Annotated in this window: 50 protein-coding genes and 5 pseudogenes (1 of these 55 running past the window's edge); 38 read left to right on the top strand and 17 right to left on the bottom strand. The window is 68.7% G+C overall.

Features of this window, described 5'->3' with window-relative positions:
- The 4 genes from RB614_RS09030 to RB614_RS44270 form a co-directional block, all read left to right on the top strand.
- On the top strand, positions 1 to 134 hold the final stretch of the coding sequence (locus tag RB614_RS09030; protein WP_308711934.1) for a DNA glycosylase family protein. Its footprint begins 622 nt before the window's first position; only the last 134 of its 756 coding nucleotides appear in the window; the start codon falls outside the window, past its left edge; it ends in the stop codon at positions 132 to 134.
- A 1,221-nt stretch (positions 135 to 1,355) separates the two neighbouring features.
- A complete protein-coding gene (locus tag RB614_RS09025; protein WP_308711933.1) occupies positions 1,356 to 1,535 on the top strand; it encodes a hypothetical protein in 180 nt (59 codons plus the stop codon).
- Positions 1,536 to 1,716: 181 nt separating this feature from the next.
- Positions 1,717 to 2,538: an SAM-dependent methyltransferase gene (locus tag RB614_RS09020; protein ID WP_308711932.1), complete on the top strand. Its 822-nt coding sequence runs from the start codon at positions 1,717 to 1,719 to the stop codon at positions 2,536 to 2,538.
- Between the two features lie 361 nt (positions 2,539 to 2,899).
- Positions 2,900 to 3,613 (top strand): AAA family ATPase, encoded by a 714-nt coding sequence (locus RB614_RS44270; RefSeq protein WP_428982965.1) that lies wholly within the window; start codon positions 2,900 to 2,902, stop codon positions 3,611 to 3,613.
- Here the strand turns inward: RB614_RS44270 and RB614_RS09010 are convergent.
- A complete protein-coding gene (locus RB614_RS09010) occupies positions 3,525 to 3,911 on the bottom strand; it encodes a hypothetical protein (protein WP_308711930.1) in 387 nt (128 codons plus the stop codon). The two genes, RB614_RS44270 and RB614_RS09010, sit on opposite strands and share 89 nt — an antisense overlap.
- 186 nt (positions 3,912 to 4,097) lie before the next feature.
- Between RB614_RS09010 and RB614_RS09005 the strand changes: the two genes are divergently transcribed.
- From RB614_RS09005 to RB614_RS08995, 3 genes and pseudogenes are all read left to right on the top strand, one after another.
- On the top strand, positions 4,098 to 6,308 hold the full coding sequence (locus tag RB614_RS09005) for an Hsp70 family protein (protein ID WP_308711929.1): 2,211 nt from the start codon (positions 4,098 to 4,100) through the stop codon (positions 6,306 to 6,308).
- Between the two features lie 272 nt (positions 6,309 to 6,580).
- A complete protein-coding gene (locus RB614_RS09000) occupies positions 6,581 to 6,913 on the top strand; it encodes an antibiotic biosynthesis monooxygenase (RefSeq protein WP_308711928.1) in 333 nt (110 codons plus the stop codon).
- A 108-nt stretch (positions 6,914 to 7,021) separates the two neighbouring features.
- Positions 7,022 to 7,910 (top strand): annotated as a pseudogene (locus tag RB614_RS08995) (IS5 family transposase).
- A 267-nt stretch (positions 7,911 to 8,177) separates the two neighbouring features.
- Here RB614_RS08995 and RB614_RS08990 read toward each other — a convergent pair.
- A pseudogene (locus RB614_RS08990) lies at positions 8,178 to 9,499 on the bottom strand (IS256 family transposase); the annotation flags it as partial.
- Positions 9,500 to 9,864: 365 nt separating this feature from the next.
- Here RB614_RS08990 and RB614_RS44265 point away from each other — a divergent pair.
- The 5 genes and pseudogenes from RB614_RS44265 to RB614_RS08970 all read left to right on the top strand — a co-directional run.
- Positions 9,865 to 10,116 (top strand): annotated as a pseudogene (locus RB614_RS44265) (LacI family DNA-binding transcriptional regulator); the annotation flags it as partial.
- Positions 10,117 to 10,182: 66 nt separating this feature from the next.
- Entirely contained in the window at positions 10,183 to 11,028 is an 846-nt protein-coding gene (locus tag RB614_RS08985; RefSeq protein ID WP_308711927.1) for a substrate-binding domain-containing protein, read from the top strand.
- The gene (locus RB614_RS08980; protein WP_308711926.1) at positions 11,025 to 12,038 is read left to right on the top strand and encodes a ketopantoate reductase family protein; all 1,014 of its coding nucleotides are present in this window, start codon (positions 11,025 to 11,027) and stop codon (positions 12,036 to 12,038) included. Before RB614_RS08985 ends, RB614_RS08980 begins: the two co-directional genes overlap by 4 nt.
- A 38-nt stretch (positions 12,039 to 12,076) precedes the next feature.
- Entirely contained in the window at positions 12,077 to 13,000 is a 924-nt protein-coding gene (locus RB614_RS08975) for a beta-keto acid cleavage family enzyme (protein ID WP_308711925.1), read from the top strand.
- Positions 13,001 to 13,079: 79 nt separating this feature from the next.
- Positions 13,080 to 13,472, top strand: a complete 393-nt coding sequence (locus RB614_RS08970; protein ID WP_308711924.1) for a gamma carbonic anhydrase family protein — start codon at positions 13,080 to 13,082, stop codon at positions 13,470 to 13,472.
- A gap of 4 nt (positions 13,473 to 13,476) precedes the next feature.
- Here the strand turns inward: RB614_RS08970 and RB614_RS08965 are convergent, their stop codons facing one another.
- A complete protein-coding gene (locus tag RB614_RS08965) occupies positions 13,477 to 14,211 on the bottom strand; it encodes a GntR family transcriptional regulator (protein WP_308711923.1) in 735 nt (244 codons plus the stop codon).
- A 160-nt stretch (positions 14,212 to 14,371) separates the two neighbouring features.
- Here RB614_RS08965 and RB614_RS08960 point away from each other — a divergent pair, with 160 nt between their 5' ends.
- The 12 genes and pseudogenes from RB614_RS08960 to RB614_RS08900 all read left to right on the top strand — a co-directional run bounded on the left by RB614_RS08960 (position 14,372) and on the right by RB614_RS08900 (position 27,678).
- Complete coding sequence (locus RB614_RS08960) at positions 14,372 to 15,415, top strand: Gfo/Idh/MocA family protein (RefSeq protein ID WP_308711922.1); 1,044 nt, start codon at positions 14,372 to 14,374, stop codon at positions 15,413 to 15,415.
- Between the two features lie 14 nt (positions 15,416 to 15,429).
- Positions 15,430 to 16,806 carry an MmgE/PrpD family protein gene (locus RB614_RS08955; RefSeq protein ID WP_308711921.1) on the top strand — a complete coding sequence of 459 codons (1,377 nt, stop codon included), beginning with the start codon at positions 15,430 to 15,432 and terminating at the stop codon, positions 16,804 to 16,806.
- Between the two features lie 13 nt (positions 16,807 to 16,819).
- Complete coding sequence (locus RB614_RS08950) at positions 16,820 to 18,565, top strand: dihydroxy-acid dehydratase (protein ID WP_308711920.1); 1,746 nt, start codon at positions 16,820 to 16,822, stop codon at positions 18,563 to 18,565.
- 54 nt (positions 18,566 to 18,619) lie between these two features.
- Complete coding sequence (locus RB614_RS08945) at positions 18,620 to 19,846, top strand: alpha-hydroxy acid oxidase (protein WP_308711919.1); 1,227 nt, start codon at positions 18,620 to 18,622, stop codon at positions 19,844 to 19,846.
- Between the two features lie 16 nt (positions 19,847 to 19,862).
- A complete protein-coding gene (locus tag RB614_RS08940; protein WP_308711918.1) occupies positions 19,863 to 20,438 on the top strand; it encodes an AraC family ligand binding domain-containing protein in 576 nt (191 codons plus the stop codon).
- 35 nt (positions 20,439 to 20,473) lie between these two features.
- The gene (locus tag RB614_RS08935) at positions 20,474 to 21,385 is read left to right on the top strand and encodes an NAD(P)-dependent oxidoreductase (protein WP_308711917.1); all 912 of its coding nucleotides are present in this window, start codon (positions 20,474 to 20,476) and stop codon (positions 21,383 to 21,385) included.
- Between the two features lie 39 nt (positions 21,386 to 21,424).
- On the top strand, positions 21,425 to 22,255 hold the full coding sequence (locus tag RB614_RS08930; RefSeq protein WP_308711916.1) for a fumarylacetoacetate hydrolase family protein: 831 nt from the start codon (positions 21,425 to 21,427) through the stop codon (positions 22,253 to 22,255).
- A pseudogene (locus RB614_RS08925) lies at positions 22,189 to 23,393 on the top strand (Tm-1-like ATP-binding domain-containing protein). Before RB614_RS08930 ends, RB614_RS08925 begins: the two are co-directional and overlap by 67 nt.
- Positions 23,394 to 23,443: 50 nt before the next feature.
- Complete coding sequence (locus tag RB614_RS08915) at positions 23,444 to 24,391, top strand: carbohydrate ABC transporter permease (protein ID WP_308711913.1); 948 nt, start codon at positions 23,444 to 23,446, stop codon at positions 24,389 to 24,391.
- Positions 24,388 to 25,209, top strand: a complete 822-nt coding sequence (locus RB614_RS08910; RefSeq protein ID WP_308711912.1) for a carbohydrate ABC transporter permease — start codon at positions 24,388 to 24,390, stop codon at positions 25,207 to 25,209. The genes RB614_RS08915 and RB614_RS08910 overlap by 4 nt, the downstream gene beginning before the upstream one ends.
- Before the next feature lie 48 nt (positions 25,210 to 25,257).
- Positions 25,258 to 26,559: an ABC transporter substrate-binding protein gene (locus RB614_RS08905; RefSeq protein WP_308711911.1), complete on the top strand. Its 1,302-nt coding sequence runs from the start codon at positions 25,258 to 25,260 to the stop codon at positions 26,557 to 26,559.
- 96 nt (positions 26,560 to 26,655) lie between these two features.
- Positions 26,656 to 27,678, top strand: a complete 1,023-nt coding sequence (locus RB614_RS08900) for a LacI family DNA-binding transcriptional regulator (protein WP_308711910.1) — start codon at positions 26,656 to 26,658, stop codon at positions 27,676 to 27,678.
- Between the two features lie 11 nt (positions 27,679 to 27,689).
- On the opposite strand, the gene RB614_RS08895 is transcribed toward RB614_RS08900, so the two are convergent.
- The 4 genes from RB614_RS08895 to RB614_RS08880 all read right to left on the bottom strand — a co-directional run bounded on the left by RB614_RS08895 (position 27,690) and on the right by RB614_RS08880 (position 32,400).
- Positions 27,690 to 28,547, bottom strand: coding sequence for a carbohydrate kinase family protein (locus RB614_RS08895; protein ID WP_308711909.1), 858 nt, complete (start codon positions 28,545 to 28,547; stop codon positions 27,690 to 27,692).
- 38 nt (positions 28,548 to 28,585) lie between these two features.
- Entirely contained in the window at positions 28,586 to 29,437 is an 852-nt protein-coding gene (locus RB614_RS08890) for a phosphoenolpyruvate hydrolase family protein (RefSeq protein ID WP_308711908.1), read from the bottom strand.
- Positions 29,434 to 30,303, bottom strand: coding sequence for a phosphoenolpyruvate hydrolase family protein (locus RB614_RS08885; RefSeq protein ID WP_308711907.1), 870 nt, complete (start codon positions 30,301 to 30,303; stop codon positions 29,434 to 29,436). The genes RB614_RS08890 and RB614_RS08885 overlap by 4 nt, the downstream gene beginning before the upstream one ends.
- 873 nt (positions 30,304 to 31,176) lie before the next feature.
- Entirely contained in the window at positions 31,177 to 32,400 is a 1,224-nt protein-coding gene (locus RB614_RS08880; protein ID WP_308711906.1) for a low temperature requirement protein A, read from the bottom strand.
- Between the two features lie 488 nt (positions 32,401 to 32,888).
- Between RB614_RS08880 and RB614_RS08875 the strand changes: the two genes are divergently transcribed.
- The 6 genes from RB614_RS08875 (at position 32,889) to RB614_RS08850 (ending at position 38,943) form a co-directional block, all read left to right on the top strand.
- Positions 32,889 to 35,282: a xanthine dehydrogenase family protein molybdopterin-binding subunit gene (locus tag RB614_RS08875; RefSeq protein ID WP_308712125.1), complete on the top strand. Its 2,394-nt coding sequence runs from the start codon at positions 32,889 to 32,891 to the stop codon at positions 35,280 to 35,282.
- The gene (locus RB614_RS08870) at positions 35,279 to 36,097 is read left to right on the top strand and encodes an FAD binding domain-containing protein (RefSeq protein ID WP_308711905.1); all 819 of its coding nucleotides are present in this window, start codon (positions 35,279 to 35,281) and stop codon (positions 36,095 to 36,097) included. Before RB614_RS08875 ends, RB614_RS08870 begins: the two co-directional genes overlap by 4 nt.
- A complete protein-coding gene (locus RB614_RS08865; RefSeq protein ID WP_308711904.1) occupies positions 36,045 to 36,599 on the top strand; it encodes a (2Fe-2S)-binding protein in 555 nt (184 codons plus the stop codon). Before RB614_RS08870 ends, RB614_RS08865 begins: the two co-directional genes overlap by 53 nt.
- Positions 36,600 to 36,612: 13 nt before the next feature.
- The gene (locus tag RB614_RS08860; RefSeq protein WP_487379824.1) at positions 36,613 to 37,323 is read left to right on the top strand and encodes a dipeptidase; all 711 of its coding nucleotides are present in this window, start codon (positions 36,613 to 36,615) and stop codon (positions 37,321 to 37,323) included.
- A gap of 101 nt (positions 37,324 to 37,424) precedes the next feature.
- Positions 37,425 to 38,537, top strand: coding sequence for a serine hydrolase domain-containing protein (locus tag RB614_RS08855; RefSeq protein WP_308711902.1), 1,113 nt, complete (start codon positions 37,425 to 37,427; stop codon positions 38,535 to 38,537).
- An 88-nt stretch (positions 38,538 to 38,625) separates the two neighbouring features.
- On the top strand, positions 38,626 to 38,943 hold the full coding sequence (locus RB614_RS08850) for an ACT domain-containing protein (RefSeq protein WP_308711901.1): 318 nt from the start codon (positions 38,626 to 38,628) through the stop codon (positions 38,941 to 38,943).
- A gap of 36 nt (positions 38,944 to 38,979) precedes the next feature.
- Here RB614_RS08850 and RB614_RS08845 read toward each other — a convergent pair whose 3' ends face one another.
- The 8 genes from RB614_RS08845 to RB614_RS08810 are packed head-to-tail and all read right to left on the bottom strand — an operon-like array spanning position 38,980 to position 46,297.
- Positions 38,980 to 39,669 carry a GntR family transcriptional regulator gene (locus RB614_RS08845; protein WP_308711900.1) on the bottom strand — a complete coding sequence of 230 codons (690 nt, stop codon included), beginning with the start codon at positions 39,667 to 39,669 and terminating at the stop codon, positions 38,980 to 38,982.
- Between the two features lie 34 nt (positions 39,670 to 39,703).
- Positions 39,704 to 40,363 carry a 4-carboxy-4-hydroxy-2-oxoadipate aldolase/oxaloacetate decarboxylase gene (locus tag RB614_RS08840; RefSeq protein WP_308711899.1) on the bottom strand — a complete coding sequence of 220 codons (660 nt, stop codon included), beginning with the start codon at positions 40,361 to 40,363 and terminating at the stop codon, positions 39,704 to 39,706.
- Positions 40,360 to 41,358, bottom strand: coding sequence for an amidohydrolase family protein (locus RB614_RS08835; RefSeq protein WP_308711898.1), 999 nt, complete (start codon positions 41,356 to 41,358; stop codon positions 40,360 to 40,362). The genes RB614_RS08840 and RB614_RS08835 overlap by 4 nt, the downstream gene beginning before the upstream one ends.
- Positions 41,355 to 42,248 carry a substrate-binding domain-containing protein gene (locus tag RB614_RS08830; RefSeq protein WP_308711897.1) on the bottom strand — a complete coding sequence of 298 codons (894 nt, stop codon included), beginning with the start codon at positions 42,246 to 42,248 and terminating at the stop codon, positions 41,355 to 41,357. Before RB614_RS08830 ends, RB614_RS08835 begins: the two co-directional genes overlap by 4 nt.
- On the bottom strand, positions 42,245 to 43,111 hold the full coding sequence (locus tag RB614_RS08825) for a fumarylacetoacetate hydrolase family protein (RefSeq protein WP_308711896.1): 867 nt from the start codon (positions 43,109 to 43,111) through the stop codon (positions 42,245 to 42,247). The genes RB614_RS08830 and RB614_RS08825 overlap by 4 nt, the downstream gene beginning before the upstream one ends.
- Positions 43,108 to 44,133, bottom strand: coding sequence for an NAD(P)-dependent oxidoreductase (locus RB614_RS08820; protein ID WP_308711895.1), 1,026 nt, complete (start codon positions 44,131 to 44,133; stop codon positions 43,108 to 43,110). The genes RB614_RS08825 and RB614_RS08820 overlap by 4 nt, the downstream gene beginning before the upstream one ends.
- Positions 44,130 to 45,119: a Gfo/Idh/MocA family protein gene (locus tag RB614_RS08815; protein WP_308711894.1), complete on the bottom strand. Its 990-nt coding sequence runs from the start codon at positions 45,117 to 45,119 to the stop codon at positions 44,130 to 44,132. The genes RB614_RS08820 and RB614_RS08815 overlap by 4 nt, the downstream gene beginning before the upstream one ends.
- Positions 45,120 to 45,121: 2 nt before the next feature.
- Entirely contained in the window at positions 45,122 to 46,297 is a 1,176-nt protein-coding gene (locus RB614_RS08810) for a M24 family metallopeptidase (RefSeq protein WP_308711893.1), read from the bottom strand.
- Positions 46,298 to 46,545: 248 nt separating this feature from the next.
- Here RB614_RS08810 and RB614_RS08805 point away from each other — a divergent pair, with 248 nt between their 5' ends.
- The 8 genes from RB614_RS08805 (at position 46,546) to RB614_RS08770 (ending at position 55,546) form a co-directional block, all read left to right on the top strand.
- Entirely contained in the window at positions 46,546 to 47,511 is a 966-nt protein-coding gene (locus tag RB614_RS08805; RefSeq protein WP_308711892.1) for an ABC transporter substrate-binding protein, read from the top strand.
- A gap of 13 nt (positions 47,512 to 47,524) precedes the next feature.
- A complete protein-coding gene (locus RB614_RS08800; RefSeq protein ID WP_308711891.1) occupies positions 47,525 to 48,367 on the top strand; it encodes an amidohydrolase family protein in 843 nt (280 codons plus the stop codon).
- A 127-nt stretch (positions 48,368 to 48,494) separates the two neighbouring features.
- Positions 48,495 to 49,595 carry an ABC transporter substrate-binding protein gene (locus tag RB614_RS08795; RefSeq protein ID WP_308712124.1) on the top strand — a complete coding sequence of 367 codons (1,101 nt, stop codon included), beginning with the start codon at positions 48,495 to 48,497 and terminating at the stop codon, positions 49,593 to 49,595.
- Between the two features lie 111 nt (positions 49,596 to 49,706).
- The gene (locus RB614_RS08790; protein WP_308711890.1) at positions 49,707 to 51,359 is read left to right on the top strand and encodes an ABC transporter permease; all 1,653 of its coding nucleotides are present in this window, start codon (positions 49,707 to 49,709) and stop codon (positions 51,357 to 51,359) included.
- A complete protein-coding gene (locus RB614_RS08785; protein ID WP_308711889.1) occupies positions 51,356 to 52,207 on the top strand; it encodes an aspartate/glutamate racemase family protein in 852 nt (283 codons plus the stop codon). The genes RB614_RS08790 and RB614_RS08785 overlap by 4 nt, the downstream gene beginning before the upstream one ends.
- A gap of 26 nt (positions 52,208 to 52,233) precedes the next feature.
- A complete protein-coding gene (locus tag RB614_RS08780; protein ID WP_308711888.1) occupies positions 52,234 to 53,136 on the top strand; it encodes an ABC transporter substrate-binding protein in 903 nt (300 codons plus the stop codon).
- A gap of 65 nt (positions 53,137 to 53,201) precedes the next feature.
- Positions 53,202 to 54,368: an ABC transporter ATP-binding protein gene (locus tag RB614_RS08775; RefSeq protein ID WP_308711887.1), complete on the top strand. Its 1,167-nt coding sequence runs from the start codon at positions 53,202 to 53,204 to the stop codon at positions 54,366 to 54,368.
- A gap of 5 nt (positions 54,369 to 54,373) precedes the next feature.
- Positions 54,374 to 55,546, top strand: a complete 1,173-nt coding sequence (locus RB614_RS08770; protein ID WP_308711886.1) for an MFS transporter — start codon at positions 54,374 to 54,376, stop codon at positions 55,544 to 55,546.
- A gap of 141 nt (positions 55,547 to 55,687) precedes the next feature.
- On the opposite strand, the pseudogene RB614_RS08760 reads toward RB614_RS08770, so the two are convergent.
- Both RB614_RS08760 and RB614_RS08755 read right to left on the bottom strand, forming a co-directional pair.
- A pseudogene (locus RB614_RS08760) lies at positions 55,688 to 55,876 on the bottom strand (Cmx/CmrA family chloramphenicol efflux MFS transporter); the annotation flags it as partial.
- Positions 55,877 to 55,952: 76 nt separating this feature from the next.
- On the bottom strand, positions 55,953 to 57,617 hold the full coding sequence (locus RB614_RS08755) for an ISAzo13 family transposase (RefSeq protein WP_308711885.1): 1,665 nt from the start codon (positions 57,615 to 57,617) through the stop codon (positions 55,953 to 55,955).
- Positions 57,618 to 57,671 lie beyond the last annotated feature (54 nt).

Below are 57,671 nucleotides of genomic sequence, written 5' to 3'. Positions count from 1 at the left end.
GGGCGCTCTACCCCGCCGGCGACCTGACCCTGCGTACCTGGGCCCGCCGCGCCGCACCGGACTACCCCTGGCCCACCGACGAGCGCGCTTTCGCCAACTGTTGGCGCATGCTCACCCGCACCCACCTCAGCTGAGACCATGGCAAACAAGCGCCGCAAGACCCTCGTGGTCTGCAACGCCTGCCACGACCTCATCCACGCAACGCCAACACCGCTCACGTCGTAATCACCGGAGAGCCGGGTACTCGGAAACGCGTCCGCCCGGTTCGGAGGGAGGCCGCGCGGAAAAGGACCAGCCCCAGGCTGGCACCTCGCTGCGCGGTCCACCCTATCCGGCCTGTCCGGGGGCCGGAGTCTTGCGGGCGGCACGGGCCGCCGTAGCCGACGGCTACGGGGTTAGCGCCAGCGTTACGGGGTTGACGGCATCGCTTCGGGTAACACTGTGGCTGGTAGCGGTGTTCTCACCAGGTAGATCTGGCCCCACTACTCCAGGAAGTCTTGGATCCACCGAGCATGCCGCATGTCAATGCGTCGATGGAAACTCCAGCTCTACTCGGCCCCACCCCATCCCGTGATTCGGGATGGTCACCAGGGCGGTTGCGGGCCCAACTCGACCATGGCCGAACCGGCCGCCGTACGGCGCTGCCGAGCGGCGCTGGGCACCAGGACTCGGTGGCAAGTCGGCCGGAGGTCGGCGCGGCAGATGTTCGGCCCCCGATCCGCGCGATGCGGTGGGGCCACGATGACGCCGCTCGACATCGACATCGGTGTGGGGCCAAGAGGTTCTGGAGTCAGCGCGGTGGAGCCAGAACAAGCTGGAGTGGTGGGGCGGAAAGAAGCTGGCGAGAACACTGGTAGCGGCGTGGTAGCGCTGGTTGGTAGCGGTCGATGAGCGTTACCACACCCCCGGAGCGGCGCGGCGCGCGCCGCTTCCGGTTTGCTTCCGCTTCCGCCCCGGCCGGGTCCGGCGGAAGGAAGCGGAACGAGGAAGCGGAAGGCCGGCCGCTTCGCCGTTTCGGCTGTCCGGTCGGAACAACGTTCGCACGCTGTTCTGGAGCGGCCGCACGGGATGCCCGGAACGTTCCGCGCCTTCTGCGACGCCCGCGGGGCCGTCTGGTGCGCTGGTAACGTCCCGGCGGGAGGTGGGGGTGCGGTGGCCGGTCTTAGCGATCTGCCGACGCGGGAGTTGTTCAACCAGTGGCTACGGGCGTTGACCGTGCTCCCCGAGCCCGGCGATCGGCCGTTTCCGGAGCGGTTGGCGTTGATCGTTGAGGTGGACGACGTCCGCACGCACCAGCTCACCTCACCATCTCGTACCCGCCGACCGTCGAGGATCTGCATCGTCTCGTTGCGGCGATGGAGGACGTGAACCGGGTGCGTAGCCGCGAGTACGGCGCTCACGCCCTGGTGACCTCGCTGCTGATGCGCTGGTTGAGCGAGGCCGCCGGACAGCCAGCCAGCGACATCGTTAACTGGTTGGCGTTGACCATCGGCAGCGTGTTGCCGCCAGACGAGCCCGGCACCGGCGACGGCTGAACCGGTGTCCGATTCGATCGACGGCTGCGCGTATCGGCTGGCTGACCTGTGCCTCGCATGGTGAGACCGATCTTCCTAACCGGATAGTCGCTACACGTGCCAGGCGGAATCGGTGGATCTCGTGTGGCACGTGTAGGCTCGCCTGCGCGAGTGTCGACATCGTCTGACGGAGGCCCTCTCGGTGGAAGCTCGTGACGAGGACGGCCCCAGGGTCAAGCTGCGAACCGATGTGGCGCACGGCGCGCGGATCTACGACTACATCCTGGGTGGTAAGGACAACTACGCCGTCGACCGTGAGGCCGGCGAGAACTCGTTGCGGATATGGCCGGCGTTGCGGGTTCACATGCAGGCCAACCGGTTCTTCATGCACCGGGTGGCGCGGTTCCTGGCGGCCGAGTGCGGGATCCGGCAGTTCTTGGACATCGGCACCGGACTGCCGACCTCACCGAACCTGCACGAGGTTGTGCAGTCGGTTGACCCGACCGCACATGTGGTCTACACCGACAACGATCCGCTGGTACTCGTCCACGCTCGTGCGCTGCTGGTGGGGACAGCCATGGGACGCACGGCCTACGTCGATGCGGACATGCGTGACCCGCAGGCGATCATCTCCGCGCCGGAGTTCCTAGAGACCATCGACCTGAATCAGCCGGTCGGGCTGCTGCTGATCGCCGTCGTGCATTTCATTGAGGACGACGCGGAGGCATTACGGGTCGTACGACAGATCCTCGACGTGCTACCGACCGGCAGCTACCTGGCGATGTCCATCGCGACCGACGAGTTCGACCCGATCCCGCTGGCCGAGGTCCAACAGGAGTACAACAGGCTCGGTGAGACCCTCATCTTCCGCGACCGTGCCACCACACTGTCATTCTTCGACGGCGTGGAACTGGTCGAGCCGGGGCTGGTCCAGGTGCACAAGTGGCGCCCAGACGGCTCCGAGCCCCCAGGGATCGCGGACAAAGACATCGCCATGTACGGGGCGGTCGCGCGTAAGGCATAGGACGGCACCGGGCGTAGCCCCGCTGTCCGATCCAGATGAGGGTTGCCAACAGCCGGCCGGCTGACCAGCGCGGGCTGGGGCCGACTGTGATCCAGGCCCGTGTCCGGTGCATCAACGGGCGTCAGGGAGGCACCCAGCTCGGCCAGATGGCCATGACCTGCCCTTGCCCAGAGGCTGGCGTCCTGGGCCGCCGAAGCTGTGAGTCACAAGCTTGGTCGCGGCGGCTCGTGGCCGGAATCCGAGCGCACTGGATGCGACAAAGCGGACGCCGAAGGGGCAGGGATCCTCCACCGGCATCGAGCGGTAGTTGAGTGGGGCGGCTGAACCCGGGCCGAAAGACAAGACTGTTTCTCACGAGGTCATGCGACTACCTTCTGGCTTCGTGAACAACGAAGTGATCATTTCGACCGAACCGCCCGCCGCGGGAAAGACGACCGTGGCTGAACTTCTCGCCGCCAACGCGAGCGTCCCAACGGTTCACCTGACGACCGACCTGTTCTACCGCTCGATCCGGTACGGGATTCGTCCTTCCGTTCCTGCCTGGAGCGCAGCGGCAGAACGAGGTGGTCATGAAGCGATCGTCGGCACCGTCGCGACGTTCGCCCGCGGCGGCTATAACGTCGTGGTCGATGGGATGGTCGGGCCGTGGTTCCTGCCGCCGTTTCGCGCGCTCGCGGAACGAGACCATCTGCCGGTGTCCTACGTAGTCCTCCGCCCCGACCTCGACACCACGTTGTCGCGCACGAAGCAGCGTATGGGTCACGAGCTCGAGGATGTCGGCGCGATCACCGGCCTGCACAGCGCATTCGCAGGGGCTCGGAGATCTCGAGCACCACGCAATCGATACCGGAGACCTCAACGCGGCGCAGACCGCCGAAGTCCGGCGCGTCCGGTGGTGTGTGGGTCTGGCTATCCTGGGCAGCCTTTGGCCCGCCGTCGTGGCCGAGGACCTGACGCGGTGGCCGCCAAGGGGTGCGGGCAGGCTGTCAGTATCGGCTGGGGATCGCCGAGTACAGCGCGGCGATGTTGTCGTCGGCGGAGCCCCGCCCACCCCAGAAGCTACTTCGCGGGTTGAGTGTGGTGGTGCTGCCGTCGGACCGCTGGATGGTCACGTAGGCGTTGCCGGTGTACACACCGTTGGTGTGCCAGCGCGTGTAGGTGTCGTTGAGCGCGATCTCGGTCAGCGGCGCCGCCCAGAGCAGTCCCTTGTCGCTCAGCGACATGTACCCACTCTTGACGACGACGAGCTGGCGGGTGGTCACCCCGACGACCCGCCGACCCAGCCCCATCCTGGTGTACGCGGAGAACGCCAAAAGGACCTCCTCGCCGGCCGGCACGTGCCGGGCGACGATGTCCACCTCGTGTGACGCCACGCGCACACGGTAGCGCCGTCTGTCCACTGCGCACGGCGGCGCTATGGTTCGCCGACGGTATCGACAGCGGGGATAAACTAGGTGCCGGCGCCGACAAAGGCGACGTCAGGCGACGTGCGGACGTTAAAGGGACGCGGGCGAGTGTTTCGGCTCAGCGTGGACTATGGCACCTCGAACACTGTGGCGATGCTCGCTGAGCCGGGTGGGCGCGCCAGATTGCTGCTGGTCGACGGCTACCCGCAGCTTCCGTCCGCGGTGTGCCTGACGCCGGCTGGGACGCTGGTGGTCGGGCGGGCGGCGCTGTACGCGGCGCGGTTCCATCCGGACGCGTTCGAGCCGTACCCGAAACGCCGTATCGACGAGGGCGTGCTGCTGCTGGGCGGCAGGGTCGTGCCGGTCGTCGACGCGGTCGCGGCCGCGTACAGGCAGGTGGCTGTCGAGGCCGCGCGGGTCACCGGCGGGGCCGCGATCGGTGAGGTGGTGCTGACCTACCCGGCGACCTGGGGCGCGTCCCGGCGGCAGACGCTTCTCGACGCCGCCGGCCGGGTCGGTTGGGGCAGGGTCCGGCTGGTCGCCGAGCCGGTGGCCGCCGCGGCCGCGTTCGTCGCCGTCCACCAGGCCCACGTGGCCCAGGGCGCGTACGCCGTGGTCTACGACCTGGGCGCCAGCACGTTCGACGCCGCTGTGGTCCGGCGGGAGGCCGGCGGTTTCGTCGTCTGCGCTGCCGGCGGGCTCGCGGACCTCGGCGGCGTCGACATCGACGACCGGATCGTCGGGCACCTGGCCGCCAGCTACTCCCAGCGGGCCGGCGAGCACCTGCGGGGGCTGTTGCGGCCGGCCACCGCACAGCAGCGGCAGGCCCGCTGGCAGCTGCTCGATGACGTGCGTACCGCCAAAGAGCTGCTCGCCACGGCGCCGGCCGTCCTGGTCCGGATACCGGGCGTGGACGAGGGTGCGCCGCTGGGACGCGAGCAGCTCGACCAGCTCACCCGCCCGCTGCTGGAGCGCACGGTGCGTGTCACGCGGGCGCTGGTCGATCGGGCCGGGCTCGACGCCGCCGACCCGTACACCATCTTCCCGGTGGGTGGCTCCACCCGGCTGCCGCTGGTCGCCACGCTCCTGAGCCGCGAGTTCCAGCGGCCACCGACGATGCTGGAGCAGCCGGAACTGGTCGTGGCCGAGGGCGGCCTGCACACCACAGACCGCCCGGCGTCTCCGGCTACCCCGCCCCCGCCGACCGGCGCGATACCCCTCGCCGGTCGGCGGCGGAACCGGTGGCCGGCCCGGCCCGCCGCGGTCGCCGGCCTCGTCGTGGTCACACTGCTGGCCGCGGCCGGCGCTTTCGCGGGTATCCAGGGCTGGGACCTCGCGGGCCTGCCGGGCTGGGCGCGGGGGCCGGCGTCCACACCGTCGAGCCTGCCAGCACGTGAGCCGGTGTATGCGTACCAGAGCACGTTACTGTCCGGGCGGCCGATCTGCGCGGCGGTCTGGAACCCGGCCGGGACGCGGTACGCCGTCACCAGCGACGACACCGGCCTGGAGATCTTCAACCAGGACGGGGTGCTGGTGCGCCGGTTCGAGGTCGCGCTCGCCGGCGAAAAGGGGTGCTACCTGAACCAACCAGGCGTGTACTGGGACCCCGGCGGCACCACGGTCGCCGTCGTGGGCGGCAACAAGATCGGCAGCGACCGGCTGCACTTGTTCAACGCCGACACCGGCGAGCACACCGTGGCCCAGCCCGGCCCGGGCGTGGTCTGGGACACTCCGGCCTGGGACTCGACCGGCTCAGCCGTGGCCGTCAAATCCCGGCTGAACGCGGTCCTGATCCGTAACGACGGCAGCGTGGTCCGCAACCTGCTCCCGTCCGCGCCGCTGAGCAACAAGTACAGCGTCGGCTCGGTCAGCCTCTCACCGCACGGCGACACGTTCGCCATCAGCTGGTTCGACCTCGCCCACGACGACGGCCCGCTGTTCGAGATCCGCCGCTACACCGACGCGACCCCAGTAAGCAGCATGGGCATGCGGTCAGACAGCGGCGACGCCGAAATGGTCACCTACAACCCGGACGGCACGCTGGTAGCCGTCGGGATCAACGAGTTCGGCGTCGAGGTGTGGGACCCCGTCACCCTGCGCCGGGTCACCGCGCTGACCGGACCGAACGGCTCCATCACCGACGTACGCTGGTCCGGAAACGGCCAGTACCTACTCGCGGTCAGCCACGACCTCCAACAGGTCCACCTCTGGCGCACCAGCGACTGGAAACTACTGGGCACGCTCACCCCGCACGAGAAAACCCGCCAAGGCGTAGGAGTCGCCGCAGCAGGCGTCAGCAACGACGGCACCGTCATGCTAGTACCACAAGGCGCCCGCGGAATCGACGTCTACACCCTGACCTAGACACACTGAATCGTGAGTTGGTGAGGTAGCCGCGCGAAGCGCTGGCGGCGCCGCCGTTGCGTCGCGGATCGCTTTGTCGCCGCACCGCGACACGTGTCCTGTCCCACGTGAACTGGCATCTGTCTCGATGTAGCTGACCCGGTTCGGGGTCGCGTCTCAATGAATCTGGCACGAGCGCTCCGGCCGGTGCTCCGACAAGCCGTTCGACCCCCCGCTTCAGCGGCTTGATGATCACCACGTGGATTGCCTGTCTGCGCCTGTATTGTGAGCGCATGATCGTTCGAATTTGGCGGGGGTGGACGACACCCGAGAATGCCGACGTATACGAGTCGATCGTCAGCACGCGCGTCCTGCCCGCCATCGCTGAGCGCAAGCTCGCCGGCTACCACGGCGCCTATCTGCTTCGGCGTCCGCTCGCCGGGGGCGAGGTCGAGTTCTCCACTATCATGCTGTTCGACTCGGTCGACGTCGTCCGGGATTTCGTCGGCCCGGACTATGAGGTTGCGCATGTCCCGGCCGAGGCAAGGGCCGTCCTGGCACGGTTCGACGAGCGGTCCGCCCACTACGAGACACTGTTGACGCCAGAGGCCACGCGTCCCGTCTGAGGGTGCGGCAGTCCGGGCGGGTTGTTGATCGGTAGGGGTGTATCCCCGGCGTGGTGGACTAGGGCCTGTCCTGCGGATCTTGGAGGTGGGTGGGTCGTTGTATACGGCGTGGCTCGTTTCGATCTGACTGATGCCGAGTACGAGGTGTTGGAACCGTTGTTGCCTGGGCAGGCTGTCCGTGGTGGGCAGTGGCGTGATCACCGACAGGTGATCAACGGTATTTGCTGGGTGAAACGGACCGGCTCACCGTGGCGTGACATGCCGGAGCGGTACGGGCCGTGGAAGACCGCGCATGAGCGGCTGCGTCGCTGGGCCAAGGACGGCACGTGGGAGGCGATGAAGCAGCGGGTGCTGGCTCTGGCAGAGGCCGACGATGACATCGATTGGAACGTGCAGACGGACTCCACGGTGGTCCGCGCCCATCAACATGCCGCTGGTGCCGGTAAGGGGGGCTCACTGCGCAGCAATCGCAGGCACGCCAAGGGATTGGCCGTTCCCGGGGTGGTCTTACCACCAAGGTCCACACTATGGCCGACGGGTGCGGCCGGTCGCTCGCCACGCTGATAACTGCTGGCCAGGCTGCCGACACCAAGCAGTTGATCCCGTTGCTGGACAAGGTGTCTGTGCCACGCCCGGCGGGGTCGGGCGACCCCGCAAGCGTCCCGACTCGCTGGCTGCGGACAAGGCGTACTCGTCCAAGGCCAATCGGGCGGCCCTGCGGGCCAGGAAGATCAAGGCGGTAATCCCGGAGAAGATCGACCAGGTCGCCAACCGGCATCGCAAAGGCCACCGCGGTGGTCGGCCCCCGACGTTCGACGCGACCGCGTACAAGGACCGAGACCACGTCGAGCGGGGATTCGGCCGCCGCAAGCACTGGCGAGGCGTCGCTACCCGGTTCGAGAAACTCGGCGCCCACTACCAGGCCGTCCTCGACCTCGCCGAAACTCTCGACTGGCTACGGTACGTACCCGACCATGATCCGCAGGACAGGCCCTAGTTCTCTTGGCGGCGGGCCGACGTGGCACGCTGCGCCGGTCGCCGAGACCCCGTTCCACGCCACATTCGTTGAGACAACTTGGGCTTTCAGCAGCGACGAGCCAACTCCAGTGGGACGTGCCCCATCTTCGTCTCATCCACGTTGTCCCACGCCAGGTAGACGCCGGGTCGGAAGCCAACCGGACTGAGACGGGACAGCTGATTGATCTCTCTGGCGGAGGGTGTCACGGGGGTCGTGGAATTTGAGCGGCGATCCGGTCTGATGTTGTGCTGCAGCGGCGACAGTTTCTGTGGTTCGGGCGGTGCGGGGGGTGGGCGTGTCGGTGCAGCGCGGCGACAAGCTGTGGCATCTGCTTGTAGTCCTTGACGCGGCGGAACGAGCGTTGGACGTTGGCCATGCCGGCGGCCGTCCAGCACAGCACCATCTGCCCGTCCCGCCTGCGGGTGACGTCGCGGTTCGTGGCGCGGGCGGTGGAGATCATCGACTCGATCGGGTTCGAGCTGGTCAGGTCTTAGCGAGGGTGCCGGTGATGCCGAGCCGGGCCACGGTGAACAGCTCGGGCAGTCCCTCGCGTAGCGAGGCGGCCGCGCCGGGATGCTTGCGCTCCAACAAGGTGGCCAGGGCCTCGGCGTCACGCAGCCCGGCGGCCGCGTCCGGGTTGTGTAGCGCACGCACGAGCTTGGCGTCGATGAAGGCCCGCTCGGTCTCGGGCAGATGCTCGGCGACGTTCCGTCGGTTGTGGACGGTGCAACGTTGGATCGCCGCTTTGGCGCCGAACACCGCGTTCACCGCCGCCGACAACGCCTTCGCGCCGTCGATGACGAACAGCAGCCCGTCGTCGGCGTCCGGGCCACGGTCGACCAGGTCCGCGAGCAGGTGCCGGGCGACGGTCTTGTTCTCCGTGGAGCCCTCCCACAACCCGAGCGGAACCTTGCTGCCGTCGGCGGTGATCGCCAAGGCGACAATGCAGCAGTGGTCGGCGATGTGCTCTCCGTCGATCATCAACACTTTGACGTCCAGCGGCCCCAGATCCCGGGCCATCAGCTCCCGCCAGGGCGGTCTTGGTCTGGGCGACGAACCGGCGCGAGATCGCCGACCGGCTCGTCGCCGATGCCACTTCCTCAACTCCGGCACCGACCGGCTCGGCCGCCGCGACATGCCGGCGGGTGGCCAGCCCGGCCAGCATCCGCTCCATCACCACCTGCGTGAGCTGATCTTCACCGGCGAACAACCGATAGGCGGCCAGCGGCACCTCATGCCCATCCGTCGTGCGGGCCCGCGGCCGTACCACCGGCACCCGACGCCCGCCCAGCACCACCGAACCCTTCTCCCGACCATGCCGTGACGCGGCCCGGTCCGCATCATGCTTGCCCTTCGGCCCACACGCCGCGGCGACCTCAGCGTCGAACATCGCCTGCATCACCGCCATCCCAGCGGCAACACATCGCCAGCAGCCCTTCCCGCGCCACCGCGCCGATATCGGCCAGCGCGAGCTGCACCTCGGCCGGCAGATCAACCACGCCCAGCCCAGCCAACTCGGCCGGGGCGTCGGTGCTCCATACCACACGCAGAGTCGGTACGGTCTTCACAGCGGTCCCCTTCCTTCAGGTGTTCTTGGCGGATCACCCGAGACCTACCACCAGGCAGGACTCAGGTGGGGGGACCGCCCACTCAACTTCTACGAAGATCGGGACACGCTCGCCTCTTTGGTCAGATGCGATTGCGCGACCGTTGGCGTCGCGTCCGCGAACCTTGAGTCACTGCATGACTTCGGGCACGCCGGTTGGCCAGGAGAAACAGGGAGGTGTCTACTGCGGCAGGGTGGCCCGCTCGACGTGCCCCGGCGCGACACAAACCGAGGCGTCCGCCATCGGCGGGTGGTCAGCGGCTCGGTGCGTAGGTGCTCTGCGGGCAGCACAGGAGACCCTGGGTAGCCCTCGTTGCTTGCCCGGCGATGCCCCTCAACTTAACGTTGCTTAATCCACGTGTTCCGCCATACGTTCGTGTCTTCCACGCGGTTAGGGCCCCGGGAGGTGACATGGCGCAGATGCCGACGAAGCGGTACGGAATCCGGTCCTTGCGGGTCTCCGCCGCTGACGTCGCGCGTGCTGCTGGAGTCTCGCCCGCAACTGTTTCCTATGTTATGAACGGCCGTGCCGGCGTCTCCGAGGCGATGCGCGAGCGGATCCTGTCTATTGCGGAGCAACTAGGACATACCACGCGTAGGCGTGCTGATCAACTCAGATGCCGGCGTAGGGCAGTTATAGGCTTAGTGCTCACGGACATCGCGAACCCGTTCTACACCGAGGTGGCGGCCGGCGTTATCGACGCGGCCCGGGCTAACGGATACGAGGTGTTTCTCGCCCACACACAGGAGCGGCCGGACGCCCTCAGCGACGTCCTGAAGGCCATGGTGGCCCGCGAGGTCGACGGCGTGGTCGTCACGGTGCTGCACTCGGACGACGGCGATGTGGTCCGCTGGCTGCGGAGCGCACGCATACCGTTCGTACAGCTGTCGCGCCGGATCCCGCACCTGGAGGCTGACTTCGTCGGCATCGACGATACGGCGGCCGCCGCGGCGATCATGGAGCATGCCGCCGACCATGGCTATCGCGATGTAGCGGTGATCGCCGGACCTCGCAACTCAAGTGCCTCCGCGGCGCGCGCCGACAGCTTCTTGCAGGCTGCGCAGCGGCGTGGGATCCGGCTTGTCGGTGCGCGGCGGATCAACACCTACCTCACTGAAGATGGGGGGCATCGCGCGGTCACGCACCTCCTCGCGAAAGGTCCCCGCCCCCGCGCCCTCGTCTGCGGGAGCGACGCGATTGCCGCCGGTGCTATCAGCGCCCTGCGGGCCTCCGGATCACGGGTGCCCGACGACGTCGCGGTCACTGGCTTCGACGGACTCTTCCCGCGCACCTCGCCCCTCGCCGAGCTCACCACCGTCAGTCAGCCACGACGGGAGATGGCGGAGGTGGCGGTGGAGATGCTCATCCACCGGATCAACGGCGGGCGCAGAGCGGTCCAGACGAGTATCCGACCGCACCAGTTGCGAATTGGCACGAGCTGCGGCTGCCCACCGCTGAAGACGAACGCGAATGTGTACCTCGCGGCATGAACGAGCGCATCCTGGTCGTGGGCGGTGGTGCCATTGGCGGAGTGACGGCCGGCCGCCTTGTCCGTGCCGGACACGACGTCACCGTCCTTGACGCGAACGGCTTCCACGTCGACATCATGAACGGCCCCGGCCTTGTCCTCGACCTGTTAGGGACGCGGTGCCGGGTCCAGATCCCCGCGGTCGATAGACCCGAGCGGCTCGACGGTCAGTTCGGCTACGTCCTCGTGACGCTCAAGTCGCTCCACCTTGACGCCGCCCTCACACCGCTGGTCACTCGGAACGTCTCCGACACCTACGTGTCGCTCGGAAACGGTCTTGTGCAGGACGTGGTCGAGGAGATCGTCGGCCCCGAGAGGCTTGTCGTCGGCATCGTCGGGTGGGGAGCGACGAATGTCGCGCCCGGCCATTTGCGGCAGACGACGGCGGCTCCGTTCACGCTCGGCGAGAGGGACGGGGCGCGATCCACACGTGTGACGCGTCTGGCTGAGATCCTCCAGGACGCCGCTCCTGGGACGCGTGTATCGCCGTCGATCTTGGGCCAGGTGTGGAGCAAGCTTCTCGTCAACAGCACCTTCTCCGGGCTGGGCACGGTCGGCGGCGTGCTGTACGGCGACGTGGCGCGTGACCGGACCGCACGCGACGTCGCACTCCGGCTCTGGACAGAGGGATATGGCGTCGCGGCAGGGCTAGGTGTGAGTCTCGACGAGATCTTCGGCACCCGTCCCGCCGAGTTGGTCCTCCGCGAACCCGCCGACGTCCCGGCCGCCACGGCTGCTCTCAATGCCGTCATGGCACAGGTTGGGGCGACGAAGGCATCGATGCTGCAGGATCTCGAACGAGGCGCGCCGACCGAGGTTGACGTGATCAACGGTGGAATCGTCGCCACGGCGCGGCGGCTGGGGCTGGCAACGCCGTTGAACAGCGAGATCGTCGCGATAGTGCATGAGTACGAACAGGGGCAGGGGAGTCCCGGTCCGGGCGCGTTCGAGCGGCTTGCCGCACTGGCCTGACGTCCGCGTACTCGCTCAGCACGACAGAGGAGACTCAGATGGATGACAAGGTCATCATCACCTGCGCAGTGACCGGAGGCATGACCGTCCCGGCGCAGAGCAAGGCTATCCCGATCACGGTCGAACAGATTGTCGAGGAGGGCGTGCGCGCGGTCGAGGCTGGCGCGTCCGTCCTCCACGTGCACGTCCGCGAGGAGGATACCGGCCGGCCGGTGGCCGATTTGGAGCTGTTCGACCGCGTGCTGCGTGATCTGAAGGCGAACACCGAAGCGGTCCTGCAACCGACGACGGGTGGCGGGAGGGGCATGACGGTGCAAGACCGTGGCGCCGTCTTGAGGTTTCGCCCGGAGATGGCCACCTTCAACGCCGGCAGCTTCAACTTCGGCCTGTTTCCGGTCGCCGCGCGGGACCTGCCGTTTCGGGACTGGGAGCGCGACTACCTCGAGGGAACCCGCGACTACATCTTCAAGAACACGTTCGCGGACATGACCTATATGGCAGGCCTGATGGAGGAATCCGAGACACGGCCCGAGATCGAGGTGTATGACGTCGGCCACCTCTACAACCTCCAGCAGCTTGTCAAGGAGGCAATCCTGGAGCCCCCGTTCAACATCCAGTTCGTGTTGGGCGTTCTCGGCGCCAACGCCGCCGAGCCGGACCAGCTCGTCCACATGCTGCGGACCGCGCAGCGGCTCTTCGGCGACGCGTTCACCTGGTCCGCGGCCGGGGTCGGCTATCCTGCCGAGTTCAATATGGTGGCCCTGTCGTTGATGCTCGGCGGCAACGTCCGCGTCGGCCTCGAGGACAACCTTCGAGTGCGGCGCCGAGAGCCGGCGCAGTCCAATGTCGACCTAGTCGAGAAGGCCGTCTCGCTCGCCGCCATGTTCGACCGCGAACCGGCGACCCCGCAAGAGGCTCGTCAAAGATTGTGCCTTAAGGGCGCCGATGCGGTCGCGTTCTGAGACCGCATGGGTGGCGCCCGGCGCCGTTGTCGTCGGACGCGTCACATTGTCCGCCGGATCGAGCGTCTGGTATGCCGCTGTGCTCCGTGGCGATGGCGACGAGATCCGGATCGGGCGAGACAGCAACGTCCAGGACGGATGTGTGCTGCACACCGATCCCGGTTTTCCGGTCACGGTGGGCGAGCGGGTGTCCGTCGGCCATCGGGCCGTTCTCCACGGCTGCACCGTCGAGGACGGTGTCCTCGTTGGCATCGGTGCTGTGGTACTCAACGGGGCCCGGATCGGGACCGGGTCGTTGATCGCGGCCGGAGCAGTAGTGCTGGAGGGGACGACAATCCCGCCGAACTCGCTGGTCGCTGGCGTGCCTGCGAGGGTTCGGCGGGAGACGACCGGGCCGGAGCGGACCCGCATCGTCGAGAACGCAATCGAGTATGTGGCTCGCGCGCGCGGCCAGCGAGCCGTAGAGGGGTAGTTATTCAGCGCGGGCGCTGCGCCGCGAGCCGACGTGGTCCCCGGACCTCCGGGCGCCCGCGGGACGAGAGGGCGATCCGCAGTGACCGGGCCCTGTCCATGTGTTCGCGGCTTATCCGGGCGCTGGCTTCGGGGTCTCCGGCCTCGATCGCGGTGAGCAACTCGCCGTGTTCGGTCAGGATGTCCGCCCAGCGTTGAGGCGTCGTCGTCGCCCCGCGCTCGTCACCCGTCGCCCGGATCTGGTTGTAGATGCGGTCCAGCGCCTCGATGAGCGCGTCGTTGTGGGTCGCCTCGGCGAACGCGATGTGAAACGAGAAGTCGAGTGCCTCCAGGGACTCGGTGTCGGACCTGTCGCACTGCTCCATCGCGGCGTGGATGCCTTTGAGCTGGGCGATGTTGATCCTGCTGGCGGCGGAGGCGGCGGTGTGGCCGGCCAGTTCTTCGAGTGCAACCCACACGTCGTAGAGGTCGAGGAGCTCCTGGTCGCTGCGAGCCTTGATCTGGTAGGCGGACCGGAAGCCACGCTCCACGATCCCGTCCTGCTCAAGGCGTTGCAGCGCCTCTCGGACGGGAGTGCGGCTAATGCCGTAGAGTTCGACCAGGTTGCCTTCCACGAGACTCTGTCCGGGCGCGTAGGCGCCGGCGAGGATTTCGCCCTTCAGGAACTGGTAGAACGACTGCTGCCGTGCGTCTGGCGCGGACGTCGTGCCAGACGTGCTCGTCTGCCTAGCGTTCGCCATGAATGAATCCTGCTCCGTGTGTAGGCGCCTCTCCCCATGCTAGCGCGTCTGTGTACATCTGTCCTTATTTCTTGGTTATGCTAGTGCAGCTGTGTACATCTGTCGCTGTCCGTGTACACTAGACGCGGTTGAAAGACCTCCCATGTCGAAGGGTCGTGAAGTGCGCAGAGTCATCCAGTGCGGCGTGGGCGGCTATGGGGAACTGTGGCTCGAGACGTTGGGGAAGGCGCGCGATCGCGTCGACGTGGTCGGGCTCGTGGATACCAATGTCGACGCCCTAGGCGCGGCCGGCGCCCGCCTCGGCGTCGACTCGTCACGACAGTTCACCGACCTTGCGGAAGCTCTTGCGCAGGTCGACGCCGACTCCCTCGTCTGTGTCGTGCCTCCTGCGTTCCACGAGACTGTCGTTTCCGCTGCGCTCAAGGCCGGCTTGCATGTCCTGACCGAGAAACCTCTCGCCGACACGATGGCCGCGAGCCGACGCTTGGCGGAGCTGGCGGACGCCTCACCGGGAGCCCTGATGGTCGCGCAGAAGGGCCGGTTCCACCCCTGGGTCAAGCGGTTCCGGTCGGCGCTGGAGCACAGCGAGGTAGGGCCGTTGGGCCACCTCACCGTGACTTTCCGGGCTGCGGAGTTCTTCTGGGGCATCGGCTCGAACTTCCGCCATCGCATGGCAGATCCCCTGTTGACCGAGATGTCGATCCATCACTTCGACCTCATCCGCGCGCTGCTCGGCGTCAACGCGGTATCCGTGTCCGGCGCCTCGTGGAACCCGCCCGGCAGCGGCTTCGAGGGCGACGTCGCCGCATCCCTGGTCTTCCAGATGGAAGGTGACGTTCCGGTCGTCTACACCGCGTACATCAGATCCTCCGGTGATCTCACCTCCTGGTATGGCGACATCCGCGCCGAGTGCGACCGGGGTGCCGTCACGATGGTCGCCCCGTCCCTCTACCTTGCGACCCGGGGAGCGCACCAGGGAGTACGCAGCGAAGACTTCCGAGCACCGGCACAGGAACTGGCCAGCGTCGGACACCCACACGATGGCCAGGCCCTTGCGTTCGCCGAGTTCCTCGCGGCGACCGACGAAGGGCGCGAGCCCGAGAGCGGCGCTCGGGAAAACCTGCAGAGCGTCGCCATGATGTTCGCGGCAATCGACGCCTGTCGCTCTGGGGCGACTGCGTACATCGCCGACTATGTGAGCTAGGCGGGAGATCCACAGTGCATATCACGCGCGCCCTCGCCGAGTTCGCCACCGACGACCACGCGAGCCTCCATGGTCCGGAGCTTCATGCCGCGGTGACAGCCGCCGTCATCGACACGGTCGCGTGCTGCGTGGCCGGTGGATCGAGCCCAGGTTCACGGATGCTGCACGCCACGTACGAGCCCCTGCCCGATGGACAGAGCACGGTCGTCTCGACGGGGGCCACGACGTCGCCTACCGTCGCCGCCCTCCTTAACGCGTACGACGGGCACGTTCACGACCTCGACGACATCGCCGACGCGATCAACGGTCACCCCAGCGTCGTTCTGGTCCCGGCGCTTGTCGCGGTCGCCGAAGCCTTCGCCAGGTCGGGAAGAGAGCTTGTCGACGCCTACGTCGTGGGCTTCGAGGTGGCCAGCGCGATCGCGCGCCTGCTTCCTGCCCGGGCCAACTTCGAGCAGGGGTGGCACACGACCTCCGTCGTGGGCGTCGTTGCCGCCGCGGCCGGCTGCTCCCGTTTGCTCGGTTCGTCCGTTGACGAGACGCAGAGTGCGCTCGGCATCGCCGCGTCCACCGCCTCGGGCAGCCGCCGGAACTTCGGCACGCACACCAAGGCCCTGCACGCCGGAGTCGCGAGCAAGAACGCGGTGCTGTCGGCCTTGCTCGCCCGTCGTGGCTTCACTAGCGCCCCCGACCAGATCGAAGCGGACGCCGGGTTTCTGGCTCTCTACGGGGAACGGCCGCGCCCGAGACCGCCGGCCGAGCTCTTCCCTGACGGGTGGACGGTCGTGTCCGACCGGGGTACCCAGATGAAGCGATGGCCGTGCTGCGGAGCGACCCACCGCCCCGCCGCCTCGGCGCTCGCCCTCGCGCCGTCCGTGCGTCACCGGCTGGACCGGGTCCAGCGCGTGCGGGTGGTGCAACAGCCAGGTGGCTTCCTACAGCTCATCCACCATCGGCCGACGACCGGGCTGCAGGGCAAGTTCAGTGCCGAGTATGTGGTGGCCGCCGCACTGCTGGACGGCGCGCTCTCGATGGCGTCCTTCGCCGACTCGGCGGTGACCCGACCGGAGATCGTCGATCTCCTTCCGCTCGTTGAGCTCGCCGAGCAGCCTGGCACCGCCGCGTCGCCCGAGTTCGCGATGGTGGAGGTCGAGGTCGACGGTGAGGTGGTTCGCCACCGCACGGACGCGTTCCCCTTCCTGCCGGCCACCGATGTGAACGCGCTCGACGCCAAGTTCCATGACTGCGCACGGGGGACCGCAGTGCCCTGGGACACCACTGAGGCGCTGCGGTACCTCAAGACCATCGGTGCGGCTCCAGCGGTGGACCTGCGGCCGCTGTTCGCGTCGCGGCCGCGCGCCGAGGCAGCCGAAGCATTCTCCGCCGCGTAAGGAAGGCAGGTATATGGCCAGCGACGAGGACCCTGGACGGTCCTTCGAGACCCGGCGGCGCGCCGACATCTGGTACCGGGGGGACAGCGCCGAGGTTCTGGCGACCCGGGCCTTCCTGCAACGCGGGCTCCCAGACGAGGCATTCGACGGACGGCCTCACATCGGGATCGTCAATACCGCGTCCGACCTGTCGCCGTGCAACGCGCACCTCAACGAGGTCGCGCGCAGCGTGCACGACGGCATCTGGTCGGCCGGGGGAGTCCCGATGCACATGCCGGTCATGTCGTTGGGCGAACCGGCGATGCGGCCGACGGCAATGATGTACCGGAACCTGGCCGCGATGTCCGTCGAAGAAATGATCAGAGCCAATCCCCTTGACGGGGTAGTCCTGCTCGGCGGGTGCGACAAGACGATCCCCGCGCTGCTGATGGCTGCCGCGTCGGTCGACCTCCCCGCCGTCGTGATGTCCGGCGGGCCGGCCCTGACCGGGTTCCACGCGGGCGCACGGGTCGGCTGTGGCACTGACATCTGGCGGATCGGTGAGGAGGCGAGGGCCGGCACGGTCAGCCAGGCATACCTCGAAGGCGCGATGAGTGCCATGATCAGCTCACGTGGTCACTGTAACACCATGGGCACCGCCTCGACGATGGCCTGCCTGGCCGAGGCGTTGGGAATGAGCCTTCCCGGCGCGGCTGGCGTGCCTGCGACGCACGTCGAACTCCTGCGAGTTGCCCATCGGACGGGCACAGCCGCCGTCGCGGCGGTCCGCGCGGATCGACGCCCGAGCCAGATCATGACGCGGTCCGCGTTCCTCAACGCAGTCGTCGTGCTGGCCGCGATCGGCGGGTCGACGAATGCCATCGTCCACCTCCTCGCGGTGGCCGGTCGGCTGGGCATCGACTTCGTGCTGGACGACTTCGACCGGGCAGGACGCGAGGTCCCCCTGATCGCGAACCTCGAGCCGGCTGGGCGCTACCTGATGGACGACTTTCACCGCGCGGGCGGGCTCCGCGCAGTGATGCGCGAGGTCGGCGCCCACCTCGACCAGGACGCAATGACGGTGACGGGGCAGCGGCTCGGCGACGGCTTCGCCGATGCGACGATCTACGACAAGGACGTGGTCCGTACGACGGAAACACCGCTGCTGGAGAACGGCGGCATCGCGGTGCTCCGCGGCAACCTCGCGCCGAAGGGCGCGGTCATCAAGCCCGCCGCCGCGTCTCCACACCTGCTACGGCACCGGGGGCCGGCTGTCGTTTTCGACGGGATCGAGGACGCCATCGCGAGCATGGACGATCCCGACCTGCAGGTCGACGAGAACTCGGTACTGGTGCTGCGCGGTTGCGGCCCGGTCGGATTTCCCGGCATGCCCGAAGTGGGCAACCTGCCGCTTCCCCGAAAGCTGCTCGAACGGGGCGTCCGCGACATGGTGCGGATCAGCGACGCGCGGATGAGCGGGACGGCGTACGGGACGGTGGTCCTGCACGTCTCCCCGGAGGCAGCCGCTGGCGGCCCGCTGGCTCTCGTGAGATCGGGTGACTACGTCGTCCTCGACGCCGATGCGCGCGTGCTGGCCCTCGATGTGGACGAGGCCGAACTCGCCGAACGACGGCGGCAGCACACCAAGCCGCCGCGACCACCGTTGCGAGGGTGGGCCCGGCTGTACACGGACCATGTGTTGCAGGCCGACGAAGGTGTCGACATGGACTTCCTGCGGGGCTCGAGTGGCTCGAGCCCTGGGCGTACCGAGCATTTCTGACCGGAGGCAACCATGCCGAGGCGAATCCCGCGGCCGTCCGAACTCCGAGCCTATGTGCTGTTCGAGCGCCCCGTGGCACGCACGCGGAAGGAGCGCATCCGACGAGCGCATACGATCGCTGACCTGCGCGGTATCGCGCGGCGTTCGGTGCCGCGTTTCGTCTTCGACTTCGCCGACGGCTCGGCCGACGAGGAGGTGACCATCGCGCGGGCGCGCCAGGCGTTCGTCGACGTCCAGTTCAACCCCCGGGTGCTGCGGGATGTGTCCATGGTGGACACGACAGTGACCGTCCTGGGTGAGACGTTCGCGCGCCCCTTCGCTATTGCTCCGACCGGGTTCACACGCGTGCTCCACGCCGACGGCGAGTTGGCCGGCGCGAGAGCCGCGGGCCGCGCCGGCATCCCCTTCTGTCTGTCCACCATGGGCACGGCGAGCCCGGAAGCAGTGCGGGCAGCCAACAGACAGGGATCGAACTGGTTCCAGCTGTACGTCTGGTCGGAGCGCGAACGTTCCACCGCGCTGCTCCACCGTGCGTGGACGGCCGGGTTCACGGTTCTGGTCGTCACCGTGGACGTCCCCGTGAGCGGCCGCCGCCTGCGCGACATCAGGAACGGGTTCCGGAGGCCGCCGAAGGGAGAGCGGGCGGCACTGTTCTCGGTGGGTCTGCGGACGATCGCCGACGCGGCCCCCCACATCCGGTGGTGGGTCGACCTCCTCACGAGCCCTCCGATCACGTTCGCTTCCATGACTGAGGAGGCCGAGGACGCCAGCCTCCTGCTGGCCAAGGCGTTCGATCCGTCGGTCACGTTCGGGGACCTGACCTGGATCCGCGCGGCCTGGCCGGGCAAGATCATGCTGAAAGGAGTCCAGTCGCTCGATGACGCCCGCCTAGCCGCCGCCCACGGCGTCGACGCGATCGTCCTCTCCGCCCACGGCGGACGCCAGCTTGACAAGGCGCCCGTGCCCTTCCACCTGCTTCCCGTCGTCGCACGTGAGGTGGGCGCGGACCTCGAGGTCTGCATCGACACGGGCATCCTGCGCGGTGATGACATCGTCGCCAGTCTCGCGCTCGGCGCCCGGCTCGCGCTGGTTGGACGGGCCTACACCTACGGCCTGATGGCCGGTGGTGAGTGCGGTGTCACCCGCGCGATCGAGATCCTCGGCGACGAGATCGAGCGCTGTATGCGCCTGTTGGGCGTCACGCATCTGGCCGAGCTGGAGCCCGCCCACGTGGCGCAGTTGGAGCGGTTGGTGCCGCGCGCGGCCCGACTCTACGAGTGAACCTTTGGGAAGACCGATGCCTGTTTACAAGAACGGTGACGCGACGGGCCGGCCAGACTGGGTCGAGATCAGCGACACCCGCCCGCTCACCCTCGACCGCGACACGGCCGCGCGCATCGAGCCGGACGACCTGAAGTCCCTCCTGGTCTGTGTCAGCGGACAGCTGACCGTCACCCATGACAAGGGACGAGTGACGCTGAACCGCAGCGACTGGCTCGTCGTCCCCGACACGGGCGCGCTCCTGCACGCCGTCGTCCCCTACATCTACGGTCCCGCCGTCGAGGTCCTTCACGTCCGCGGCACCTGGTCGGCGATTTCGGACGCGAACGTCTTCCAGGCACGGCACGACGTCGAGGTCGAGCGGCACTTCCACGACTTCCACGAGTACTGGGCGATCGTCCACGGCTCCGGCCCGATAGAGACCGAAGGGGAGTGGTACGACGTCCACGCCGGCGACCTCGTCGCGACGCGCATGGGCGACGACCACCACATGCCCGCCGTGGAGGCGGCCGTCGAAGCTGTCGCCATCGAGACGGAGCCGCACGGCCTCAAGAGGCTCGGACACCTCCACCGGGACGTGCGGTCCCGATGAGCGCGGTCGCGACATCCCGAAGCCGCCGTGCGACGGTGACGGCAATAGCGGCTTACTCTGATGAGGAGGTCGCCGACAGCCTCGCCGCGGACCCGGGCGTGCGGGCGGTCCAGCGCTGGGACTTCGAGGGCAGCCCACCGGCGTCCCGGGTCGACCTACTCGTCCTGCCGCCAGCGTTTCCGGCCGAAAGACTGCCGGTCCTGCGCGGCCTGACGATCGGGCTCGTACAGAGCCAGGCGATCGGCTTTGAGGGCGTACGGGAGCACCTTCCGCCTGGCAACCTGTTTGCAAACGCCGCCTCGGTGCACGAGCCGGCGACCGCCGAGCTGGCCGTGGCCCTGACCCTGGCCAGCCAGCGTGACCTTCCGGCCTACGTCCGCCACGCCGGGCACCGACGATGGGAGCCGCGGCGATCACCGGGGCTGTGGGGGAAAACCGTACTCCTTGTGGGGTATGGCGGTGTCAACCGTGGAGTCGAACAACGGCTGGCGCCGTTCGGCGTGGACATCGTAAGGGTGGCGCTTCGGGCCCGCGGCGCTCCGCGCGTCCACGCGGCCGACGACCTCATGGGCCTGCTGCCGACCGCGGACGTCGTCATCGTCTGCGTCCCGTTGTCGGCGTCGACCCGAGGGCTGGTCGACGCGGCGTTCCTGGCACGTGTCAAGGACGGAGCCCTCATCGTGAACGTCGCTCGCGGTGCCGTCGCGGACACGGAGGCGATCGTTCGTGAAGCTGAGACAGGTCGCCTGCGCTTCGCGCTCGACGTCGTGGAGCCCGAACCACTGCCCGAGCCCAACGCACTGTGGGCGCTGCCCAACGTCCTGATCTCCCCGCACGTGGGAAGCGCCACCGACGCGATGAGACCCTACCTGCGGGAGCTACTGCGCCGTCAGGTGCAGCTCATCCGCGGCGGCGAACACCCGCTCAACATCGTCATCCGCACGTAGCCGAGGCGACCCTGTGCGGAAGAAGGGACCAAAACAGCGATGAGGTTGGTCAACGACAGCGGTCGGCTCGCGCTCGTGGTCGGCGATCGGGTCGCCGACGTGAAGCAGGCGAGCAAAGGCCGGTTCTCACCCGACCCGGACGCGGTCTTTCCACGGTGGACGGAGTTCCGTGAGTGGGCGGCAACCGTCACGTCCGGCACCAAACCGCTGGCGGACGTCAACCTGAAGGCGCCTGTCCCGCAGCCACGCCAGCTCTTCGCCGTCGGCCTGAACTACCGCGCGCACGCCGAGGAGACCGACACCGCGACGCCGGACGAGCCCCTCGTCTTCGCCAAGTTCCCATCCTGCCTCACCGGCCCGGACGCCGACATCACCGTCGCCGGCCGCAGTATCGACTGGGAAGCGGAGCTCGTGGTCGTGATGGCGGTAGGCGGCCGCGGCATACCCGCGGAGCGCGCCTGGGACTGCGTCGCGGGCCTGACGGTGGGACAGGACCTCAGCGAACGGGTTGACCAGGCGCGCGGCCCGGTACCACAGTGGTCGATGGCGAAGTCCCACGAGAAGTTCGGGCCGACCGGCCCCACGTTGGTGACACCGGACGAGGTCGACAACCCCGCGAAGCTGGAAATCCGGTGCACCATCGGCGGCGAGGTCGTCCAGCAGGGCAACACCGCTCAGATGATCCATCCGGTGCCCCAGCTCATCGAGTGGATCAGCCACCGGGTGAAGCTGTTCCCCGGCGACCTGATCTTCACCGGCACGCCCGCCGGCGTAGGCATGGGACGGAACCCGCCCCGCTACCTATGCCCCGGCGACGTCCTCGTCACGGAGATCGGCGGGCTCGGCCGGATCGAGCAAAGGTTCCGCTGATGACCACCACGCCCACCGTCGCTGTCGTCGCCACAATGGACACGAAAGGTCGGGAGGCCGAGTTCCTCAGCGCCGCCGTGCGCCGGCGAGGCGTACTCGTGAAGGGTTTCGACATCTCCCTGCGGTCGTCGCCGGAACAGCACGGCACGAAGTCGGAGGTCATGCGGGCGACCGTGGCAGCGGCCGCGCGGAGCCTGCTGGACCTGGTCGCGTCCGGTGCCCTCGACGGCGTCGTCGCGGTCGGGGGCGGGACCGGAAGCTGGCTCGCGCGGCACATCCTGGCGTCGCTACCGCTGGGTATGCCGAAGGTCCTACTGACGACCGTTCCCGGCGAGGAGCCTCGTGGCGACGTGGTCGAAATACCGACGATCGTAGACGTCGCCGGGCTCAACGAGATGCTCCGCGACGTCCTGGACCGGGGGGCCGAGACGATCTGCGCCCTGGTGCGCCGGAATGCGGTCCCCTCCGCACCGGATGGGAGATCCGCGCTGGCGCAGACGATGTTCGGAGTCACCACGACCGGCGGGGAGATAGCCCGGCGTCGGCTGGAGGATCTCGGCTACGAGCCAGCGGTCTTCCACGCGAACGGCCGCGGCGGACGAGACATGGAGGCCCTCATCGCCCAGGGCCGGTTCCGGGGAGTGCTGGACTGGACACTTTCGGAGATAACCGACGAGCTCCTCGGGGGCATCTGTAGCGCCGGTGCCGAGCGCTTGACCGCCGCGGGCTACCTCAGATCCTCGTACCGGGCGCGGTCGAGGTGGTCAACGTCCCCACCGCGTCGGCGGCCCAGATGGAGGAGCGGGGACGAGTCGTCCACTGGCACATGCCCAACGTGCCGCTGATGCGGGCCACCAGCGATGAACTCGAAGAGGTCGCGGTGGACATCGCGCGGAAGGCGAACGCCGCTACCGGCCGCACAAAGATCATCGTGCCGGTCCGTGGATTCTCGTCGCTTTCGACCGACGGCCAGCCCTTCCACGACCCGCGGGCCGACGCTCGTTTCATCGACCGGCTGATCCGGACCGCCACGGTTGAGGTGGTCGTGGTCGAGCTGCCCATTAATGACCCGGAGTTCGCCATCTTCGCGGCGGATGCGCTCCACGACCTGGTCCACGGCTTTGTGTCCAACAGGTAATGGGTGAATACATCTCTTGACATCTGCGTAAACACGTATACATTTGTGTCATGGAGAGTGCCGTAGCGACGGCCGCCAGGCCGGCCGGAGGGCAGCAGACCGTCGAACGGCGCTCGCCGCGCCGTCGGCGGCGTCATGACTGGTGGGGCGTCGCCTTCATGCTGCCCGCCGCGTTCTTCCTGTTCGGCAGCCTGCTCATCCCTTCGGTCCAAGGTGCCGTCTACGCCTTCACTGACTGGAACGGGCTGAGTGCAGACTTCAACTGGGTGGGTCTTGAGAACTTCCGCCGGATGGTGCAGGACGACCTGGCCAAGCAGGCCCTCTTCAACACGGTCGCTGTCACCGTCGTGCTGGTCCTGCTGCAGAACGCCGCCGGCCTGCTCCTCGCCGTCGCATTGAACTCCAAGATCAAGTCCAGGGGTCTGATGCGCGTCGTGTTCTTCTCCCCCGTGGTGGTGACCCCGGTCGTGGTCGCGGCGTTGTGGCGTTACATGTACTACCCGGACGGGCCCATCAACACGATCCTCGGCATGGTGGGTCTCAAGTCGCTCCAGCAGGAGTGGCTGGCCGAGCCGAACCTCGCGCGTTGGGCGATCGTCGCCGTGATCCTGTGGCAGTTCTCCGGGTACCTGATGGTGATCTATCTGGCAGGGCTACAGAACGTTCCTGACGAACTGATCGAGTCGGCACGGCTCGACGGCGCAGGTCCGGTCCGCGTCTTCCGTCACATTACGCTTCCGATGCTGCGTCCGGCGGCGACCATCGGCTTCCTCCTGGTGGCCATCAGCGGACTCAAGATCTTCGACCAAGTTTGGATCATCACCCGCGGTGGTCCTGGCACGTCGACGCACACCCTGTCGACCATGCTTTATCAGGAGGCGTTCGTGTTCGGAAAGTTCGGCTATTCCACCGCGATCGCCGTCGTCCTGACTCTTCTCGCACTTCTGTTCGCGGTTGTGCAGCTACGCATCGCCAACCGGAGGGACTATCGCCGATGAACCGCTATCGGAAAGGGACACTTACCCTCGAAATCATCCTGTACGCGGTCGCGATCGTCTATCTGATTCCCGTCTACGTGCTGGTCGTGTCGGCCTTCAAACGTCCGGACGACCCAACCCCTCAACTCGTGCCGACAACACACCCCACGCTGGCCAACTTCACAGAGGCGTGGACGTCTGCCAACCTGGGGCGGGCGGCTATCTCGAGCATCGTGGTCACCGTCGCCAGCGTGGGGCTGTTGGTGGTCACGGCCTCACTCGCTGCCTACCCGCTGGCGCGCGTGACCGCCCGCTGGTCCAGGCTCGCCTACGCGACCTTCGTCTTCGGCCTGCTGCTGCCATTCCAGCTAGCGCTGATCCCGCTCTACGTGACCATGCGAAACCTCGGTCTGGTCGGCGGCGTGTGGTCTCTCGTCCTGTTGTACGCCGGTGTCCAGATGCCGCTGTGCATCTTCCTCTACACCGAGTTCCTGCGCTCCGTCCCGCGCGACTACGACGAGGCGGCCGCCCTCGACGGCGCCAACCGCCTCCAGGCGTTCTGGCATGTGATCCTGCCTATGGTGCGCCCGATCACCGGCACAGTGGTGATTCTGAACGCGGTGGCCATCTGGAACGACTTCTACACCCCGCTGCTGTTTCTCACCGGATCCGGAAACGCGACCCTGCCGTTGGCGGTGTACACCTTCGTCTCCACTTACGGCGCGCAGTGGCACCTCATCTTCGCCTCGCTGATCATGACATCCGTTCCCATTCTCATCGCCTTCCTGGCCATGCAGAAGGCCGTGTTCCGCGGCTACTCCTCCGGCCTCAAAGGATGAAGGTGGGCGCCAGCACGCCCACCACACATCGCACAGAAAGGTAGAGCCTTGACCAGAACAATGTCAGTATCGCGGCTCGCCCGAGCCGTGGTTGCTCTTTCGCTTACAAGCGTCGCTGCCCTGGCCGGCTGCTCCGGTAGCGGATCCGGCGACGACCCGAACACTCTGCGCATCGCGTGGGAGGCAGGCAACAAGGCGGCAATGGAAGCCGTCGTGGCCCGGTTCAAGGCCCAGAACCCGGACGTGAACGTCCAGGTCGACTACTTCTCCGGTCAGAACATGTTCACCACGCTGAGGACGCAGTTCTCGGCGGGCACCGCCCCCGACATCGTCGTCTCATGGCCGGGAGGCGGGACCCCCCTCGGTATCAAGGTGCTCAGCAAGGACGGTTTCCTCGCCGACCTGTCCGAGGAGCCGTGGGTCAAGGACGTTCCGAAGGCGCTCCTGCCCAATATGGAGGACGACCAAGGCCGGGTCGTGAGCTTCATGGGCGTCATCACCGGATTCGCGCCGATCTACAACAACGAGGCCATGATGGCGGCCGGCCTGCAGGTCCCGACGAAATGGAGCGAGGTCATTCCCTTCTGCAAGGCGGCGCGGCAGGCCGGCAAAGTCGCCTACGCACAGGGCATCGTCGAGCCGAACCTCACGTACTTCCCGGCGTACGCCTCGTATGCCGAGCTCGTTTACGGCCAAGATCGCGCCTTCGACGAGGACATGGCCAGAGGCAAGGCCATGTTCGCCGACTCGGGCTGGAAGACGGTGCTCCAGCGCAACGTCGACATGACCGACGCCGGATGCTTCAACGACGACTACGCCGGCGTCGACAACGTCGAGGTTCAGAAGCGATGGGCACGCGGCGACGCGCTCGCCACGTTCACACACGGGCAGGAGATCCTCTACGCGTTGCCGTTCAACCCGAAAGCTACCTTCACTCTGGCGGCGTACCCGGCGGACGACAACCCAGACAACGACTGGCAGACGATCTTCCAGCACTTCGGGCTCGCGGTGAACGCAAAGGGCAATGTGGAGATGGCGAAGTCCTTCGTCCGGTTCTTCGCCACACCGGAGGTGAACACGCTCTACATCAACTCGGCGACCGACGGCCCCGAGAAGGGCGCGATGCCGGTCTTCAAGGACCCGAACACCTGGAAGCCGAGCCAGTTCTCGGAGGAATGGACGAAGTACATCGAGAACGGCCGTTTCGTGTCGATGCCTGAGAACATCTGGCCCAACCCAGAGATCCGGCAGGCGCTGATCGAGGGCATGCAGGACGCACTGGCCCACCGCAAGTCGGTGGACGACGTACTGGCCGCCATGCAGGTGGCCTACGGCAAGGGCGGGAGCTAGTAACAGTTCCATATTGGAGGGCCGACGCACGTTTCAGGCGTGCGTCGGCCCCCAAATGTCACGACACTGGTAGGAGACAGTGCAAAGGGGTTCCGGATGGCCATGACGGTCCAGAAGCCAGTGACGAGTGCGGATGTGGCACGCCTAGCCGGTGTATCGCAACCGACGGTGTCGCGCGCCCTCCGAGGAGAACCGGGGGTCGCGGCGGCGACGATCGAGAAGGTTCGCCGCGCGGCCGACGCCCTCGGCTACGTTCTCAACGAGACGGGGCGTAGCTTGTCGACGCGGCGAACGAACCTGGTGGGCATCGTCGTGCCGGAGTTGACGAACCCCTTCTACCCCGAGCTGATCGAGCCTCTTCGCCGCGAGCTCGATGGGGCAGGCTACCGATCGGTGCTGATCGCGGATCCGGGCGAGTCGGGATTCAACGTCGTCCGCGACCTCCTGAACGGCTCACTGGCGGGCGTCCTGCTGACCACGTCGCCGATGGGTTCGAATCTCCCGCAGGTCCTCAAAGACCGTCGCATCCCGTATGTGCTCGTCAACCGTGTCCTCGACCTTGTTGAGGCGGACATGTGCTCCACTGACAACGCCGCGGGTGCCCGGCTCGCCGCATCGCTGATTGTGGAGATCGGTCATCGACGGATCGCCGCGGTCCTCGGGCCGGGTGACGCCAGCAACGCACGCGATCGCGAACGGGGTTTTCGGGAGGAGCTCGCGGAACATGGAATCGCCCTACCGGCATCGCGTGCCCTACACGGTCCGTTCAGCTATGAGTCCGGACACGAGCGCGCCGTCCAGTTGCTGTCGTCCACTCGGCGGCCGACATCGGTCTTCTGCGCCAACGATGTTCTGGCCATCGGCGCCTACAACGCCGCCCGCTCGCTCGGCCTACGCGTGCCCGAAGACTTGACGATTGTCGGCTTCGACGACATCGCGATGGCGTCCTGGGACGTCTTCCAGCTCACGACCGTCCGCTACGAGCTCCCTACCATGGCAGCCGAGTCGGTGCGCATGCTCCTGGCCCGCATCGAGGACCCCAAACGGTCCCACGAGAGCCTGATGATCCCCACGACGCTCGTCAAGCGCGCGACGCACGGGCCACCATCCACCGGGTAGTGCCGGCGGGCTCAGACGTGGATCGCGACCCTCGTACTCGCCGACGGGAGCTGGAGCGCGTCGAGCATCCGCCCGGCGGTGGTGGTGCAGGCGATCCGTAGCGCGGAGGCAGCGTCCCAGCCCTGTATCACCTCGGCCAGCGTCGCGGCTGGCAGCATGGTCCGCACCCGCGGAGAGATCTCGCGGTCCAGATCGCAACGGGCCGCCTTTCCCGACTGGGTGACCCATCCGCACGAACGATCCGTCGTGACCGTCCAGGTGCCGGTTGCCTCCGCGGCAGCCGAGGTGACCGCGGCCGGGACCGATCGGGCGTCATACCGCTGCGTCAGAACAGGCGCCGTGGCCACGAAGAGGTTGACCCCGGCGAGCGACAGCGCGGGTACCGGTTCGGTCGCGTCGACACTCATCCAGGCTCGCTCAGCCGGCGTGTGGATGGTCTGCGCGGCCATCGCCGGCGGATAGCCGACGCTGTCGACGTGGAGCCAGCGTCCCCGGACTTCCCGGAGGTCCTCCGTCCTCGGCGCCGGATACCGCGGACGGTGCGACCGGCGTTTCGCCGCCGGGCCGAGGTCGACTGCGTACCGGCTCGTCGCTAGTCCAGGAAGCGTGCGGAGCGCGGCGGTGTCGACGCCTTCCGCCTGTAGGATCTCCCGGACGAGAACTCCCCGTTCGTCGTCGCCGACGACACCGCAGAACGCGACGCGGAGGCCCACGCGAGCCAGACCGATCGCCGCGGATAGGGCCTGGCCGCAGGACCCCTTGGTCTGGTCGGTGGCTATGGTCGCGCGTCCGGAAGGGCTGACGGCCACTGAGAGAGAGATCGTGTCGAAATACGCCGCACCCGCACAGACGACATCGTAGGTCTTCATAGCACACACGCCCCTTTGCAAGTGGCGATCAGATGCCCCTACACGATCGGGGCAGTGGTTCGGAGCCGGAGGGCCTTGAAGGCCTCGACCTCGGCCTGGATGGCCTGTTCGACCGGGATCCGTTCGATGCTTGATTCGCACATGACGCCATCGACGTCGGTGTTCGCATAGACCCGTTCCAGGTCGTCAGGGGTTCGCAGGCTGCCTCCCTGCGCTAGGCAGAGGACGTCCGGGTCGACGGCCCGAGCCTGGTCACACGTGGCCCTGATCCGTTCGAGTTCCTCCTCCGTAGACAGTTCGCCACGAATGGGTCCGGAAAGCCCGCCTACCGTGACGCCGCACCGCGCCACGACGAGGTCGGCGCCGGCCTCGACGAACGGCGCGGCGTGTCGGGGGTTGTACACGAACGCCGCGGCGAACATGCCACGAGCGCGTGCCTCGCGGACGAGGTCATACTCCAATACGATTCCCGCGCCGACGTCGTCGCGCACGGCAAGGTTCTCCGGTGCCGCAGCCAGGGTGGGAAAGTTGGCGACGCCATCGAAGCCCAGCCGTCGATACTGGTCGACGACGCGCCCCACCCGCCGCCGGGTGCCGTCGGAGGCCTCCAGACCGCCGACGATGGGCGTACGCTCGACGATGTTGTCGATCTCGGGATACATCCCGAGCGTCGTGTCGATGGCGTTCCCCATCGTGACAGTCGTCGGGACACCCATGTTGCGCGAAAGGCTGGTCGAGAGGACGAAGATCAGGTCGGCGTCCCCCTGCTCGGCGAACTTGGCGATGATCCCGACCCCCGCCGCGACACCGACGATCGGCTGTCCGTACTCGCGGCGCCGGCGCAGCCGCTCGAGGATCGACTCTCGACTGAAGTTCCGCTCGGGAATCATGCCTTGACCTCCGTCATGACGTCGGGGGAGAAGGTTCGCGACTTCACCGTCATGTTCCGCAAGGACGAGACTGAAGCGAGGATCGCGTTCTCGATGGGTACGCGCTCGACGCTCGACGCTCCGACGAACCCCTGAGCGTCGGTCTGCTCGTACAGGACACGAGTGTCCGCCGGTGAGGAGATGCTGCCGCCGTGGGCTAGGACGATCACGTCCGGGTTCTCCCGCCGCGCTGATTCCAGGATCGTCTGGACGAGCTCGCAGCAGGCGGCGAGGGAGCTTGCTGCCTGCCCGGCGCCCGACTGCCCGCCCGTCGTCCAGCCGGCGTGCGGGACGATGACGTCCGCGCCCGCTGAGGCTTGGCCGCGAGCCTGCTCGGCGGTGTACGCGTAGCACATGGTGAAGTAGTCGCCGGCCCTGGCATGCTCGACCATCTCCTCGTCACGACGATGCCCGAGGCGGACGAGTTCACGGTCAGGTGCGCTGTATGGGCCGACGGTCGGGAAGTTGATGATGCCGTCGAACCCGGTGGACTGGAAAAGGTCGACCAGGCGCGAGAGCCGCATGAACGCCGGGTCCTGCGGCTCGGCACCGCCGATGATCGGCACGGTGTCAACGACGTTCTGGATCTCTGGGAACATCGCCACTGTCGTGGGGTTCGCGTGGTTCAGAAGGTGGGTGGTGCGCAGACCCATGAGCCGTGTACGACCGGTGTTGTATACGACGACCAGATCGGCGCCACCCGCTACGGCTGACCGGGCGATGAGGCCGGAGCTGCAGCCCGCCGCCACAACCGGCTCGCCGGCAGCGATGGTCGCCCGAAGGCGGTCGATGATCTGACTGCGGGTGAAGGGTCTGAGCTGCTCCACGTCACATCCTTCGCTAGACCTGCGCTAAGAACCAGTATCGTTGCATACGTATTCATGTCAAGTCCGGCGTGCGTATTGGAACTAAACCCATGCTCAGCAGCCACCTGCGAAACATGTTACCGGAAGATTAGACATGCGTATGCTGTCGGTCGCGACGCCTCCTGGCCCGATGACCAGGATCTTCGGCGCGAGCAGCGTCCGGCACTCGCCTCTGGCGTCAACGCGTCCAGGAGCACAGCGCGGAGAACCGGTCGTTGAGCTCGGCCAGGCTGGCCACCTCGGGCACCGGGACGAACCAGACCGGAAACCAACCCTGAGTCGGGGCGTGGTGAGTTGCCCAGCTGTTGTGAGCTGGGCTTGGGGGTGTGCGTGACTCGGCGGCGGCTGGGGTGAGGGCTACCTGCAGGGGCGGCCGGGGCGGCGCCGGGGCCGGCTCGGTGTTGGTGCTGTTGTGCTCTGGTGGCGCCGGCGTGGCGGCGTGGCCACCGTCGGGGTGCTCGGGGGCAGGCAGCGTGCGGCCGGCCCCGCAACCCGTACGACCTCGCCCGCAACTCCGGCGGCTCCTCCTCCGGCCCCTGCACCCCGGGTCGGCGCCGCTGCCCGTGTCGCTCCAGATCGCCACGCCGCCGTGGCGCGAGGCGGATGCCTGCGCATCGCGGACGCCTACCAGACGCACTCCCAGACCGGGTGGCCGGCAGTCCCGGACGAAGGCAGCGAGCTGCCCGCCGGCCTCTCCCGGTACGCCGGTGTCCGGGTGACCACCGGCACGCAGGCCCAGGCGTTCGCAGACCTCATCGGGCAGCGCGTCGCGCAGGCCACCGCGGGGCCGGCTGCTGAGCCCGCTGGGGCCGACCGCACGGCTGGGACAGGGCGCTACGTCCGGCCGCGTCCTGTCGTAGGTCGGCCATCAGGTGGCGAGGGCGGTTTGGGTGGGCGTCCCCTGGCGAGGATGACGTCGGAAACGACGATGCCGACGAGAACGAGAGTAACCATGATGGCGACGGCCAGTGGCGGTAGGAAGATCATCGCTGGCGCGGTGAGAGCAAGCAGTAGTGCCCCGATCACCCGGGACTCGGACACCCGCGCGAATATCGCGTGCCCGAACAGGACTCGTCCGGCAAGGAACACGGCGGGTCCGCCGACGATGAGGCCGATCCAGGTCACAGAAGTGTGCCCCATCGGTTGGGCGATGACCAGTTCGAAGCCGGCGTCGGCGGCGACGATGCCGGCCACCATGATCAGGTGAGCGAGTAACGCCTCGCGGGTGAGCCGCGCCGGCGCGGGAGCCGCTGCGATCGCGGCGGGCAGCAACGCGCCGGCCCGGTACAGGTACGTCCGCCACAGCAGCAAGGTCGTGACGAACGATATGAAGAACGCGGCGACCGAGCCACCGCTTTCCAGATAGTTCGCGCCGTTTGTAGCTCCGGTGACCGCGATCAACTCGCCGAGGGTGATGATGAAGAACTGCAGGTAGCGCTCGGCGATGTGCTTGGCCACGACGGGCCACCTCCGGTGGCGGACCCACGGCGCCGGGAAGAACAGCATCGCTCCCGTGTACTCGATGGCCAAGGCCAGCGCCCACAGCGCCACACGCGTCGAATTCTCATCAGCGGTGGCCCCGACGATCCACCACACGGCGGATACCGCGAACCACAGCAGTGTCCCCGCCGCCCGGCGCTGGGCTTCTCCCTGCCCCCGCAGGAGTGGCACGAGGACCAGGCCACGACCGATATGTATCGTGACGTACGCGCCGGCGAACTCAAGCGCCTTGGGGCCGAACGCCTCGGGCAGCGCGACCGCCATCACCAACGCGCCGAACATGGCCGTCGCAACCACCAGTTGAATCTCCGGCCGCTGCGGGTCGTACACGTTGGTGATCCACGCCGTCAGCAGCCAGACCATCATCAGAGCCAGAAGCAACAGCACCGCCTGACCCGCCACGGCAACTTGGTGCTGAGACGCAAGCTGATCGAGGCCCCATCGGGAAAGCTGAGTCAGCGCGAAGACGAACACCAGGTCGAAGAAGAGCTCCAGGTAGCTGACAACGGGCGGTTGGCCTGGTTTGCGCACCAGCAGTTCAGCCCTACTCGCTGCCATCGGCCACCCGCTTCCGCCTGTCGTGGACGTTGTTCGGGCCGCTCAGATCGGCGTCGGCCTCGGCCCAGACCTCTGACGGTGCTCCGGGCGGCCTCAGACCGGGTCCGGGTCGGCCCGGTCTCGAGCCTTCTGACCGGCTTGTCGATTCTGCGGTGTCAAGCCGCTGGTATGCCCTGGTTTCGCAGCTGGTAGTCATACCCGAGCCCGGAATCTGGGCCCGTGTCGTCGCCCTCTTCACCGGCCCCGCATACTCGCGAGGAGAAGGGGAACCACGAGCTCGTGACCATCACCCGAGGGTGGGTGCCCGAAGCGGGCGTGCCCGGCGGCGGCCACCGCGCCGTCGCCCTGCGCGGCGCCTGCGCGGATCTGCCGCACTCGCGGCAGGGAGGCAGCTTAGGCGGGAGTGCGCAGTCAGACCGCCTTCCGCGACATGGTCGCGTTTATCGGCTTCGGCGAGTGCGGAAGTGGCTGGAGGCAAGGTGACGGCAATGGTGCCGGCGAGCGCCGGATCGTCGCGGCGTGAGCCGGCCCTGGGCGCAGTGGAACAGACCCGCCGCAAGCATGGTGATCAACTCCTGGTCGGCCGCGGCGGCTACCTCGACGACCACGAGCCGCCAGGCACCCTCCACGCGGCGATCCTACGCAGCCCGCACCCCCACGCCCGCATCCGTTCCGTCGATGCGAGCGCGGCCCGGAGGTGCCGGTCTGTACGGGCCGTGGTGACCGGCGCTGAGGCGCTGTCACTGGCCGAGCCGCTCCCGCACTTCTTCGACCCGTCCTTGGTGGGCGGTCGCACCACGACGGTGCGGGTGCTGGCCGTCGACAAGGTGCGGTACGTGGGCGATCCGGTCGCGGCAGTGGTCGCCGACTCCCTCGCCGATGCCGAAGCCGCGCTGGACGCCATCGACGTGGACTACGAGATCCTTCCCGCGGTCGTCGACGCCGAGGACGCCCTGGCCGAGGGCGCGCCGACGGTGTTCGACGAGTGGGGCGACAACGTGCTCATCCGGTTCCCGTTCGCCGAAGGCGACCCGGCGAGGGCCCTCGCGATGGCCCCACACGTGATTGCCGACGAGATACGCATCCAGCGCTACCAGACCGCGCCGATGGAGCCGCGCGGCTACCTGGCACACTGGGAACCGACGGGGAAGCTGACCCTCTACGCCTCCACCCAGATCCCGCATCCGCTGCGCACCAACCTCTCCACCATCTTCGGCCTCTCCGAAGACCGGATCCGGGTCGTCGCGACCAGGCTCGGCGGGGCATTCGGCCACAAGTTCAACGGCTACCCCGAGGAGCCGCTGGTCTGCCTGCTGTCGCGGATGACCGGCGCCCCGGTGAAATGGGTGGAGACCCGGGCCGACTCGCTCCTGGTAGGCGCCCGGGAGTACATCCACCGGTTCTCGGTCGGTTTCGACGACGACGGCCGCATCCTCGCCATCACTGACCGCATCATCGGCAACATCGGCTGCCTGGCCACGTGGGGCGGCTGGAGCATGACCTATCCGGCCGGGATGACCTTGCCCGGTCCCTACCTGGTGTCCGACTACGACATCGAGTCCATTGCGGTTGTCACCAACAAGGCGCCCTGGAACGGTGCGCGCGGGTACGGCAAAGAGTCCGCCACGGTAGCCATCGAGCGCATGGTCGACCTCGTCGCCGCGGAGCTCGGTATGGACCCTGTGGAGGTCCGCCGTCGCAACTTGATCCCGCCGGAGCGGTTTCCCCACTGGACCGTCGCCAAGCACCTGGACAGCGGCGACTACAGGGGTGCGCTGGACAAGGTCGTCGAACTCGCCGGCTACCACCGGCAGCGGGAGCTGCAGCGGGATGCGCGGGAGCAGGGGCGGACGCGGGGTGTCGGTGTCGCGTTCGAGCTGACCCCCGAGGGCGGCGACTTCGCCGGGAGCTATGTACGCGGGTTCGACACGTCGACCGTCCGGGTCAGCCCGTCCGGCGCGGTCACGGTGCTGACCGGGGTGACCAGCCTAGGTACCGGAAGCGACACGGGCATCGCCGCTCTCGTGGCGCGTGAGCTAGGCCTGACCGTCGACGCCGTGTCGATCCTGCAGGGTGACACCGATTCCTGCCCCTACGGGTTCGGCAACTTCTCCGCCCGCAGTCTCGCCACGGGTGGCGGGGCCGCGGTGCTCGCCGCGCGCGAGGTGCGGGAGCGGATGGCATTGGCCGCGGGAGTGCTGCTCGACACCCCACCCGAGGGCCTGGTGTTCGCCGGCGGCCACGTGCACACCGCAGACGGTGGGCGCTCAATAGCCTTCGGCGCGGTCGCCGAGCAGGTCTATCGCCGAGCCTACGCCGTCCCCGGGCTCGACCAGCCGCTGCTGGAGGCGACCAAAGTGGACAGACCGCGAAACCTCACGCACCAGCCTGACGAGCACGGCAGGATGTCGGCGTACCCGACGTTTCCGTACTCGACGCACGTCGCGGTGGTCGATGTGGACGCAGAGACCGGCCAGGTGCGGCTGCTTGACTACACGTGCGTCGAAGACTGTGGCGTTCAGATCAACCCCAGGTTCGTCGCTAGCCAGATCTACGGCGCGATCGCGATGGGCGTCGGGGGCGCGCTGTTCGAAGAGCTGCCCTACGACAGTGCGGGGCAACCCCTCGCGCGCACTTTCACGCAGTACCTGGTGCCGCGGGCCAACGATCTTCCAGCCATACGGCTCGACCACCAGTGCACCCCTTCGCCGTACACGCTCCTGGGCACCAAGGGCGCCGGCCAGAGCGGCGTGGGCGGAGCGGCAGCGAGCCTCGCCAGCGCCGTCAACGACGCCTTGGCGCCCCTGGGCGTCCGTATCACCACCATGCCGCTGTCCCCACCCACCGTGCTGCGGGCCATACGCTCAGGCGGAAAGCCGTGATCCGCACCAGCCTGCGCTACCACCGGCCGGCCACGCCGGAGGAGAGCACCGCGATCCTCGTCGAGTACGCCGGCGACGTCGTCGTCCTGGGCGGGGGCACGATGATCCTGCCCATGATGCACCGGGCCGAGGTCGAGGCCGGCCACATCGTCGATCTGCGCGGGCTCGGCCTGGCAACGGTTACTGAAGAGGGGAGGTACGTCCGGATTGGTGCTATGGTCACATACGGCGACCTGCTCGATTCGGACGTCGTTGCTCGCGAAGCGCCCCTGCTGCGCCGTATGGCGGGCGCCATCACCGGCGGCAACCAACTGCGCAACCTGGCCACCGCTGGCGGAGCCGCGTGCTACGGAAACCCGTCCTCTGACGTGCCAGCGGTCCTCGTGGCGCTGGGGGCGACCATGTGCCTGCACGGTCCAGCGGGGGAGCGACGCGTACCGGCTGCTGAGTTCTTCGTCGATGCCTTCCGGACCGCGGTCGGTGGCGGCGAGTTCCTGATGTGGATGGAGGTGCCGCGGCTCGTGGTAGAGGTGGGCTACCACAAGCTCAAGCTGTGCGAGGGAAGCGGGCCCATTGTCACCGCGGCCGTCGTCCGGGACGGTGGGCGTACCATCGCGACCGTCGGTGCCGCCAGTGTGACTCCGCTCCGCTTCGACCTGACCTCTTGTGTGGACTCCGGAGTGGACACGGTGGACGAGCTTATCCGCGACGGTGTGGTGAATCCGTGGACCGACGTGCTGGCCGACGGTAGGTACCGCAGGGATGTCGCTGGCGCCGTTGTCCGCCGCGCCGTTGCCGATCTGCGGGAGGGCTGAAGCGATCATGGACCCAATCGGATCTGCTGCGCCGGCTCGCACGATCGCCTTGCGCGTCAACGGCGTCGAGCTCACCACCCCGATCGAAGACCGTGAGCTGCTTGTGGACGTCGTCCGGAAGCGACTGCGCCAGACCGGGACGCATGTCGGCTGCTATAACGGCGACTGTGGGGTGTGCACGATCTCACTCAATGGCAAGATCATCAAGTCGTGCCTGATACTCGCCGCCAGCGCCGACGGCGGGGATATCACGACCATCGAAGGCTTCTCTGGCGGTGAGGAGCTCGACGACATCCAGCAGGCGTTCTGGGACGAAGACGGGTTCCAATGTGGATTCTGCCTACCTGGCATGCTCTTCGCCGCGCGCGACCTGTTGGAGCGCAACCCCGAGCCGTCCGAAGCCGACATACGCCAAGCGATCAGTGGAAACATCTGCCGCTGCACGGGATACGTCAACATCGTCAGGTCAGTACACACCGCGGCACAACGGCGCACGTCCTGACCCCCGACCTCGGATGATCTCTGGGCGGGCGTCGGTCCAGGAACATGCGAGGGTGGGACGGGACCGTAGTCGTGCTGCGGCCCGGCCCGGTGTTTCGGGCTCCGCTCACTCTCGGTTCGCATGCTGCGAGCGGACACGCGAAAACGGTCTGGCAATCCCGCTATCGATGACCTGGTCGCCCCGCGTCCTGCGTGAGTGCCGCTGCCATCGCGTCGTGTGGATAGGCGCGCTCGGCGTGGCCGGGGTGGACGACGTCCTCGAACGCGCCACCCGGCCCTTCCTGGCCAGCCACTCGGGCTGTCGCGCGATCACCGACGTACACCGCAATCTCAGCGACGAGCAGTTGGAGGGCATCGCGGAGCGCGGCGGCGTGGTCGGCGTCGCCGTCGCGGTCCCGCAGTTCCTCGACGCCGAGAACCCGTCGGTGGAACGAGCCGTGGACCACATCGAACACGTGATGGCCACCGCCGGCGTTGACCGTGTCGGCATCGGGCCGGACTTCATCGAGGACTACTTCCAGGCCGCGTACGGCGGCTGGGTGCCGGTGCCCGGCGTCGAGAACAGCCCACACCACGCCGAGATCGAGCGACCGGCCGACCTCCCCAAGGTCACGGCCGAGATGGTGCGCCGCGGTTTCCCCGAGCACGACATCCGCAAGATCCTCGGCGGAAACGTCCAGCGCGTCCTGCATGACGTCATGGGCAATCCGCGACCAGCACGGTGATCGAGTTGCACGAGTAATCGAGGTAGTCAAGGAGGAGACCTGTCATGGCAGACGTGTCCGCGGCTGACGTACGGGCCTGGATCGACCGCCACGGAGACGAGATGGCCGACCTGCTGATCCGGTTGGTGGCATTCGAGACGGAGAACCCGCCTGGGCGCGATCTGGCTGAGTGCGCGGAGCTGCTGCGGGCGGAGATGGACAGACTCGGCCTCGGACCGGAGGTGCTCAAACCCGAGCCGGCCGGCACGCTCGAAGACCCGCGGATCGTCCCCGGGTTCGTGCTCGCGGCCCGCGCCATCGAGGAGCTGACCGGGCTGAGCTTCGAGCGCGCGATCCAACGCGAGCTCTTCGAACCGTGCGGCATGCATGACTCGACGGCCCACCAGACCCAGGCATTCCTGCGACGGACCGCGGTCGGCGCGTTCGCAGATGCCGAGTCCGGCGAACTGCGGGCGTCGCCGTACTTCACGCTGCCCGAGTCCGGAGCGGGCGCCGGCGCCACACCAATCGTCACTGCCGATGACATGTTGACGTTCGGCCAGATGCACCTGGCGGGTGGCGTCGCGCCGAACAAGAACCGGGTCTTGTCGGAGGTGCTCACCGCGACGATGCAAGAACCGACGTACGACCTGGGCATTCCACAGGCTCCGCCGATGGGACTGGGCTGGTGGATGTTCCCGATCGCCGGTACGACGGCGCCATGGCACGGCGGCGGTTCGCCCGGCGCAACCTCCAGCTTCTGCATTCTGCCCGAGTACGACGCCGCGATCGTGAGTTTCGCCTCGGGCCCAGGAGGGACGGTCCTGAACGATCTGCTGCACAGCGCGGTCATCGAGGACATCAGTGGACGCAAGGTCAGGCCGCCGTTGGAGATCGACCCGCGGTCGGCTGACCCGTCGTTCGCCGGCGAGTACGCCTCGTTCCAGAAGCGCATGGTCGTCGACAAGGACGGTGACGCACTACGCGTGGCTACCCGCTTCGAGCTGTACGACGATGAACACCGCGAAATGCTCCTCGGCTACACGGGATCCGCCGACCTGCCGCCGGTGACCTACACCAGCGTGGCGCCAGGACAGTACGCACCCGAAGGAGCAACGCCCGAACTATTGTCCGGCTTCTACGGCCGCTTGGGCCTGCTCGCCACGTTGCCGGCCGCACCCGGTCGACGTGCCGGCCCGCACTCGGGATTCAGGTACATACCGAAGGTCGGCTGAGGAAACTGTTCACCCGTCCGCGTTTGGCCTGTCGCATGTGGCTTCGGCGATGCACCGTCGGATGCCGCACCCACTGGAGGTGACCGCGATGCCGGAGCATCTGCTCGCCGTCGTCGCAGGACCGGGACGGGACGTGCCGGCCCGCGTGATCGGCCTGCCGCTGCCCTCCGACATCGACATCATCGGCATGCGCTTCAGTCATCCGCCTGGCTCGGGACTGTGGTGTATCCAGCTGACGGTGGACGTACCGTCGGCGGAACGACTCACGCTGCTCACCAAGCGCCTCCACCGGCTTGTCGACGTACTCAGGGTCGTGCCGCTCGAACCCGGCGGAAGGCACGAGAGCCCGCTGACGTGGGACCCACCCATGATCAATCGGGGTCCACAGCGCCCACCAGGTGCTTGAGCAACAAGTACACCGTCGACCGCGTCAACTCGCCGGTCAGCTACGGTCCTGCGGGGCCGTTTTGATGGTGAGTGCACGGCGGGTGGCGGCGAGGTGGTGGCGCATGGCTGCCTCGGCGGCGAGCCGGTTGTTGGTGCGCAGGGCGGCGAGGATGGCTTGGTGTTCGCGGAGTGAGCCGTCGCGGGGGTGGCGGGTGGCTTGGTTGCGGTATTGGCTCATGACCAGGGGGTAGGGCGTGGCGGAGATGAAGCGGGAGAGGGTGGGCTGGCGCGCGGCTGTGATGATCAGGGCGTGGAACTCGCGGTTGTAGGCGGAGTACTGGCGGCCGTTGCCGGTGCGGTCCATTTCGATCATCTGTTCGATGATGGTGTCGAGGCGGTCGCATTCCTGGGGGAGGATGCGGGCGGCGGCCAGGCCTGCGGCGGCGGACTCGAGGATTTCGCGGGTCTCCAGGATTTCGATGGCTTCGGCGGGGGAGAACTGGCGTACGCGGGCGCCGCGGTTGCGTTCCAGGGAGATGTAGTTTTCCTGCTCCAGTGCGACGAACACCGCGCGTAGCGTTGGTCGGGAGATGCCGAGGGTGGCGGTCAGCTCGCTTTCGATCAGCCGTTGGTTGGGCTGGTAGTCGCCGCGGCGGATCGCGGCGGCCAGTTCCCGGCGGGCGCGTAGGACGGTGCCGGGTTCGGAACTGTCCTCGAACGGTTCCACTGGTGTGCTGATCGACATCTCGGGCTCACTCCGTACGGGCAATGCGAAACAGTCAAGATAGGCCGGCGGCACCGGCCTGGCGTAACAGGTCGTCGATGTTCTTGCCGTGGCCGGCGGCGTATCGGGCGCGGACCGCGCCTTCGTGCTCCTCCCGGCGGGCCGCCGCGGCCGCCACCTCGGCCGCGTCGCTGGTGGCGACCACGACCACCCCGTCGGCGTCGGCGAGCACCAGGTCGCCCGGGGTGACCTGGACGCCGCCGCAGACGACGGGGGTGTTGACCCAGCCGGCGGCCTGCTTGGTGGTGCCGGCGGCGGAGATCGCCCGGGACCAGACGGGAAAGCCGGCGCGGCGGATGTCGCGGGTGTCGCGTACGCCGGCGTCGATCACCAGCGCCGCGACGCCGCGGGCCTGGCAGAGCGTGGCGAGCAGGTCGCCGAACATTCCGTGCGTCGAGGGTGACAGCGTCGCGACCACGAGGATGTCGCCGGGCGTGCAGGTGTCGATCGCCGCGTGGACCATCAGGTTGTCGCCGGCGTGGCAGAGGGCGGTTACCGCTGGCCCGCAGGCGGTCAGTTCGGGGTCGAGTGGGGTGAGGCCGGTCATCAGGCCGCGCCGGTCGTACGCCTCGTGCACGGTGGCCACCCCGAACCGGGCGAGGTCGGCGACCACCTCGGCCGGAGCGCTCGCCGCGCGGGCGTGGATCCTGGTCACACCAACACCCCCGCGAGCCGGGGGAAGGCGCGCAACGCGTTTGCGTGGGTGATCGCCTCCGCCGTGTCCGCCGGGAGGGCGGGCAGCAGCGTGGGCAGGATGTCGTCGAACGTGGAGCCGGTGTGCGGGTCGACGGCGGCGCCCGTGCCGTACATCTCGGAGCCGAACAGGAACCGGTCGGCGCCGACCGCCTCGATCATCGCGAGCAGCGTGCCGCTGTCGTAGACGGCGGTGTCGAACCAGAGCCGCCGCAGCGCCTCGTCGAACGGCCCGCGGTGCTCGGCGATGTGCAGGGCCCGGTGACGGTTCATGTTCATCGGTACGCCTCCGCCGCCGTGCGGCACGATCAGCGACAGCTCCGGGAACCGCTCGGTGAGCACAGTGGAGTTGCACAGCTCGATCACCGCGGCGTAGTGCTGGGCGATGTAGTGCGAGCCGTTGAGGTGGAAGGCCGGATGCCGGGTGGCGCTGGCGTGCACCATCCCCGGCACCCGCAGCCGCACCGCCGCCGCCCACAGTGGATCCCACCACTGGTCGCCGAGCGAGGGCGTCAGCGGCGGCAGGCCGGCGGAGACGTCCGGGTTGACGACAAAGCCGACGAAGCCGAGCCCTTCCACGCACCGCTCCAGCTCCGTGACGCACTCGGCCGGGGAGACGCCGGGGCTCTGTGGAAGCTGGCACACCCCAGCGAAGCGTCCCGGGTACGCGGCGACGGCGGCGGCCACCGCGTCGTTGCACGCCTCCGTCCAGTTTCGACTGACCGCCGCGTCACCGACCTCGTGCCCCATCCCGGACGCGCGCGGGCTCAGCAGCACCATGTCGATGCCCCGCTCGTCCATCCGCGCCACGTAGCCGGCGAGGGACGCGGCGACGGCGTCGGCCGGGAGCGCCAGTCGCGTACGCGGTGGCTTGTTGAGCCGGGCGAGCATGCGCCCACGGTACGCGTCCAGTGCGGCCGGCGCGGTCGTATAGTGCCCGTGTACGTCAATGATCATGCGGATTTGACCCGGCCGAAGTCGTGCCCGGTGAGACCTTCCAGTTTGGACTGAACCTCGTCGGCGGTCACCGGGCGGGACGTGATTCCCTGCTCGTAGGCGTAGCGGCCGGCCAGGTCGAGCGAGGCGGCGACCGCGTCGAAGCCGGCCGGGTAGAGGTCGGGGGAGGAGCTGACCCGCGGCATCGCCGGTGCCGCGCCGGCGATGACCCGGCAGATCTCCGCGACCAGGTCACCGTTCGCGGCCGCGAAGGCGTCGGTCACCACGGCCATGTGGTTGAGGGGTACGGCGCCGACGCGCCCATACCAGCCGGCGGCGGCCCGGGCCGGGTCGGGGATGATCGTGCGCACCCGCTCGTCGCCGGGGAGTTCGTTGCCCATGATGGCCGCGTCGATCTGGCCGGTCAGGAAGTCCTGGGGGAGCGTGGCGCCGGCCGGGGCGCGGGTCACGAAGTCGGGGTCGGCGGCGCCGGCGACGTGTCCGCTCTCGTAGACCATCCACTTCACGCGGGCCGGGTCGAGGCGGTGGTCGTCGGCAAGGATGCCGCGCACCCAGACGCCGGTGGTCTGGCTCCACGACCGCACGCCGACCCGCCGGCCGGCCAGGTCGTCCACGGTGGACACGCCCGCACCGTCCAGTGTGACCAGTGTGTGGTGCTGGAACCGGCCGAGCACGGTCACCGGCAGCAGGCACAGCGGCCGGCCCGCGTCGTACGCCTGCAGGAACGTGACCAGCGCCAGCTCGGCCACGTCGTACCGGAGGTCGTTGACCACGCCGGGGAACGCTTTGTGGATCGGCTTGACGTCGGCGAAGTCGAAGCCGGTGGCGAAGGGGTGCTCGCGCAGGGCGGTGGCGACCGTGGCGGAGCCGAAGACGACCGAGGCGTTCATGCGGTGGTCACCGCCTGCCCGGTCGGCACCGGCCACGACCGGTGGCTGGGATCGACGATGTCCACCGACAGCTCGCCGATCCGCTCGACGCTCATCCGTACGTGGTCGCCGCCCTGCACCGGCCCCATGCCGATGTGGTACGTGCCGGTGGCGATCACGTCGCCGGGTGCGATCCCGCTGACCGACGAGGCGACCTCGATCAGGCGGTCGATCCGGTTGGCCATCTGGCCGGTGGAGTAGCGCTGGCGCACCTTGCCGTTGACGGAGAGCTCGACGGTCAGGTCGTGCGGGTCGGGGATCTCGTCGGCGGTGACCAGCACCGGTCCCATCGGCCCGAACGTGTGGAACGACTTCTTCATGTAGTAGGTGGTGCCGACGTCGCGGGCGGAGAGGTCGAGGAAGCCGGTGTACCCGAAGACGTGCGACATCGCCTCGGCCGCCGGGATGTCCCGGCCACCGGTGCCGATGACCGCGGCCAGCTCCGGCTCGTGATGGAAGACCCGCGCCGGTACCGGTGGCAGCGAGACCGTGGCTCCAGTGGGGACGATCGACAGCGGTGACTTGAGGAAGAAGTCCGCCGCTACACCCTGGCGGTCGTCGGCGTAGTTCTTCACCGCGCAGAGCAGCTGCCGCGGCGAGGGTACCGGCGCCTCCAACGTCGCCTCGGCCACCGGCCGGTGTTCCAATGTGGAGTCGGTGGCGAGCGCGGCCAGCTCGTCGCGGTGGGCGGCGTACCCATCGATGAGTGCCAGCAGCCGCTCCTGCGGCGAGGTGGTCGCGGGGACCACCGTCTCGGGTATCGGGGTGACGCGGTCGCCGGCGACCGTGCCGAGCCGTCCGCCGTCGAAGAAGCAGAAGATCATTTCGGCTCCAAGGGTCCGTCGAAGGGGCGCCGGTTGTCCCAGACCTCGGGGTTGACCAGCCCGACCGGGCGGGTGCCGGCCGCGGCGGCGAGCACCCGCTCGCCGATCTCGCGGGCCCGGGTCTCGTCCGACTGCGCGGTCACGCCGGCGATGTGCGGGGTGAGGATGACGTTGTCGAGCCGCCGCAGCGGCGAGTCGACCGGCAGCGGCTCCTCGGCGAAGACGTCGAGCGCGGCGCCGGCGATCCGGCCGCTTTCCAGCGCCTCGACAAGTGCGGGCTCGTCGACGACCTCGCCGCGTGAGCAGTTGACCAGCAAGGCCCGCGGCGGCAGCGCGGCGAGGACCTCGGCGCCGACCAGCCCGGCGGTCCGGGCGGTCAGCGGCACGTGCAGCAGCAGCACGTCCGCGCGGCGCACGCAGTCGAGCAGATCGGCGCAGAGCTCAACGCCCAGCTCGGCGGCGTGCGCGGCGGGCAGGAACGGGTCGTACCCGATCAGCGTGGCCGGGCGGAGGACGGCGAGCTTCTGCGCGACCTTGCGCCCGATGTGTCCCAGGCCGACGATCGCGACGGTGCTGGTGGTGAGGTCGCCGCCGATGCGCAGGTCGGCCCGGGAGTAGCGGTCGCGCACGGCCGCCCAGTCGGCGCCGCCGCGCAGCTCGCGGTCGGCCGCGACGATCCGTCGGGTCAGCGCGAGCACGGTGCCGAGGGTGAACTCGGCGACCGCGTCGGCCGCCGCGCCGGTGTTGGCGATGACCGGGATGCCGCGCGCGGTCGCGGCCGTGATATCGATCCAGTCGAACCCGGCGGTGGGCGCGGCGACCACGCGCAGGCCGGGCGCGGCGTCGAGGGCGTCGCCGTCGATCGTGACGCCCTTGGTGGCCAGCACGATCCGGGCGCCGGCGAGGTGGCGGCGGACCGTCTCCGGGCGCTGGTCCGGGCAGTACTCGACCGGTCCGAGCGCCCTGAGCAGGCGTTCGGCGGCGGCGAGGTAGCCGAGCCGCTTGGTGATGACGGTGGTCACGAAACACCTCCGAGATGGCGCTCGACCGCTTCCACGACCTGGAGCGAAACGAGGCCGTCGGCGCCGGTGGCGCACGCGCCGGTCCCGCCGACGAACGCGTCGAACTGAGCGGTGTAGGGATCGTGCGGTGGAAGCTCGACGGCTTGCTCGCCGGCGCCGGAGACGACCCGTACGGTGCCAGCCCCGGGCCCGCCGATCGAGCCGGTGATCTCCAGCCGCCCGCGGGTGCCGACGACGGTGACGCCGTTGGCGGGGTGGCGGGAGCGGCCGGCGGTGAGGGTGACGAGCACGCCGCGGGCGGTGGTACCGGTGACGTGGACGAACCGCTGCGGCCCGTCCGCGCTCTCGGCCATCGTCGCGGTGACGTCGAGGATCTCGTCGTCGAGCAGCCAGCGAGCCAGGTCGACGGCGTGCGCCCCAGTGCCGCTCATCGCGCCCCGGCTCGGGGTGCCGATGTCCCGGGAGGCGCCAAGGCGGGTGGTGGTGTCGCCGGGCGCGAGTGCGTGCACGTACTCGATCCGGATCCACAGTAGACTGCCGAGCTCGCCGTCGACGATCATCCGCCGCGCCCGCTGGTGTGCGGGGTTGTGCCGCAGGTGGAAGCCGGTGCCGAGGGCCACGCCGAGCCGCCGGCAGGCCTCCACCATGCGGTGGGCCGGTTCCACCGCGGGCGCGAGAGGCTTCTCGCAGAGCACGTGCTTACCGGCGGAGGCCGCCTGCGTGGTCTGCCGCTCGTGCCGGTCGTTGCCGGAGCAGACATAGACGTGGGTGACCGCCGGGTCGGCGAGCAGGTCTTCCAGCGAGGTGCCCCACGCCGGTACCGCGTGCCGGGCGGCGACGTCGGCGGCCCGGGCCGGGTCCGAGCCGCAGACCGCGACGGCGCCGCCGAGGCGGGCCCGGGCCAGCGCCGGCAGGCCGTACCGGTCGGCGTGCCGGCCGAGGCCGACGACGAGCCAGCCAGCGGGCGTGGAGGTGGATGGCGGCATGGTCAGCTCAGCGTGTACGGGTAGGTGGAGTAGAGGTCGATGCCGGTCTCGGTGATCACGATCTCGTCCTCCAGGTGTACCCCGCCCACGCCGTCCTCGCCGAGCGGCGGGCTGGTCACCGAGAAGGTCATGCCGGGCAGCAGCTCGTAGTCGTCGATCGCGCGCAGGTGCGGGCCCTCGAAGGCGGAGATGCCGATGCCGTGGCCGAGCGTGCGGCGGCCCAGCTTGGCGCAGATCTCGGCGGGGGAGACGCCCGGGCCGAGCGCGCCCAGCTGCTCCATCTGCAGGTCGTACGCCCGCTTGAGCAGGTCGACCTGTGCCTGGGTGGGCTTGCCGCCGCAGACGAAGGCACGGCAGAAGTCGCCGAAGTAGCCGGAGAAGCAGCCGCCGAAGTCCATGTTGACCAGGTCGCCGTGCTGGACGATGCGGTCGGTGTGGAAGCGCCGGTACGGGTGCGCGCCGGGACCGGAGTTGACCACCTCGGAGCACTGCGTGGTCTCGGTGCCGAGCGCCCACATCGCGCGGAAGCACTCGCCGACGAGCTCGCACTCGCGGACGCCGGGGCGCAGGATGTCGACCGCCGCCTGCATGCCGGCCTCGGAGATCGCGTACGCCATCTTGAGGCATTTGATCTCGTCGGCGGTCTTGATCCGCCGCGCGTTGATCATCAGTTCCTGCCCGTTGACCCACCGGGCCTTCGGCAGCCGGGCGCAGAGCACATCGTGCATCGCCGGGGACCAGATGTCGACGCCGATCCGGGCGGTTTCGATCGCCGAGCCGAAGTAGTGGAGCAGGTCGTCGACGAAGGAGTTGACGTCCTTCTCGATGTCCATCTGGTACGGGGTGTGGAAGCGGTCGTCCGGGATCCACGGGATGTTACGCGCGGCGTAGTCCGGGTCGATGATCCAGACCGCGGCGTCGCCCTCGGCGGCCAGGACGACGAGCGGGCCGCCGCCGAGCTGGATGGTCGGCCAGTAGAGCCGCTTGATGCCGGTGCTATACCGCGCGTTTTCGGCCCGCAGCTCGATCAGGAAGTCGACCCCGGCGTCGGCCATGGCCGCCCGGGTGCGGGAGAGGCGCTCGGTCCGCAGCCGGTCCATGTCGACCCGTGGCTCCCAGTCGGTCTGCATCGGTCCGAACGTCGTCGCAGAACGGACGATCGAGCTGTCGTGGGGCATACGAACCTCCTGACACGTTCAGCGGATGTTGGCGATCGTCAGACAGCAGGCGTGAGATTGTCAAGCACTTCTGCGCCCAGGTGTGATCCAGATCGCTCACAGGTCGAACACCGTTAGTCGCAATGAGCAGCGATGTCGTGCTGCGAATTGCTGGCTTGTGTCAAAGAGGTTTCGCAGATCGCTTGACAATCAGGGCAACCAGTGTCTAACAATCGTTTACTCGTTGCTCAAGCCCAGGGGAGGAATCGGTGCGATCGTTCCGGGCCACCTTCACGCCCTACCCGCACACCCGAGCGCTCGCCGACGGTGTCGTCGGCCTGGCCAGCGGTCGGCTCGAGTTCGTCCGCACCGAGCCGATCATCAAGGCGTACCGGGAGATGGTCCGCCACCTCGCGTTCGACATCGCCGAGCTCGCACCGACCACGTACCTGATGGCCCGCGCCGCCGGCATCCCGATCGTGGCGATCCCGGTCTTCACCAAGCGCCAGTTCCACCACGGCGCGATCCTGTGCCACCCGTCGTCGGGGATCCGGGTGCCGCAGGACCTGCTCGGCCGCAAGGTGGGGGTCCGGGCGTACTCGGTGACCACCGGCGTCTGGGTCCGCGGCCTGCTCTCCGACGACTTCGACGTCCAGCCGGACCGCATCGAGTGGATCACCGACGACGAGGAGCACGTGCCCGGGTACGCGGCACCGCCGAACGTGCGGCCCGCGCCGGCCGGCGAGAGCCTGCAGGGCATGCTCCGTGCCGGGCAGATCGACGCCGCACTCACCGGCAACGCGGGTGTCGGGCGCACCGGCGCGCCCCGGGAGGGCTGGAAGGCGGCGGCCGCGGCCGACGAGCCGTCCTACTCGCTGTTCGGCACGCCGGAGCCCCTCGAACGGGACTGGTACCGCCGGACCGGCGTCTACCCCATCCACGCCGTCATCACCCTGCGCGAGGATCTGACCAAGGAGCATCCCGACCTGCCCACCGAGCTGTACCAGGCGTTCGCCGCGGCCAAGCGCGAGGGCGGCGCCGACCGGGCCACGCTGATCGGGCAGAAGACCGCTGCGGCCGCCATCCCGGAGCGGGAGGACCCCATCCCGTACGGCATCGAGCCGAACGCCGCCTCGCTCACCGCGCTCGTCCGCTACGCCACCGAGCAGCGGCTGCTCGACGTCCCACCCTCGCTCGACTCGATCTTCGCGCCCGGCGACTACCCGACGGCGTGATCGGAGGCCTGGTGTGAACGTCATCGACATCCACCCGCACATCCTCTCCGCCGACCGGGAGGCGTACCCGCTCGCGCCGGTCGGCGGTACAGTCTCCGGCTGGGCGAGCACCCGACCGGTCACCGCCGAGCAACTACTGTCCGAGATGGACACCGCCGGCGTCGCCAAGGCCGCCCTCGTCCAGGCCTCGACCGCCTACGGGTACGACAACAGATACGTGATCGACAGCGCCGAGCGGTACCCGGACCGCTTCACCGCCATCTGCTGCGTCGACCCCCTCTCCGCCGGCGCGGAGAAGCGGATCGCGGAATGGGCGCGGCACCCCGCCGTCGCCGGCGTGCGCCTGTTCACCACCGGCAGCACGCTGCCGGGCCAGGCCGCCTGGCTCAACCACGAGACCACGTACCCGTTCTGGGCGGCCGCATCCCGTACCGGCACGCCGGTCTGCGTCCAGATGCGACTGTCCGCAGTGGACCAGCTGGTCGACGTCCTGGAACGCTTCCCGGACGCGACGATCGTGCTGGACCACATGGCCTACCCGTCGATCGCGCCCGGCACCGAGCGAGCCGCGTTCGACGAGCTGGCCGGGCTCGCCAAGTACCCGCGCCTGTTCCTGAAGATGACGATGCGCAACACCGAACCGCTCGTGGCCAGCGACGCGCGCCGGTTCCTCGACCCGCTCCTGGCCGCCTTCGGATCGGAGCGGATCGCCTGGGGTTCCAACTTCCCCGCCGCCACCCAGTCCCTGCCCACGCTGCTGGAGCTCGCGACCACCGCACTGGCCGGCGTACCCGCCGACGCCAGGCGAAACATCCTTTGCGCGACAGCGCAGCGGCTCTACCCGGCGCTTCGCTGACCGCGCGTCCCCACCTCACAACCGGCACCGGTGCGGTGCCGACCGTCCAGAGGAGGACATCCACGCCATGACACCCCCCGCGATAACGAGACGGCCGGGCCGCGCCGTCCTCGCCACGTTGAGCACCGTGACCCTGGCCTTCGCCACCGCCTGCGGCGGCAACGGCGGTGGCGCCGGCGGCGACGTCGACATCTCGAACGTGCAGGCGCCGATCCTGCAGACCCTCGATGGCGACGAGCGCACCCGCGTCGCCACGCTCATCGCCCAGGCCCGCGCCGAGGGCGAGCTGAACTGGATCACCCCGATCATCACCGAGTCGAAGGACCCGCTGGTCAACGAGTTCAAGACGCTGTACGGGCTGCCCGACCTGAAGGTCAACTTCGAAAACCTGCAGACCGGCCAGGTCACCTCCCGGATCCAGTCCGAAGTGCAGTCCCGGCAGGTCAAGACCGACTTCGTCGGACTCAACGGCTCGCCGTCGTTCTTCAAGACACTCAAGGACGCCGGCATGCTCGTCCAGTACGAGTCGCCGGAGCTGGCCGCCTACAAGGGCAAGGAGCAGTTCGTCAGCATCGACCCCGGCTACTGGGCGGCCCCGATCGCGGTCCAGTACCTGCCGGTGTACAACCCCAAGACCTGGCCGGCCGGCGTGGACAGCTGGTACGACCTGCTCGACCCCCGACTCAAGGGCAAGATGAGCTGGCCCGGCGTGCCCTCCAGCGAGTCGGCGCTGTTCATGTACTACGGCCTGCGGTCCGTGCTGCCGGTCTCCTACTTCCAGGACCTGGCCAAGAACACGCCGCGCGTCGGCGTCGGAAACTCCACAGTGGCCACCCAGATGGTCGCCGAGGGCGAGCTCACCATCGCCGTGACCCAGAGCCACAGCGCGCACAACACCTCCAAGGAACTGGGCGTGCCACTTGCGGTCGCGTTCCCCAAGGAGGGCGCGGTCCTCGACGGCTGGGGTGTCGGCCTGCTGCAGGGCAGTCCGCACCCGTCGGCCGCCAAGCTCTTCATGGACTTCGTGCTGAGCCAGAAGGCCGTCCAGATCATGGTGGAAAACCAGGCCGCCACACCGGTCCGCGACGACGTGCGGATGCCGACCGAACTGCACGAGTTCGCCCCGGCAAGCCTCAGCGCCGCACACGCGATCGCCGTAGACTCCCTTGTGGACCGCGGCACGCTGGAGAAGTCCCGGGAAGAGTTCGTCGGGATGTTCGGCGGCTGAATCATGAGTGTCGAAGCACTCCCCAAGCCCAGCGCGGGTCCCTCGAAGCCCGCGCGGGGCGGCCGCCGGAGCCTCCGGCAGTCAGGGCCCGGCCGGTGGATCGTCATCGGCTTGACCTGGGCCATGGCCGCCGCCGTCGTCGTGCCGCTCCTGGCCGTCCTCTACGAAAGCCTCCGCAAGCGGACCGGCCTGCTGACCAGCGTGTGGTCCCTGGACAGCTACCGCGCCCTGTTCACCCCACGGATCTACGAGGCGGCGTTCCTGTCGTTCAAGTTCGGCCTGGGCAGCGCGATCTTCGCCACGGTAGTCGGTACGGTGCTCGCCTTCCTGATCGTCCGGACCGACGTGCCCGGCCGGCGGTTCATCGAGCTCGCCTCCTACGTGCCGTTCTTCCTCTCCTCGTTCCTACTCGCGGTCTGCTGGCAGTACGTCGGCTCGCCCAACACCGGCCTGGTCAACCGCCTCGCCATCGACTGGGGACTTGCCGACAGCGCGTTCCTCAACATCTACTCCGAGTACGGCATCATCCTGGTCGTCGGCATCGCGCACACGCCGCTGGCGTTCCTCATGGTCGCCGGAGCGCTGCGCCAGATGGACCCGGCGCTGGAGCAGGCCGCACGGGTATGCGGCGCCGGGCGGCTGCGCACCAGTTGGCTGGTCACGCTCCGGCTGGTCAGCCGCGGCGTCATCTCCGCTTTCATCATCAACTTCGTGCTCGGCTTCGAGGACCTCGGCGTGCCACTGGTGCTTGGCAACCCGGCCGGGATCGAACCGCTGCCGATGCGGATCTGGGAGGTGATCCAGCGCGAGTTCCCGGCCGACTACAACTTCGCCGCCGCGGCCAGCGTCCTGCTGCTCACCGTGCCGGTGCTGGCCTTCTGGCTACAGTCCCGGATCACCGGCTCCCGGGCGCGGTACACGCTGTCCGGCAAGGCGTCCGCGCCGCAGCGGATGACGCTCGGCTGGGCCAAGTGGCCGGCGTTCGCGTTCTGCCTCGGCTGGGTCTTCATCGCCGTCATCCTGCCGATGACCGCGCTGGCGCTCACCGCCTTCCAGCGCCGGTGGAGCGGCACGCTCGACCTCGACCTGCTCACGCTCGACAACTTCAAGACCGTCTTCGAGGGCAACTCGTACTCGCTGCCGGTGCTCTCCGCCTTCTGGAACAGCCTGGTGCTCGCGGTCGTCGTGGCCACGTTCGTGGTGATCATCGCGGCCGTCGCGACGTACGCGGTCAACCGGCTGCGGATGCGCGGCGGGCGCTGGGTCGAGGTGGTGCTGTCCGTGCCGCTTGCCATCCCCGGCTCGACGATCGCGGTCGGCCTGCTCAACCTGCTCGTGCAGACCCCGCTCTACGCCACCATCTGGATCATCGCGATCGGCTTCGCGATCCGCTACTTCCCGTACGGACTGCGCACCGTCGACGCCGCCGTCGGCGCCATCCACCCCGAGCTCGAGGAAGCCTCCCGCGTCTCCGGGTACGGCCTCGGCCAGACCCTGCGCCGGGTGGTGATGCCGCTGCTGCGCCCGGCGATGGTCGGCGGCTGGCTGCTGCTGTTCGTCCTGCTCATGCGGGACGTCGCGATGTCCAACCTCCTCTACGCCGGCGGCAACCGCACGCTCTCCGTCGCGCTGCTGAGCATCTCCGCGCTGCAGCCGACCGGCGTCGTCGCCGCGTTCACCCTGCTGCAGATCGTGCTGTTCCTGGTAGTCGCCGCGCTCGCCATGCTCTCCGGCGGCGCCCGACGGGAGGCCCTGCAAGTATGAGGTACCGCTTCGCGCTGATCCGCTCGTTCACGCTCTCCGCGGCCTCCGGCCACCCCGCCGCCGCGGGCGGCCGCACCAAACAGGAGAGCCTGCCCAACCACGCCGACGTCGCGCACCTGCTGTCCGATGTGGACTGGGAGCTGCTCGCCGGCCCGGTCGCGCCGTACGGCGACTGGGCCGTGGAAAACCGCGAGGAGTTCGCGCTCGTCGGCGCCGCCCGGCTCGCGATCGTCAAGCAGGCCTGCGAAAGCGGGAAGTACAACGCGATCGTACTGCTGGGCGGCGGCGAACCCGGCGCCCCGGCGGCCCGCGAGATCGCCCGCCGGTACGGCATCCCGGTCACCTCGTCCGCGTTCAGCCAGATGCACGTGGCCTCAATGGTGGGCCGGCGGTTCAGCTTCGTCGACCTGGCCGAGAGCCACAGCATGCACATCTACGACCTGGTGCTGCAGCACGGGTTCGCGGACCGGTGCGCCTCCATCCGCAGCATCAACTTCCCCCACTCCCGGCCCAGGTACGACGCCGCCGGCCGCGACCTGCACGAGGAGAAGCGCAAGGCCCTGCGCGGCGAGCCCTCCGCCGCGGTCGAGGAAGCGGTCGCCGCGGCCGTCGAGGCCATCGAGGAAGACGGCGCCGACACCATCCTGTTCAGCTGCTCCGGCACCTTCTGGCTGCGCCCGTTCGTCCAGAAGCGCCTCGCCGAGATCGGCTGGGAGGTACCCGTGCTCGACGGGCTCTCCACCTCCATCACCCTCGCCAAGGCGCTGATCGACCTCGGCGTCGACGCCAGCGGCCTGGTGTTTCCCGGCGACCACCCCCGGCGGTGGCGCCGCAAGCGGACCTTCTGAAACCCACCATCCACAAAGGAGCGACAGTGTCCCCGGTCTTCCGTCATTCGTACAGCAACTCCGGCGCCGTCAACGCGGTCTTCACCCTGGCCAAGGAGTACGGCTTCTACGACGAGGTGGGCGTCGAGGTCGAGCTGGTGGAGTACCCGCGCACCAGCGACGCGCTCAAGGGCGCGCTGCGCCGCGAGGTCGACGCCGCCACCTGCCCCGGCGTCTGCATCCTCAACGAGGCCATGGCCGGCCACGACCCGGTCAACGTGATGAACATGGAGGACGAGAACGTCTTCGGCATGATCGGCGCCCGGCACATCAAGACGCCGGCCGACCTCAAGGGCACCACGATCGGCACGTTCGGCCTCGGCGACCAGAACCAGGTCGTGATCAGCCGCGCGCTCACCAAGCTCGGCCTCGACCCGAAGTCCGATGTGGAGTTCAAGACCGACTACCCGGACCGCGCCGCCCTGCTCGCTGCGGTCGACGCCGGCGAGGTCAGCGCGATCTGCTTCACCGTCCCGACGCCGCTGATGGCCCGCCGGATGGGGCTGCCGATCCTGCTCGACTTCCGCGACCACCCGGAGCCGTACCAGTGCGGCGCCGTCGTGACCAGCCGCCGCTACGCCGACGAGAACCCCGAGACCCTCGTCCGCTTCCTGGCGGGGTCGATGAAGGGCGCCAAGCTCTTCCAGGAAGACATCGAAGCCGCGCTGCCACACCTGGCCGCGTGCAGCAAGCTCGACGACGAGGGCGTGCTGCGCGAGGTGCACGGCCTGTTCGCCATCGCGCTGCGCACGCTCACCCCGTCACTGCCGCCGCTGCGCGGCGTGGCGACCGACCTGGAGGCGGCACTGGGCCGACCGCTCGGCGTGGACCTGACCGCGCTCGTCGACGACTCCTTCGTGGCGCCGGCCGCTCGGCTGGCCAAACGGTGATCCTCCGCGACGGCGGCGGGTTGTGCGGATACGAATTGGATCTCCTCATGGGAAGGCGCAGGACGATGACACAGGCGGTTGCGGCCGGCACGAAGGCCGTCCCGGACAGCCGGCGCGCGGCGACCTCGCCCGGCCAGGAAGGTGACCTGGTCGTGCGGGGCCTGGTCCGCCAGTACCCGGGCGGCGCCGGCGTGGCCGGCATCGACCTCACCGTGGCCAAAGGCGAGATGATCAGCCTCCTCGGCGCCTCCGGCTGCGGCAAGACCACCACGCTGCGCTGCCTTGCCGGCATCGACACCCCCACCGGCGGGGAGATCTGGATCGGCGGGCAGGCGGTGTGGTCGGCCACGGCCGGGATCAACCTGCCGCCGGAGCGGCGCAACATCGGCATGGTCTTCCAGTCGTACGCGCTCTGGCCGCACATGACCGCGCTGGAGAACGTCATGTTTCCGCTGCGGGCCCGCAAAATCACCGGCAAGGAGGCACGCGAACGGGCGCGGAAGATGCTCGAACTCGTCGGGCTCGGCGCGATGGCCGACCGTTCACCGGACCGGCTCAGCGGCGGCCAGCAGCAGCGGGTCGCGCTCGCCCGGGCCATGGTGTACCACCCGAAGCTGCTGCTCTTCGACGAGCCGCTGAGCAACCTCGACGCCGAACTGCGCGAGACCGTACGGCAGGACATCCGCCGTACCCAGCGGGAGCTCGGCATCACAGCCCTGTACGTCACCCACGACCGCACCGAGGCGATGGCCCTGTCCGACCGGCTGATCGTCATGGCCGAGGGCCGGTTCGTGCAGGCCGGCACCCCCGCCGAACTGCTGGCCCGGCCGGCCTCGCCGTTCGTCGCCTCCCTGCTCGGCTCGGCCAACCTGGTCCGCGGCGAGGTGGCCGACGCGGCCGACGGCCTCGTGACGGTCGTCGCCGCTGGGGCGCGTTTCACCGGCCGGGCCGCCGGGACACTCCCCACCGGCGCCGCCGCGGTGGTCAGCATCCGGCCGACCGCCCTGCGCCTGGGCGTGCCCGGCGAGGGAGCGCCGGTCGAGGCCAACCGGGGCAGGATCCGGGACTGGTACCCCACCGGCCCGGAGTTCGAGTACGTGATCGAGGCCGGCGATCCCGGCGGGCCGGTACTCAAGGCGCTGAGCCACGCCGACTTCGGCCTGACCAAGGGCGACGAGGTCATGTTCTGGTACGACCCGCAGACCGCCACCTGTTTCGGCCAGGCCAGCTGACGGCTGTGGCACGCGTGACCCGAGGGGCGTTGCTCGCCCAGGTCGCGTTCGTGACCTCCGCCGGCAGCTCGGTGCGGCCGATGCTCACCTACCGCGCGGTCGACCTCGGCGCGAGCGGTCTGGAGATCGGACTGCTCGCGACGACCTTCGCCTTGCTGCCGGTGTTGTTCGCGTTCGCGATCGGAAGGGGGATCGACCGGCGCGGGCCGATGCGGTTCCTGCTTGCCGGCAGCGCCGTATCGGTCGGTGGAAGCACGCTGGCCATCGCCGCGCCCCGGCTCCTGGTCCTGTACGCCGCCACCGCGGCGCTCGGCCTCGGCCAGCTGCTGAGCATGCTCGCCCAGCAGTCGGTCGTCGCCGCCGCGCCAGCGGACGAGCGGGACCGCGCGTTCGGCCGGTTCTCGTCCGCGACCGCGGTCGGGCTGATGGCCGGCCCTCCACTGGCGACCGTCACCGCCGACCACTCCGAGGCGCTGGGCCTGTCCGAGGCCGTGGTCGGCCTGCTTGTCGGCCTGATCCTCTCCGTCGTCGCCTTCGTCGTGGCGTGGGCCGTCCGCCGCCACCCGTTCCCGGGCCGCCAGCTGACCGCGGCGGAGCCGACCCACCGGCTGGTCGCGCAGATCTTCCGCACCGGCGGGATGTGGCAGGCCCTGCTGGCCGGGGGCACCGTCCTGGCGGCCATCGACCTGCTCGCCGCGTTCCTGCCGCTCTGGGCGCGGGACCGCGGCATCTCGATCGGGGTGGTCGGGCTGCTGTTGACCGTCCGCGGCGCTTTCACCCTGCTGTCCCGGATCGGCTCCGAACGGCTGCTGCGCGCGGTCGGCCGGCGCGTGCTGCTCGCCGGGTCGCTGGTGGCGGCTGCTGCCGGGCTACTCACCCTGACGTTCGTCGGCCTCCTCGGCGCCCTGCTGGTCATGATCGTCCTCGGTGCCGGCCTCGGCCTGGCCCAACCGCTCACGATGTCGTGGATCGTCGCGGTCTCCGCCCCGGGCACCCGCGGGGCCGCGCTCGGTCTGCGGGTCACCGCCAACCGCGTTGCCCAGGCGACCCTGCCCGCCGCGATCGCCGCGGTGTCGGCCGGATCCGGCGCGAACGGCGTCTTCTGGGGTGCCGCGCTCATCCTTTCCACCGCCTCGGCCGCCCTCATGCGCGCACCCATGGGACGTCCCGGTGGCTAGGTGTAGGAGGGCTGGACGTTGCACCTCGCGATGATCTTACCCGGCTTGCGGTTGTTCTCGCCGTTCGGATCGATGAACCTGCGCTGCCCAAGGCCGAGTCGAGCCAGATGTCTGGTGACCGTGCGGCGATGGATGCTGACGCCGCGCAAGCGCCGCCATCAGCGGCGCGCCGACGATCATCCCGACAGCGAACGCCGAGGTCAGAAGCCCGGCGGCCCCGACCGACACGTCGAGGCTTGTGGCGATGTCCGGCACCAGGCCGGCAAGCATGAACTCCGAAGTGCCCATGGCGAAGACCGCCGTGGCAAGCAGGTAGAGCGGCAGAGGCATCGAGAACTCCGAGGTGAGAGAGAACGAGAAGGAGACGTCTCGTCACCGCGGCCAGCGCCCAAGGGATCGCAGATAATCAACTCGCAGGCTCTGTCTGTTCTGTAATGGTTTGCAACAGGTGGGTCAGGGTGGTCGGTTCCGGCATGGGTGCGATCGTGGTTCCGTGCAGTTTCAGCAAGGGCTGGATTTCGTTGATGGCTCGGCGGATGGTGTGGCGGCTGGTGGTGAACATCGCCGCCAGGGTCGGCTCAGGCAGTTGCAGGCGTAGGTGCAGGATCGTGGCCAAGACCTGGTCGGGCAAGGTGAATCGGGGTGGCCGGCCGGACCTTGGCGCGTGGGTGCGTTTGCCTTGCTGTTGGGCGAGGCGGGCGGCCTGCTCGTGTCGGGCGTCGCGGTGGGTTTGGCGCAGCTCGTCGAGGTCGGTGGTCAGCTGTTGGAGGTCCTGTGTGGACAGTCCGGTCAGCAGCGGATCTGATAGCAGGGCTGGGTCGGGCGCCGGACGGTCGGGCTGGTGGGCGGCGTCCCCGATCGTTGGTTGCGGGTGCAGGGTGTAGTTCCAGTCGCCGTGGAAGGCGTGTCTGGCGATCGGCACGGCGGCCATGTCGGCGTCGCTGACCTCGACGCCGGTCGGGTACTGGCCGGTGTCCAGTTCGGCGTGCACGCGTAGCCCGGTGCGGGTGGTCGTGGCGGCGATGGATTGCACGACGACCTCGTGGCTTTCCAGGGGCCGGCCGCGCCAGTTCATTGTGATGTGGCTGAAGAGCCGGTGCTCGACCTTGTTCCACTTCGAGGTGCCGGGTGGGAAGTGGCAGACGGTGACCCGCAGCCCGGTCTGTGCGGCGAACGCGGCCAACTCGGTCTTCCAGGCCCGGGTGCGGTAGCCGTTGGACCCGCCCGCGTCCGCGGTGATCAGCAGCCGCCCGGCGGTCGGGTAGTCGGCGCGACCGATCGCGTTCCACCAGCGGCGGATCGACTCGACCGCGAACGCGGCGGTGTCGTGATCGGTGCCGACGTTGACCCAACCGGCGTCAGCGGCCAGATCGTAGACGCCGTAGGGCACGACCTTGCCCAGGCTGTCGCTGGGAAAGTCGTGCGTGCGCGTGGCGACCGGTTCGCCCTTGGGCCGCCACTGCCGGCCCGGGTTGCTGAACTGCCCGACGAGTTCCTTCTTCTTGGTGTCCACGCTGATGACCGGATCTCCAGCGTCCTGATAGTTCTTGACCTGGTCGTTGATGTAGCGGAACTGGGCGTCCCGGTCCGGGTGCCGCTTGCCCTCGATGGTCTTGGTCGGGGCCTGCAGGCTGAATCCCTCCGCCCGCAGCAGGTCAGCGACAGTGTCCGCGCCGATGCGGTGGCCCTGCCGGGTCAACTCCTCGGCCAGTCGGCGGGTGGATTTCGTCGTCCACCGCAGCGGCGACATCGGATCGCCCCGCTCGTCCGGCTCGACCAACGCCAGCAACGCCGCGCGCAGCTCAGGATCCAACTCGACTAGCCGCTTCCGACCACCGCCAGGCCGACGCGTGCGACCCAACGGCTGACCGCCAGCGTCTAGATCGGACACTCCACGAGCCACCGTGTTCTCGGCCACCCCGGCAGCCCGCGCCACCGCCCGGATCCCGCCATACCCCAACGCGCGAGCCTCGGCAGCCATCAACAACCGACGCTGCCGCTCATCCAAATGCGGAAACAGCACCCGAAACTTCCCCGCCAACACCAACTCGGTCTCCACCGTCACGGCCATACCACATCAGACACCCGCACGAAGCAGAAACGCTAGTTATTCTTCGGTGATCCC

Origin of the sequence: Phytohabitans maris, assembly GCF_031085175.1 — a bacterium.
Classification (GTDB): Bacteria; Actinomycetota; Actinomycetes; order Mycobacteriales; family Micromonosporaceae; genus Phytohabitans; species Phytohabitans maris.
Note: the sequence above shows the minus strand (reverse complement) of the source record. Positions and strands in the feature narration are given on the sequence as shown.

Bases quoted from the DNA above. Each gene is read 5' to 3' on its own strand.
- RB614_RS09025 (WP_308711933.1), top strand. From the start codon at position 1,356: ATGGAGGACGTGAACCGGGTGCGTAGCCGCGAGTACGGCGCTCACGCC.
- RB614_RS44270 (WP_428982965.1), top strand. From the start codon at position 2,900: ATGCGACTACCTTCTGGCTTCGTGAACAACGAAGTGATCATTTCGACC.
- RB614_RS09005 (WP_308711929.1), top strand. From the start codon at position 4,098: ATGCTCGCTGAGCCGGGTGGGCGCGCCAGATTGCTGCTGGTCGACGGC.
- RB614_RS09000 (WP_308711928.1), top strand. From the start codon at position 6,581: ATGATCGTTCGAATTTGGCGGGGGTGGACGACACCCGAGAATGCCGAC.
- RB614_RS08980 (WP_308711926.1), top strand. From the start codon at position 11,025: ATGAACGAGCGCATCCTGGTCGTGGGCGGTGGTGCCATTGGCGGAGTG.
- RB614_RS08975 (WP_308711925.1), top strand. From the start codon at position 12,077: ATGGATGACAAGGTCATCATCACCTGCGCAGTGACCGGAGGCATGACC.
- RB614_RS08965 (WP_308711923.1), bottom strand. From the start codon at position 14,211: ATGGCGAACGCTAGGCAGACGAGCACGTCTGGCACGACGTCCGCGCCA.
- RB614_RS08950 (WP_308711920.1), top strand. From the start codon at position 16,820: ATGGCCAGCGACGAGGACCCTGGACGGTCCTTCGAGACCCGGCGGCGC.
- RB614_RS08940 (WP_308711918.1), top strand. From the start codon at position 19,863: ATGCCTGTTTACAAGAACGGTGACGCGACGGGCCGGCCAGACTGGGTC.
- RB614_RS08930 (WP_308711916.1), top strand. From the start codon at position 21,425: ATGAGGTTGGTCAACGACAGCGGTCGGCTCGCGCTCGTGGTCGGCGAT.
- RB614_RS08915 (WP_308711913.1), top strand. From the start codon at position 23,444: ATGGAGAGTGCCGTAGCGACGGCCGCCAGGCCGGCCGGAGGGCAGCAG.
- RB614_RS08910 (WP_308711912.1), top strand. From the start codon at position 24,388: ATGAACCGCTATCGGAAAGGGACACTTACCCTCGAAATCATCCTGTAC.
- RB614_RS08900 (WP_308711910.1), top strand. From the start codon at position 26,656: ATGGCCATGACGGTCCAGAAGCCAGTGACGAGTGCGGATGTGGCACGC.
- RB614_RS08895 (WP_308711909.1), bottom strand. From the start codon at position 28,547: ATGAAGACCTACGATGTCGTCTGTGCGGGTGCGGCGTATTTCGACACG.
- RB614_RS08890 (WP_308711908.1), bottom strand. From the start codon at position 29,437: ATGATTCCCGAGCGGAACTTCAGTCGAGAGTCGATCCTCGAGCGGCTG.
- RB614_RS08880 (WP_308711906.1), bottom strand. From the start codon at position 32,400: ATGGCAGCGAGTAGGGCTGAACTGCTGGTGCGCAAACCAGGCCAACCG.
- RB614_RS08875 (WP_308712125.1), top strand. From the start codon at position 32,889: ATGGTGCCGGCGAGCGCCGGATCGTCGCGGCGTGAGCCGGCCCTGGGC.
- RB614_RS08865 (WP_308711904.1), top strand. From the start codon at position 36,045: ATGTCGCTGGCGCCGTTGTCCGCCGCGCCGTTGCCGATCTGCGGGAGG.
- RB614_RS08860 (WP_487379824.1), top strand. From the start codon at position 36,613: ATGATCTCTGGGCGGGCGTCGGTCCAGGAACATGCGAGGGTGGGACGG.
- RB614_RS08855 (WP_308711902.1), top strand. From the start codon at position 37,425: ATGGCCGACCTGCTGATCCGGTTGGTGGCATTCGAGACGGAGAACCCG.
- RB614_RS08850 (WP_308711901.1), top strand. From the start codon at position 38,626: ATGCCGGAGCATCTGCTCGCCGTCGTCGCAGGACCGGGACGGGACGTG.
- RB614_RS08845 (WP_308711900.1), bottom strand. From the start codon at position 39,669: ATGTCGATCAGCACACCAGTGGAACCGTTCGAGGACAGTTCCGAACCC.
- RB614_RS08835 (WP_308711898.1), bottom strand. From the start codon at position 41,358: ATGATCATTGACGTACACGGGCACTATACGACCGCGCCGGCCGCACTG.
- RB614_RS08830 (WP_308711897.1), bottom strand. From the start codon at position 42,248: ATGAACGCCTCGGTCGTCTTCGGCTCCGCCACGGTCGCCACCGCCCTG.
- RB614_RS08825 (WP_308711896.1), bottom strand. From the start codon at position 43,111: ATGATCTTCTGCTTCTTCGACGGCGGACGGCTCGGCACGGTCGCCGGC.
- RB614_RS08815 (WP_308711894.1), bottom strand. From the start codon at position 45,119: ATGCCGCCATCCACCTCCACGCCCGCTGGCTGGCTCGTCGTCGGCCTC.
- RB614_RS08810 (WP_308711893.1), bottom strand. From the start codon at position 46,297: ATGCCCCACGACAGCTCGATCGTCCGTTCTGCGACGACGTTCGGACCG.
- RB614_RS08785 (WP_308711889.1), top strand. From the start codon at position 51,356: ATGAGGTACCGCTTCGCGCTGATCCGCTCGTTCACGCTCTCCGCGGCC.
- RB614_RS08775 (WP_308711887.1), top strand. From the start codon at position 53,202: ATGACACAGGCGGTTGCGGCCGGCACGAAGGCCGTCCCGGACAGCCGG.
- RB614_RS08755 (WP_308711885.1), bottom strand. From the start codon at position 57,617: ATGGCCGTGACGGTGGAGACCGAGTTGGTGTTGGCGGGGAAGTTTCGG.